Origin of the sequence: Lapillicoccus sp. (genome assembly GCF_039935575.1) — a bacterium.
Classification (GTDB): domain Bacteria; phylum Actinomycetota; class Actinomycetes; order Actinomycetales; family Dermatophilaceae; genus Lapillicoccus.
In genome coordinates this window covers 1-57671 of the sequence record NZ_JBDTKA010000021.1, presented here as the reverse complement: position 1 = coordinate 57671, position 57671 = coordinate 1, and the positions used below count along the sequence as shown (strand labels likewise).

Sequence of the window (57671 nt, the reverse complement as noted above, 5' to 3'; positions counted from 1 at the left end):
ACCTGCTCCTGCTCGGCATCCCGTCGCGCGGGGTCCCGCTCGCCAGGCGACTCGCGGCCGTCATGGCCGAGGTCGAGGGGGTGCACGTTCCCGTCGGCACCCTCGACGTGACGATGCACCGCGACGACCTGCGGCACCAGCCGGTACGCACCCTGGCCAGGACCGACATCCCCGGCGGCGGGATCGACGAGACCGTGGTGGTCCTCGTCGACGACGTGCTCTACCACGGGCGCACCATCAGAGCTGCGCTCGAGGCGCTGGCCGAGCTCGGACGGCCACGTGCCGTGAGGCTGGCGGTCCTGGTCGACCGCGGCCACCGTGAGCTGCCCATCCGGGCCGACTACGTGGGCAAGAACCTGCCGACCGCCTCGACCGAGCGGGTCCAGGTACGCCTGACCGAGGTCGACGGCGGCGACGACAGCGTCGCCATCAGCGGCGGCGAGCGGTGAACCGGCACCTGCTCTCGTCGGCGGACCTCAGCCGCGAGGACGTCGAGGCGATCCTCACGACAGCGGAGTCCATGCACGACGTGCAGCACCGCGAGATCAAGAAGATCCCCACCCTGCGGGGCCGCACGATCATCAACCTGTTCTTCGAGGACTCGACGCGCACGCGCAGCTCGTTCGAGATCGCCGGCAAGTGGATGTCGGCCGACACGATCAACATCACGGGCAAAGGCTCTTCGACGAGCAAGGGCGAGTCACTTCGCGACACCGTGCGGACCATCGACGCCATGGGCGTCGACGCGTTGGTCATCCGGCACAGTGCGTCCGGGGCCTGCCACCAGGTTGCCGGTTGGGTGGACGCGAGCGTCATCAACGCCGGGGACGGCACCCACGAGCACCCCACGCAGGCGCTGCTGGACGCATACACGCTCCGACACCGGATCGGAGACCTCGATGGAAAGCACGTGGTGATCGTGGGCGACCTGACCCACTCCCGCGTGTTCCGCTCCGACGTCATCACCCTCGGCCGGCTCGGCGCGCACGTCACCGTGGTCGCGCCTCCCACCCTGATGCCCAGCGGCATCGCGGACTGGGCCAAGACGGACGGGTATGCCACGAGCTGGGACCTCGACGACGTGCTCGAGGGTCGAGGGGCATACGGGCCGGTCGACGCGGTGATGATGCTGCGGGTGCAACGGGAGCGGATGAGCGGGGGCTTCTTCCCGACGCCGCGCGAGTACACCGTCACCTATGGCCTCACGCGCGAGCGGATGCAGCGCCTCGCCGGGAGCAACCCGGACGTCGCGATCCTGCACCCAGGCCCGATCAACCGGGGCCTCGAGATCGCCGCCGACGTCGCCGACTCGGTGCAGTCGGTCGTGCTCGACCAGGTCTCCGCTGGGGTCGCCGTGCGGATGGCAGTCCTTTACCACCTGCTGTCCGGAGAGGCCGTCGCATGAGTCGCACCCTGATCCGTGGCGCGCGGCTGCTGGGCGGCCCCGCCGCCGACCTGCTCATCGACGCTGGCCGGATCGTCGAGGTCGGCTCGGTGCGCAACGCCCCCGACATCGGCGTCGTCGACGCCGACGGTCTCGTCGCCCTCCCCGGTCTGGTGGACCTGCACGTCCACCTGCGCGAGCCCGGCCGCGAGGACGCCGAAACCATTGCCACCGGCGCAGAGTCGGCCGCAGCCGGGGGTTTCACCGCGGTGCTGGCGATGGCCAACACCGAACCCCCCACAGACACCGCCGAGGCGGCCGAGCGCGTCTTCGACCTGGGTCGAGCCACGTATCTGGTCGACGTCCAGCCGGTAGGAGCCGTGACCAAGGCACTGGCCGGCCAGGAGCTCGCCGAGCTCGCCCTGATGGCGCGCTCCCGGGCCCGCGTCCGCGTCTTCTCCGACGACGGGCACTGCGTCACCGACGCCCGGCTCATGCGCCGAGCCCTGGAGTACGTCAAGCCGTTCGGTGGCGTCATCACGCAGCACGCCCAGGACCCGCGCCTCGCCGGCAGCGACGCCTGCTGCCACGAGAGTGAGCTGTCCGGTCGGCTGGGCCTGCCCGGGTGGCCGGGGATCGCCGAGGAGTCGATCGTCGCGCGCGACGTCATGCTGGCCCGCCACACCGGGAGCCGCGTCCACATTGCGCACGTCTCGACGGCCGGTTCGGTCGAGGTGATCAGGTGGGCCAAGGCGCAGGGGATCGACGTGACTGCCGAGGTGACCCCCCACCACCTCGCCCTCACCCACGACCTGGTGTCTGGCTACGATCCTGTCTTCAAGGTCAACCCCCCTTTGCGACCCGAGGAGGACGTTCGCGAACTGCGGAAGGCGTTGGCGGACGGGACGATAGACGCGGTCGCCACCGACCACGCACCCCATGCCCGACACGACAAGGAACACGCGTTCGTCGACGCAGCCTTTGGGATGCTGGGGCTCGAGACGGCGCTCTCCGTCGTCAGCGACGTGATGGTCAGCTCCTCGGATGGGCCGTTGCTCGACTGGGCCGGAGTCGCCCGGGTGATGTCCATCAACCCTGCCCGGATCGCCAGGCTCGACGACCACGGACAGCCGCTCGTCGCCGGTTCACCCGCCAACATCACGTTGGTCGACCCCGACGCTCGAGTGACCGTCGACCGTGAGGTGTCGCACTCCCTCTCGCGCAACAACCCCTGGCACGGGCGCACGCTCACCGGCGCGGTCGTCGCCACTCACCTCCGAGGCGCCTGCAGCGCGCGCAACGGACGTGCCCTGATCTCCGAGTTCGGAGGAGCCCGCCGATGACCCATACCACCACGCTGGACACCCTCTTGGACCGGGAGCTGAACGACCCCGTCCCGGCCGTGCTCGTCCTCGAGGACGGACGGACCTTCCGTGGCGAGGCCTACGGCGCGCTCGGCGAGACCGTCGGAGAGGCGGTGTTCTCGACCGGCATGACGGGCTACCAGGAGACGCTCACCGACCCGAGCTACCACCGTCAGGTGGTCGTCATGACGGCTCCGCACGTCGGCAACACCGGTATCAACGAAGAGGACCCGGAGTCGACGCGGATCTGGGTGGCCGGTTTCGTCGTCCGCGACCCGGCCCTGCGCCCGTCGAGCTGGCGTTCCACGAAACCCCTCGAGGACGAGCTGCGTGACCAAGGGGTCGTCGGTATCAGCGGGATCGACACCCGCGCGCTGACCCGGCACCTGCGCGAGCGAGGCGCGATGCGGGTCGGCATCTTCGGTGGTGTGGAGTATGCGGATGCGTCGCCGGCCGTCCTCGCGGACCGGGTCCGTCAGACGCCGGAGATGGCGGGCTCGGCGCTGGCCGCGGAGGTGAGCACTTTCAAGCCGTACGTCGTCGACGCGCTGGGGGAAAAGCGGTTCACTGTCGCGGCCGTCGACCTCGGGATCAAGGCGATGACGCCGCAGCTGCTGGCGCGACACGGCATCGAGGTGCACGTGCTGCCGCAGTCGACGACGTTCGCCGACATCGAGGCGATCGCGCCCGACGGCGTCTTCTTCTCCAACGGCCCAGGCGACCCGGCGACCGCCGACGCCGAGGTCGCGTTGCTGCGCGAGGTGCTCGACGCGCGGATCCCCTTCTTCGGGATCTGTTTCGGCAACCAGCTGCTGGGCCGCGCGCTCGGGTTCGGGACCTACAAGCTCAGATACGGCCACCGGGGGATCAACCAGCCGGTGATGGACCGGCGTACCGGCAAGGTCGAGGTGACCGCACACAACCACGGCTTCGCCGTGGACGCCCCCGTGGACCGGGACAGCGACACCCCCTACGGCCGCGTGCGAGTGTCGCACGTATGCCTGAACGACGAGGTCGTGGAGGGCCTGGAATGCCTTGACCGGCCGGCCTACTCGGTTCAGTACCATCCAGAGGCCGCCGCCGGTCCACACGACGCGGCCTACCTGTTCGACCGGTTCGTGGATCTCATCCGGGCCGCCCAGGACCGGCCGGACGGGGGCGACCGCTGATGCCGAAGCGCGACGACATCAGCAGCGTGCTCGTGATCGGGTCCGGCCCGATCGTCATCGGGCAGGCGTGCGAGTTCGACTACTCCGGGACCCAGGCCTGCCGCGTGCTGCGCGAGGAGGGGATCCGCGTCATCCTCGTCAACAGCAACCCGGCGACGATCATGACGGACCCCGAGTTCGCCGACGCAACCTATGTCGAGCCGATCACCCCGGAGGTGGTCGAGGCGATCATCGCCAAGGAACGACCCGATGCGGTGCTCGCAACCCTCGGCGGCCAGACCGCCCTGAACACGGCTATCGCGTTGCACGACAACGGGGTACTTGAGAAGTACGACTGCCCGTTGATCGGCGCGAACGTCGAGGCGATCCAGCTCGGCGAGGACCGGCAGGCGTTCAAAGGGGTGGTCGAGCGGTGCGGCGCGGAGAGCGCGCGGTCCGTCATCGCCCACACCATAGACGAGTGCGTCGCGGCGGCCCAGAAGCTGGGTTACCCGATGGTGGTGCGTCCCTCGTTCACGATGGGTGGGCTCGGGTCCGGGTTCGTCCACGACGAGGTCGAGCTGCGCCGGACGGCCGGCCAGGGGCTGCAGGCCAGCCCCACAACCGAGGTGCTGCTCGAGGAGTCGATCCTCGGGTGGAAGGAGTACGAGCTCGAGGTGATGCGCGACAACGCCGACAACGTCGTGGTCGTCTGCTCGATCGAGAACCTCGACCCGATGGGCGTGCACACCGGTGACTCGATCACCGTCGCCCCGGCCCTCACCCTGACCGACCGGGAGTACCAGCGGTTGCGCGACATCGGGATCGCCGTGATCCGCGAGGTCGGGGTGGACACCGGCGGCTGCAACATCCAGTTCGCGGTCAACCCCGTGGACGGGCGCATCATCGTCATCGAGATGAACCCCCGCGTCTCCCGCTCGAGTGCGTTGGCGTCCAAGGCGACCGGGTTCCCGATCGCCAAGATCGCGGCAAAGATGGCGATCGGCTACACCCTCGACGAAGTCCCGAACGACATCACCCGCGTGACCCCGGCGTCCTTCGAGCCCAGCCTCGATTACGTCGTCGTCAAGGTGCCGCGGTTCGCGTTCGAGAAGTTCCCTGCTGCCGACCCCACGCTGACGACGACGATGAAGTCGGTCGGTGAGGCCATGTCGATCGGACGCAACTTCACCGAGGCGCTGCAGAAGGCGCTGCGTTCGATGGAGCGTTCCGAGTCGAGCTTCCACTGGGACGGGCCCAACCCGGACGACCCGGACCGGGTCGCCGAGCTGCTTGCCACGGCCGCGATCCCCACGGACGGCCGCATCGTCACGGTCCAACAGGCCCTGCGTGCCGGGGCGTCGGTCGAGCGGGTTCACGAGGCGACCGGGATCGACCCGTGGTTCCTCGACCAGATCGCGCTCGTCAACGCGGTGGCCGACCGGGTTGCGGCTGCCGAGCAGCTGACACCCCGGCTGCTCCGCCTGGCCAAGCGGCACGGCTTCTCGGACCGCCAGATCGCCTCGCTGGCCGGTATGCCGGAGGCAGTCGTCCGCGGTGTGCGACACGCGCTCGGGGTGCGGCCGGTCTACAAGACGGTCGACACCTGTGCCGCAGAGTTCGCCGCCACCACGCCCTACCACTACTCGACCTACGACGAGGAGAACGAGGTGGCGCCGCGAGAAAGGCCGGCCGTCATCATCCTCGGCTCCGGGCCGAACCGGATCGGCCAGGGCGTGGAGTTCGACTACTCCTGCGTCCATGCGTCGTTTGCGTTGCGGGACAAGGGTTTCGACACCGTCATGATCAACTGCAACCCTGAGACGGTGTCCACCGACTACGACACCTCGAGCCGACTCTATTTCGAGCCGCTCACCCTCGAGGACGTTCTCGAGGTGGTTCATGTCGAGCGGCAGGCGGGTCCGATCGCCGGTGTCATCGTCCAGCTCGGCGGCCAGACACCGCTCGGTCTCGCGCAAGCCCTCAAGGACGAGGGCGTACCGATCGTCGGGACCAGCCCGGAGGCGATCAACCTCGCGGAGGACCGCGGCGCGTTCGGCCGGGTTCTCGCCGACGCGAACCTGCCCGCCCCACGGCACGGCACGGCATACAGTGCCGAGGACGCGGTCAAGGTGGCGCACGAGATCGGCTACCCGGTGCTCGTCCGGCCGTCCTACGTCCTCGGCGGTCGCGGCATGGAGATCGTCTACGACGACGAGACCCTCTCGACCTATGTCACCCGCGCGACCATCGCGTCACCGGACCACCCGGTTCTCGTCGACCGGTTCCTCGACGACGCCATCGAGATCGACGTGGATGCGCTCTACGACGGCGAGGAGATGTACCTCGGCGGCATCATGGAGCACATCGAGGAGGCCGGCATCCACTCCGGCGACAGCTCCTGCACCCTGCCGCCGGTGACGCTGGGCATCGGTGAGCTGCAACGGGTCAGGGAGTCCACCCTCAAGCTCGCACAGGGGATCGGGGTGCGCGGCCTGATGAACGTCCAGTTCGCGCTGGCCCAGGACGTCCTCTACGTGCTCGAGGCGAACCCTCGAGCTTCCCGCACAGTGCCGTTCGTCGCCAAGGCGACCGGCGTCCAGATCTCCAAGGCGGCGGCGCGGGTCATGCTCGGCGCCACCATCAAGGAGCTGCGCGAGGAGGGCCTCCTACCGCCGACCGGAGACGGGGGAGACCTGCCGGCGCACGCTCCGATGTCGGTGAAGGAGGCGATCCTGCCGTTCAAGCGGTTCCGCACGACCGAGGGCAAGATCGTCGACTCGCTGCTCGGACCGGAGATGCGCTCGACCGGCGAGGTGATGGGGATCGACCGCGACTTCGGCTCGGCCTTCGCCAAGAGCCAGATGAGCTCGGGGGGCCTGCCCGACTCCGGCGCGGTGTTCGTCTCTGTCGCCAACCGCGACAAGCGCGCCATGATCTTCCCCGTCAAGCGACTGGCGGATCTCGGCTTCACGATCCTGGCGACCAGCGGTACCGCTGATGTACTGCGGCGCAACGGGATCGAGGCAACCGTCGTCCGCAAGATCCACGAGCGACCAGGTGCGACGCCCGGAACCGAGCCGACCATCGTCGACCTGATCAACGACGGAGCCGTCGGGATGGTGGTCAACACACCGACAGGGCAGTCCGCGCGCGCCGACGGCTACGAAATCCGGGCCGCCACGATCGGCGCCGACAAGCCGATCATCACGACCGTGCAGGAGCTCGCGGCAGCAGTCCAGGGGATCGAGGCGCAGCGCACGGGAGAGCTGCGGGTGAAGTCCCTGCAGGACCACGCGCGCGACCTCGACCTGTTCGGACGGGGAACGGCGGCACGATGAGCAGCACCCCTTCCGTGGCCGAACCCGTCGGTCCCCCCGATGGGGCGCCCGCACCCGCAGCCCCCTCAGGGGTCGTCCAGGTCACCGCTGAGCTGATCGCGAACCGGCGGGTGGGCGCATACCAGCACCTGACGTTCGTGGCCCCGGGTCTCGCCGAGCTGGCGCGCCCCGGTCAGTTCGTCGCACTCGCCGTCGGCGGCGCCACGTCCGCCAACCTGCTGCGACGCTGCTTCTCGATCCACAAGGTGAGCCCGTCCGGGACCTACGGGGGGACCGTCGACGTCGTGGTGGCCGCCAACGGCCCGGGGACGACCTGGATCACCGAGCTGGCCCCGCACGCCGAGGTGGACATCGTCGGACCCTTGGGCCGGGCGTTTCCCCAGCCCACCGCGCCGGTGGCGTGCGTTCTCGTCGGCGGCGGATACGGCAGCGCGCCGCTGTTCTGGCTGGCCGAGCAGCTGACCGCCCGCGGGTGTCACGTCGAGATGATCCTGGGCGCTGCGAGCGAGGACCGGCTGTTCGGGGTCGTCGAGGCGCGCCGCGCCGCCAACGGGCTGACAGTCACGACCGACGACGGTTCCGCCGGGATCAAGGGCTGGGTCAGCGACGTGCTCGCGGACGTCATCCGGATGACGGGCGCGGCGGTCGTCTACGGCTGCGGCCCGATGGGGATGCTGCGGTCGATCACCGAGGTGGCCAGCCGCGAAGGCGCCGTCGCCCAGGTGGCAGTCGAGGAGTCCATGGCGTGTGGCATCGGCGTGTGCATGACCTGCGTCATGCCGGTGGTCGGCGCGGACGGACGGACCCGGATGGCCCGGTCCTGCGTCGAAGGACCGGTCTTCCGGGGTGACCGGGTGCGCTGGGACGCGTTCGACGACGGCTACTGCCGGGTGCCCGCCGACACCGTGGGGGCGCCGCCCGGGAGCGGTCGCTGATGGCCGAGATGAGCATCACGCTGGGCGACGCCCGGTTGCCGAACCCGATCATGACCGCATCGGGGTGCGCCGCGAACGGCAAGGAGCTGCACCGGTTCTTCGACGTCTCGCTGCTCGGGGCGTTCGTGACGAAGTCCGTCATGGCGGACGCGCGCTCGGGGCGCGGGACTCCGCGGATGGCCGAGACACCGTCGGGGATGCTCAACTCGATCGGGTTGCAGGGCCCCGGGATCCAGGCGTTCGTTGAGCACGACCTCGCGTGGTTGAAGTCCGTCGGCGCTCGGGCGCTGGTCTCTATCGCCGGTGGCTCCAGCACCGAGTTCGCCGATGTCGCAGCCCGGCTGAGGGCCAGCCCGGCGTTCGATGCCGTCGTCGGTGTCGAGGTCAACATCTCCTGTCCGAACGTCGCGAACCGCGGCCTCGTGTTCGCCATCGACCCGCTCGCGTCGGCCAAGGTCGTCGCGCTGGTTCGAGAGCAGCTGCCACGCGACATGCCGGTGTTCGCCAAGCTCAGCCCCGACGTCACCGACATCGTGACCATCGCGTCGGCGTGTGTGAAAGCCGGCGCGTCCGGACTGACGATGATCAACACCTTGCTGGGCATGGTCATCGACACCGAGCGGATGCGCCCGCAGCTGGGCGGGTTGACCGGCGGCCTGTCCGGTCCCGGCATCCGGCCAGTGGTGGTGCGCGCGATCTGGCAGGTCCGCGCGGCAATGGCGGAGGGCCGCTTCGCCACCGTCCCGATCATCGGCGTCGGCGGGGTGCGCACCGGCCGTGACGCGTTGGAGCTCGTCGCCGCCGGGGCCAGCGCCGTTCAGGTCGGCACCGCGGTCTTCAACGACCCCACCGCCCCGGTTCGAGTCCTGCGTGAGCTCGAGCAGCTGCTGGACGACAAGGGGTATGCCGCGTTCACCGAGGCCGTCGGCGCGGCCCACCACCATTAGGAGTCCGGTTTGATGCAGGAGACGACAACGCCGTTCGGGTCACGGTTGCAGCTGGCGATGGAGGCGTACGGGCCGTTGTGTGCCGGGCTCGACCCGCACCGCGAGCTGGTGCAGGGGTGGGGTCTCGACTACTCCCTCGCCGGGCTGGAACGGTTCGCGATGACCTGCGTCGAGGCGTACGCGGGTCAAGTCGCGATCGTGAAACCGCAGTCGGCCTTCTTCGAGGTCTTCGGCTCGGGCGGCGTCCGGGTCCTCGAGCGGGTGCTGGCCGACCTGCGTGCTGCCGGCACCCTCACGCTCCTCGACGTCAAGCGGGGGGACATCGGATCCACGATGCAGGCGTACGCCGACGCATACCTCGGCAAGGACAGCGACCTGCGCGCCGACGCGGTGACGGTCAGCCCGTTCCTCGGGTACGAGTCGCTGCGGCCGGCGCTCGACCTCGCCGGGCAGACGGGACGCGGCGTGTTCGTGCTGGCGCTCACGTCGAACCCGGAGGGCCCGAGCGTGCAGCACGCGATGCGGGACGACCTCAGCGTGGCCGCGTCGGTGGCTGTGGGAGCGGCGTTGGACAACACCGCGGCCGTCGCCAGGGGAGAGCTCGGCAGCATCGGCCTGGTCATCGGTGCGACGGTCGGGACCGCGGTCAAGGACCTGGGAATCGACCTCGTCGCGGCTGGAACCCCGGTGCTGGCACCGGGCTTCGGAGCTCAGGGCGGCACGGTGGACGCGCTTCGGCAGACGTTCGGCGCTGCCGTGGCCCAGGTGCTCGCGAGCTCGAGCCGCGAGGTGCTGACCGCGGGCCCGGACGTCGCGTCGTTGCGCGCCGCGGCGACCGACGCGGCATACCGGCTCCGCGACCTGCTGGCTGTCTGAGGCCCCTCGCACGGCGCTCGACTCCCACCGAACTCGCACCTTCGTCGGTTTCGAGACACCCGGAACGGACAGAACCCATGAGCTCGCGAGTCCGGTGCGTGACATCGCCAGTCTGGACGATCGCAGCCCCGTCGTTGCGGCGACTCGGGCGGCATGGGTAGGTTCGCTGGGAACCGGTTCGCCCCGGCCGCCGCCACCCATCCAGCCCGAAACCGATGTTGCCCTCGCTAGGAGACCACGTGGCCCTTCCCCCGTTGACCCCGGAGCAACGAGCCGCGGCACTGGAGAAGGCCGCCGTGGCCCGACGCGAGCGGGCGGCGGCCAAGAACCGGCTCAAGTACTCCCAGGGCTCGTTGTCGGAGGTCATCACCGAGGGCAAGGCGAACGACGTCATCGGCAAGATGAAGGTCTCGGCGCTACTCGAGTCGCTGCCGGGGGTGGGCCGGGTGCGCGCCCGACAGATCATGGACGAGATCGGCATCTCCGAGTCGCGGCGGGTCCGTGGGCTCGGTGCGAACCAGGCGGCCGCCCTGATCGCCCGCTACGACCGCGCGTGACGATCTGTGACATCGCCTGATCCGCGCCTGATCCGCGCATGATCCGCGCATGATCCCAGCGTGACAGCCCTGCCTCAACGACTCACCGTGCTGGCGGGCCCGACCGCCGTCGGCAAGGGGACCATCTCTGCCTACGTGCGCACGCACTTCCCGCAGGTCTGGCTTTCGGTTTCGGTGACCACGCGGCCGCCTCGGGCGGGGGAGGTCGAGGGGGTGCACTACCACTTCGTCGACGATGCCGAGTTCGACCGGCTGGTCGCCGCAGGCGACCTGCTCGAGTATGCCGTCGTGCACGGCCGGGCGAAGTACGGGACACCACGCGGACCGGTCGAGCGTGCGATGAGGGAGGGACGTCTCGCACTCCTCGAGATCGACATCCAGGGAGCGCGACAGGTGCGGCAGCGCGACCCGGACGCGTTGCTGGTCTTCCTCACGCCACCGTCTTGGGACGAGCTCGTCCGTCGACTGGTCGGGCGCGGGACCGAGCGGGAGGAGGAACGCCAGGTCCGGCTTGCTACGGCGCGGGCCGAGCTGGCCGCGGTGAGCGAGTTCGACGTGACCATCGTCAACGACGATGTTCGCCGGGCCAGCGAAGAACTCGTATCATTGATGCGAACGCGTCGGCGAGACACCTGACGCTGTCCGCTGTTCGGCGTGCCCAGTCGCTCACCAAGTCCCTCAGGAGCTGACCGAGTCGTGCCGGGCCGTAGTCGAGCGGGCAACCGCACCAGCGAAGAAAGCAGGACGCCCATGTCCGGAACCGTGGCCAACCCCATCGGCATCACCAACCCCCCGATCGACGACCTCCTCAAGGTCGCCGACAGCAAGTACGCCCTGGTGATCTACTCGGCCAAGCGCGCCCGCCAGATCAACGCCTACTACAGCCAGTTGCAGGAGGGCCTGCTCGACTACGTCGGCCCGCTCGTCGAGACCGAGATCAGCGAGAAGCCCCTGTCCATCGCGCTGCGCGAGATCAACCAGGGGCTGGTCACGTCCGAGGCCACGACCGAGGACTGAGCCAGTCCTGTGACGACGCGTGGACCGAGTGTCGTCCTCGGTGTGGGTGGCGGCATCGCGGCATACAAGGTCGCGTCGCTGTTGCGTCTGCTGACCGAAAGCGGGCACGACGTCACCGTGGTGCCCACCGAGTCGGCGCTGCGCTTCGTCGGTGCTCCGACCTGGGAAGCCCTCTCCGGCAAACCGGTGCGCGCCGATGTCTGGTCGCAGGTGCCGGAGGTACCGCACGTGCGGCTCGGCAAGTCCGCTGACCTCGTAGTTGTGGCCCCCGCGACCGCCGACCTGATGGCTCGGGCGGCGGCGGGGATGGCCGACGACCTGCTGACGGCGACGCTGTTGACGGCGCGCTGTCCTGTCGTCATGGCTCCCGCCATGCACACCGAGATGTGGGAGCACCCGGCCACCCAGGCCAACGTCGCCACGCTCACCGCGCGCGGCGTCCACGTGGTGCCACCCGCATCGGGACGGCTCACCGGCTCCGACTCCGGTGCCGGTCGACTCCAGGAGCCCGAGGACCTCTACGCGGTCTGTCTCCGGCTGCTCGCTGGCTCCCCCCCGGCCGGCGAAGACCAGCCCGCTGCGTCCGACATTCTGGTCGCCCGGGCCACCGAAACGTCGGACGCAAGCGAAGGTGAGCGGGGGTCGCTCGGCGGGCGTCGGGTGGTCGTGACGGCCGGCGGCACACGAGAGCCGCTCGACCCAGTGCGCTACCTCGGCAACCGGTCGTCTGGCAAGCAGGGCTACGCCCTGGCGCAGGTCGCCGCTGCCCGAGGCGCGCAGGTGACGCTGGTCAGCGCCAACGCCGCCCTGGCCGCGCCGGAGGGCGTGGAGGTGGTCCCGGTCGGCACCGCGCTGGAGCTGCAGGACGCGGTCGTCCAGGCGGCGAAGGACGCCGACGTCGTGATCATGGCCGCGGCGGTCGCCGACTTCCGGCCGCGCGACGTCGCGACCACCAAGATCAAGAAGACGCACGCCGACACGCCCGGGCAGCGGGACGAGTCTGCGCCGACGATCGACCTGGTCCGCAACCCCGACATCCTGGCCGGGCTCGTCAAGGTTCGCGGTGAGGCCACCTCGCCGGTGCTCGTCGGGTTCGCGGCCGAGACGGGTGACCAGAGCGGGTCAGTGATCTTCCACGCCATGGACAAGCTGGTCCGCAAGGGCTGTGACCTGCTCGTCGTCAACGAGGTCGGCGACGGCTTGGCTTTCGGTACCGACGGCAACACCGTGCATCTGCTCTTCCGCGACGGGCTGCCAGGTGCCGGGTACGCGCCCCAGATCGGTCCCGCGCCCAAGGACCAGATCGCCGCCGCGGTGTGGGACGGCATCCAGACCATCCTCTGAGACTCGCTAGACTCCCCGGCGGCCAACCTGCTCCCGATCGCCCACCTCCAGGAGACCCCTTGTCCGCACGTCTGTTCACGTCCGAGTCCGTCACCGAGGGGCACCCGGACAAGATCTGCGACCAGGTCAGCGACGCCATCCTCGACGCGATGCTGCAGCAGGACCCCGGTGCACGCGTGGCCGTCGAGACGATGGTCACGACCGGCCTGGTCCACGTCGCTGGTGAGGTGACGACCGAGGCATACGTGGAGATCCCCAAGATCGTGCGCGAGACGGTGCTCGGCATCGGGTATGACTCGTCCACCAAGGGCTTCGACGGCGCGTCCTGCGGGGTCGAGGTCTCCATCGGCCAGCAGTCGCCGGACATCGCCCAGGGTGTCGATACGGCGTTCGAGAACCGCACGGGTGGGGTCGACCCGCTGGACAAGCAGGGCGCCGGCGACCAGGGTCTGATGTTCGGGTATGCCTGTGAGGACACGGCCGAGCTGATGCCGCTGCCGATCTACCTGGCGCACCGGCTCGCGGAGCGGTTGACGGCCGTGCGCAAGAGCGGCGACCTGGCCTACCTGCGCCCGGACGGCAAGACCCAGGTGACGATCGCCTACGACGGTGACAAGGCGGTGAAGCTCGACACCGTGGTGCTCTCGACCCAGCACGCGGCGGACGTCTCGCTCGAGGGGCTGCTGCAGCCCGACATCCGCGAGCAGGTCATCGTGCCGGTCTTGGCGGAGCTCGCCGAGACCGGGACCGAGCTCGACACCTCGGACTACCGCACCTTGATCAACCCGACGGGCCGGTTCGAGATCGGCGGTCCGATGGGCGACGCCGGGTTGACCGGCCGCAAGATCATCGTCGACACCTACGGCGGAATGGCCCGGCACGGTGGCGGTGCGTTCTCGGGCAAGGACCCGAGCAAGGTGGACCGCTCCGCGGCCTACGCGATGCGCTGGGTCGCCAAAAACGTCGTCGCCGCCGGTCTGGCCACACGCTGCGAGATCCAGGTGGCGTACGCCATCGGCGCTGCCAAGCCGGTCGGTCTCTACGTCGAGACGTTCGGCACCGAGAGCGCCCCGGTCGACCGGATCCAGGCCGCCATCGGCTCGGTGTTCGACCTGCGTCCCGGCGCGATCGTCGACCAGCTGGACCTGCTGCGCCCGATCTACAAGCCGACGGCCGCCTACGGGCACTTCGGTCGCACCTCTGCCCCCGGCGTGACCAACGCCTTCACGTGGGAGCAGACCACCAAGGTCGAAGCCCTGCAGGCGGCCGTCCGCGGCTGAGCCGGCATCGGTGTGGTGGGACGCGCCCGGATCTCCGGGCGCTACCCGCCACACCCGAGATCAAGGGCAGCGCCCGTCAGCACAGGTCGGCAGGGCGTCGGACCTCTCTGTTAGACCTGGCCCGTGACCGAGCGGCCCGAACCGGCGACCAGCGCGGTGCCCGCGCTGCCGGTGGCGGCCGTCGTCGTGGACACGGGGCTCGCGCACCTCGACCGGGTGTTCGAGTACGCCGTCCCGCCAGAGCTCGACGACGGCGCCCAGGCAGGGGTACGCGTCCGGGTCCGGTTCGCGGGGCGGGACCTCGACGGGTTTGTCGTGGAGCGCCGGGCCGGGCCGGAACATCCCGGTCGGCTCCAGCCGCTGCGCCGGGTCGTCAGTTCGGAACCGGTCCTCACCCCCGAGGTGCTCGCACTCTCCCGGGCGGTCGCCGACCATGGCGCCGGTGTCCTCGGCGACGTCCTGCGCCTCGCGGTTCCCAAGCGTCACGCTGCCGCCGAACGCGCGCTCGACAAGGCAGGCCCACCTCCGGGCCTATCTACGCGCACCGAACCGCTTGCGACGCCAGAGCCTGGTCCGTGGACGGCATACCCGGCAGGTGAGGCGTTGCTGCGCCGGATCGGCGAGGGTGGGTCCCCGACGGCCGCCTGGCTCGCGCTGCCCGGGCGGCCCCCCGCTGGCGACTGGCCGCGGGCGCTGGCCGTCGCGGCGGCTACGGCTGTCGCAGCCGGGCGTGGTGCGGTCGTCGTGGTCCCGGACTATCGTGACGTCAGCAGGGTCGATGCCGAGCTGGTCGAGCTGTTAGGTGCCGGGCGCCATGTGCGGCTGACTGCCGACCAGGGGCCGCAGGCGAGATACACCGCCTGGCTGAAGGTGCTGCGCGGACACGTCCGGTGTGTGGTCGGCACCCGCGCCGCCGCCTTCGCGCCCGTTCACGACCTGGGTCTGGTCGCGTGGTGGGATGACGGCGACGACCTGCTCGACGAACCGCGGGCGCCCTACCCACGGGTGGGCGACGTCCTGGCCATCCGGGCGGCCCGGTCGGGTGCCGCGTGCCTCACGGGCGGGTTCGCGCGCAGCGTCGCGGTGCAGCGGGCGATCGAGGCGGGCGAGCTCGTCCCGGTCCAGGCGAGCGCGTCTCAGGTCCGCCGCGCCGCGCCGCGCGTCGTCGTGGCCGGGGACGACGCCCAGGTCGAGCGTGGGGGAGCGGCCGCCATGGCCCGTCTGCCCCCTGTCGCCTGGCAGACCGCAAAGGCCGCCCTCGAGCGCGGACCGGTCCTCGTACAGGTGCCGCGCCGGGGCTACCTGCCGTCACTGGCCTGCCAGAGCTGCCGTGAGCCCGCGCGCTGCCCCCGATGCCACGGGCCGATGAGCCTGGGGACGGGGACGGCCGAGCCCGCCTGCCGCTGGTGCGGGGCGACCTACGGGACCGGCGGGTTCGTCTGCCCGGAGTGCGAGGGACGCACCCTGCGCTCGGGTGTCGTGGGGTCGCGGCGGACGGCCGAGGAGCTGGGCCGGGCGTTCCCCGGCGTCCCGGTGCGCACCTCGGGCTCGGGGGAGGTGCTGGCCAGTGTGGGGGCCGAGCCGGCCCTCGTCATCGCCACCCCCGGAGCCGAACCCGTCGCCGAGGGTGGCTACCCGGCGGTGCTGCTGCTCGACGCGTGGGCGCTGCTCGACCGCGCTTCCCTGGACGCGTCGGTCGAGGCAGTGCGGCGCTGGCTGGGCGCGGCCGCGCTCGCACGCGCCGGAGAGGACGGTGGCACGGTCGTCCTCGCGGGCGCCCCGGTGCACCCCACGCTGCCCGCCGTCGAGGCACTCGTGCGGTGGGACCCCGCCTGGCTGGCCGGTCGCGAGCTCGCCGAGCGCACCGATCTGGCGCTGCCGCCGGCCGTGACGATGGCCCAGGTCGTCGGCCCGCGCTCCGCCGTGACCGAGGCCGTCGGCCGGGTCGACCTCGGCCCGGCAATCCAGCGTCTCGGGCCGCTCCCCTGGCGGCGGCCGCATGCCGAGGCGCATACCGGTCGCGTCGGCGCCGGCGCGACGCCCGACGTCCAGGTGCTGTTCAAGGTGCCCCGGGAGCAGCGCGCAGCCCTGGCCGCAGCCCTGGCGGCGATGCGGGCCGAACGCAGCGCACGCAAGGAGCCGGAGTCCGTCATGGTGCGCATGGATCTCGCCGACGGCTCGGGCTGACGCTCCGGCGGTTGCTCACGTCGGAACGGGATGCTTCGAGCCGGCTACGCCGTCGCCGACTCCCTGCTCGACCGGCTTGACCGAGCTAGGGCGAACCGGCGCCTTCCCCCTTGAGCTTGCGCCACCCTCCGGCCCGGTTGTTCGCAACGATCAGGGCGAACATCGCCGACAGCGCCGGCGCGTTGACCTCCTCGCCCTCGCGGAAACCCACGGTGCGGGCGGTCTGGTTGTCGTGGCCCGCCGTGATGATGCCCTCGGGGTCCGGGACGATCGCGCCGTCGTAGAGGAACACGTTCACATGGTCCCGTGCCGCGAGGAACGCGCAGATGTTGCCCTGCAGGACGAAGTAGGGCTGCACGCTTCGCTTGATCGTCTCCTCGACCTCGGGGTCGACCGCGTGGACGAGGTCGCGCACCTCCTGCAGCACGTCCCGCTGCCACTGCGGCAACGGCTCGAGGTAGGCGTCGACCCGCGGATCCTTCTCGTATGCCGGGGTGCTCACGGGGTGCTCACGGCATCTCGGGTCGGTAGCGCAGCAGCACGACGCCGGACCGGAACGACCGGCATTCCGTCAGCCGCAGACGCGGGACGTTGTCGGCATCGCCGAACAGCCGCTGACCACGGCCGAGGACGATGGGATAGGTGAACAGCCGGTACTCGTCCACCAGGCCCGCTGCGATGAGCGCGGGCACCAGGGTCAGGCTCCCCGTCGTGACGATGTCGCCGCCGTCGCCCTGCTTTAGGGACCGCACGTCGTCGAGCCCGCGCAGCACGGTCGTCGGCTCCCAGCCCGGGTCCTCGAGCGTCGAGGAGACGACGTACTTGTGCACCCGGTTGAGGTAGTCGGTGTTGCCCGTCTCGTCGTCGGTCTGTGCCGGCCAGAACTCGCGCATCGCCTCGAACGTCGCTCTCCCGGTGAGGAACGCGTCGGCGCCGCGCCGGTGTTCGTCAATCGCCTCGACGAGGTCTGCCGTGTCCTCGGTGGCGTCCATCGGCCCGAACCAGTCACCGGCCGCGTCGATGACACCGTCGAGGGTGATGTTCTCCGTCACGACGAGGTCTTTCATGCAGCCACCGTAGGACATCCCCCGTGGCCCGCGAGCTCGACATCACCCGGGCCAACGCCTCCTACCACCTGCGTCTCCTGCTCGACGCCGGTATGGCGAAGTCGTCGATGCTGCGCGACCTCGGCGAAGGCTGGACCGAGTTCGTCTCGCGGACCTGGCTCTGGGTCGTTGTCGTGGTCTTTGGTCTGCTGAACGCCGTCTGGTCGGGCGTCATCGGGGTACTCGGGCCGCTCATCGCCACCCGGGTCGCCGTGATGGCATACCGCTCTTCATGCTCGAGGTTGCCCCGCCACGCTGGGTATGCCGTGCTCGCGCTCGCGACGCTGGCCTCCCGGTCCGTCCGCAACCTGGAGCGGCCCACAGTGCACGAACCCGAAGACGAGCGTGCCTAGACTTGGCTGCCCGCCTGTGCCCCCTGCGCCACCACGAGAGAGCTCCTGAACCCTGTGTCGATCAAGGACATCCGCCTGTTCGGTGACCCGATTCTGCGTACCGCGGCTGCCCCCGTCGTCGACTTCGACCGCGAGCTGCGCCAGCTGGTCGCGGACCTGACCGACACGATGGTTGACGCACCTGGGGCCGGTCTGGCCGCACCCCAGATCGGCGTCGGGCTGCGCGTCTTCACCTGGCATGTCGACGGCGTCCTCGGACATCTCGTCAACCCTCGGCTCACGCTGTCGACCGACTGCCAGGACGGGCCGGAAGGCTGTCTGTCCTTTCCCGGGCTGACCTATGACACGCCGCGCGCGCTCAGCGTCGTCGCTGCCGGGTTCGACATGTTCGGAGAGCCGGTCACCATCGAGGGCTTCGACCTGCTGGCCCGCGCCATCCAGCACGAGACCGACCACCTCGACGGGATCCTGTTCGTCGACCGGATGGACCCCGCCCAGCGCAAGCTGGCCATGAAGGCGGTCCGCGAGGCCGAGTGGGCTGGCGGCAGCGTCCCGACCGTGCGGCTGAGCCCGCACTCGACCTTCGGCCGGGGGATGTAGTGCGGCTGGTCTTCGCCGGCACGCCGTCGGCGGCATTGCCTAGTCTGGAGGCTCTCGTCTCGTCCTCCCACGAGGTCGTCGGCGTCGTCACCCGCCCGGATGCGCTTGCGGGACGGGGACGTTCGCTCGTCCCCTCGCCGGTGCGCGTGCGCGCCGCGCAGCTCGGTATGCCGGTGCTGACCCCGCGCAGCCCTCGCGACCCCGAGTTCCAGGACCAGCTGCGCGCGCTCGCTCCGGACGTGTGCCCAGTCGTGGCCTACGGAGCCCTGATCCCGCGATCCGCCCTCGACATCCCCGTGCACGGCTGGGTCAACCTGCACTTCTCCTTGCTGCCCGCCTGGCGCGGTGCTGCCCCGGTGCAGCACGCGGTGATGGCCGGGGACGACGTCACCGGTGCCTCGACGTTCGTCATCGAGGAGGGCCTCGACACGGGGCCGGTTCTCGGGACGATGACCGAGACCATCCGGCCCGCAGACACGAGTGGCGACTTGCTGGAGCGTCTGGCCGTCGCCGGCGCCGGCCTGCTCGTCGCCACGATGGACGGACTCGCCTCGGGCGACCTGGTCGCCAAAACCCAACCGCTGGAGGGGATCTCGCTTGCACCCAAGATCTCGGTCGAGGACGCGCGCATCCTCTGGAACCGCCCCGCGCACGTGGTCGACCGGCAGGTGCGGGGTTGCACACCCAACCCCGGTGCGTGGACCACCTTCCGGGGAGAGCGGGTCAAGGTCCTCCCCGTGGCACCCGCGCCGGTCCCGGGCCTGCTCGACCTGCCCCCCGGCACGCTGAGCGTCTCGAAGAACGCCGTCGACGTCGCGACAGCCGGTGGCGTCGTCCGGCTCGGCACCGTCCACGCGCACGGCAAGAAGGCCATGCCTGCCGCCGACTGGGCCCGCGGTAGCCGGGTCGAGCCAGGGGAGCGGTTCGCCGATGCCTGACCGCCGCAAGCCGGGTGACCGGTCCCGCCAGCGCCCCGCTGAACGGGCCCGTCGCACCGATGCACCGAGACTCGCGGCGTACACCGTCATGCGTGCGGTCTCCGACGGCGCCTACGCTAATCTCGAGCTACCAAAGGTATTGCGCGACAAAGGGATCGACGGGCGTGACGCGGCCTTCGCCACCGAGCTGGTCTACGGCGCGACTCGGATGCGCGGACTCTACGACCGGGTGATCGCCGTCGCTGCGCGTCGCGACGTCGACTCGATCGATGCCAACGTCCTCGACACGCTGCGCCTCGGCACCCATCAGCTGCTCGCTATGCGGGTCCCCACCCACGCCGCGGTCGACGAGACGGTGGCGCTGGCCCGGCAGGTCAACGGCATCGGGGCATCCGGTTTCGTCAACGCGGTGATGCGTCGGGTCAGCGAACGCGGCCGCGACGCCTGGCTGGACGAGGTCGCTCCGCCAGGCGGCGACACGGTGGCCACGCTGGCGGTCCGGACCTCGCACCCCGAGTGGGTCGTGCGCGCATTGCGTGCGGCGCTGATCGGCCACGGGACCGCATCGGCCGAGACCGTCGAGGACGAGCTGACCGGGCTGCTGGAAGCGGACAACACCCCCGCGCTGGTGACCCTGGTGGCCCGTCCCGGGCTGGCCTCGGTGGACGAGCTGCTCGGGGACGGAGTGGTCCCGGCCCGCTATGCGCGGACCGGCGCCATCCTCGACCAGGGCGACCCCGGGGCGTTCCGCGCCGTCCGCGAGGGTCGGGCGGCGGTGCAGGACGAGGGTTCTCAGCTCGTGGCCCTGGCGCTGGCCGCCGCACCGGCGCAGTCCGTTCCCGGCCGACTGGAGCGGTGGCTAGACCTTTGTGCCGGGCCGGGGGGCAAGGCGGGCCTGTTGGCGGCGTTGGCGATCCAACAGGACGCCGATCTGGTCGCCAACGAGGTGAGCCACCACCGTGCGAACCTCGTGCGCTCGACACTCTCCGCTGCCGTGAGAGCCGGCCGTCCCGGACAGGTGGTGGTCCGGGAGGGCGACGGACGTGTCATCGGCGCGGACGAGCCCGAGGCATACGACCGTGTGCTCGTCGACGCTCCCTGCACCGGCCTGGGCGCTCTGCGTCGGCGTCCGGAGGCCCGCTGGAGACGACAGCCGTCAGACGTCCCGGCGCTCGCGGGTCTGCAGCGCGACCTGTTGGCGAGCGCGATCGGCGCGACTCGCGGCGGCGGCGTGGTGGTCTACGCGACCTGCAGCCCGCACCTGAACGAGACCCGGTTCGTCGTCACCGACGTGGTCAAGCGCCGCTCCGACGTCGAGCTGCTCGATGCCCGCGAGCTGTTCGTCGACCCCTCTGGCACGCCGATCGACGGCATCGGCGACGGGCCGTTCGTCCAGCTGTGGCCGCACCGGCACGACACCGATGGCATGTTCGTCGCCCTGCTTCGCAAGTCCGGCTGAATAGGCTGACCAGATGCAGATCTCGCCGAGCATCCTGTCCGCGGACTTTGCGAACCTCGAGGCCGACCTCCTCGCGATCCGTAGCGCCGACTGGGCGCACGTCGATGTGATGGACAACCATTTCGTGCCCAACCTCACCCTGGGCCTGCCTGTGGTCGAGGCGCTGGTCAAGGTGAGCCCGGTCCCGGTCGACTGCCACCTGATGATCGACGACCCCGACCGTTGGGCACCGGGTTATGCCGAGGCCGGGGCGCAGTTGGTGACGTTCCATGTAGAGGCGGCGGCCGACCCCCGCGGGTTGGCGCGGACGCTGCGTGCGGCGGGGGCGCGGGCCGGCCTCGCGGTCAAGCCGGGGACTCCGTGGGCGCCCTACGAGGACCTGCTTCCCGACCTCGACATGGTGCTGGTGATGACGGTCGAGCCGGGCTTCGGTGGGCAGTCGTTCATGGCCGACCAGCTGCCGAAGGTACGCGCGGTGAGGGAGTCGGTCCGCCGGTTCGGCGGAGAGGTGTGGGTGCAGGTGGACGGTGGAGTGAGCGCCCAGACCATCGAGCAGTGCGCCGAGGCGGGGGCGGACGTGTTCGTCGCCGGGTCGGCGGTCTACGGCGCCGACGACGTCGGTGAGGCCATCGCCGAGCTGCGCGCGCTGGTCAAAGATCCGGGCGGTCACACCCACTCCTGACCTGCCCCTCGCGTGGGCCGGGTCACGTACCCCGACGCGCGCCTGCGTGTCATACTTTCGCTGACGTGCTCCGGGGTCGGTGCAACTCCGAACCGGCGGTGACAGTCCGCGACCCGACCGCATCCAGCGGCCGGTTGATCTGGTGGAACTCCAGGACCGACGGTGAAAGTCCGGATGGTAGGCAGCACGTTGAAGGACCGACAGGTCGGCCAGGAGGCCCGCCTGTCCGCCCTTTCGGCGTCCGCGTCGGCGAGTTCAGGTATGTGTGCGGCTCCCCAGCAGGGGCGCGACGCATACGCGCTGGCCGTCGCCACGGACCCCCGTCACTCCCGGAGCTCGCCGCCCCAGTACCCGCAAACCCCTGGCTGAGCACGAGGGACGACGAAGGAGCACCACCCATGGACCTGTTGCGTTGGTTGTACGAGGCCAGCATCCCCGTCGGGGGCTACGAGCTGCACTGGCTCGAGCTCATCGGCGTCCTGTTCGGCCTGGGCTCCGCCATCGGCGGGCTGGTCCGTCGTAACTGGGCGTGGCCGGTCGGCATCGTCGGCAACGTCCTGTTGTTCTTCGTCTACATCACGGTGACGTTCGACCAGGCGGACCAGCGGGCGCCGCTGTTCGGGCAGTCCGGCCGGCAGATCTTCTTCATCATCACCAGCATCTACGGCTGGTACCGCTGGCGTCAGGTGCAGCAGCTCGGCGGCCGGGACTCGTCCGCGCCCGCGATCGTCCCGCGCTGGGCGACCAACCGCGAGCGGCTGAGCGTCGCTGTCGTCTGGCTGGTCGGCCTCGTCATCGTGCAGCAGGTGTTCGCGACCATCGGCGCCGGCTTCGAGGCACCGCGCTGGTATTACTGGTGCGACGCGTGGATCTTCATCGGCTCGATGCTGGCCACCTATGCGATGGCGCGCGGGTGGAACGAGTTCTGGCTGCTGTGGATTGCCGTCGACGTCGTCGGCGTCCCACTGCTGGTCCACTCCGGCTACATCCCGACTGCGGTCCTCTACGGCGTCTACTCAGTGTTCGTGATCTACGGCTTCCTGGTCTGGATCCGCGCGAGCCGCACCGAGACGCCCACGCCCGAACCGGAGGCCGTGCACGCCACCACCTGAGCAGAGTAGGCCAGCCCCTAGGCTGGATGGTCGTGAAGACGTTCGAGCAGCTGTACGCCGAGCTGGGCGAGAAGGCGGCGACCCGACCCGAGGGTTCGGGGACGGTCGCCGCCCTCGACGCCGGCGTGCACGCGATCGGCAAGAAGATCGTCGAGGAGGCGGCCGAGGTGTGGATGGCCGCCGAGTACGAGGACGACGAGCGCACTGCGCAGGAGATCAGCCAGCTGCTCTACCACCTGCAGGTCCTGATGCACGCCAAGGGTCTCACGCTCACCGACGTCTACACCCACCTGTAGGAAGCCAGCCGATGCTTCGAGTTGCCGTTCCCAACAAGGGTTCCCTGTCCGAGTCCGCGGTCGACATGCTCCGTGAGGCGGGATATGCGACCCGTCGCGACACCAAGGAGCTCGTCGTCCCGGATCCCGACAACGACGTCGAGTTCTTCTACCTGCGCCCTCGGGACATCGCGATCTACGTCGGCTCCGGCACCGTCGACGCAGGCGTCACCGGTCGCGACCTGCTGCTCGACAGCACGAGCAGCGCCACCGAGGTAATGCCGCTGGGGTTCGGTCGGTCGACGTTCCGGTATGCCGGTCGCCCCGGTGAGGTGTCGAAGGTCGCTGACGTCGAGGGGCGCCGGGTGGCGACCAGCTACCCCGGCCTGGTGGAGAAGGACCTGGCCGAGCACGGTGTGCGCGCCTCGGTCGTGCGGCTGGACGGCGCCGTCGAGACGGCGATCACGCTCGGCGTCGCCGACGTCATCGCCGACGTCGTCGAGACCGGCGCGACGTTGCGCAGCCAGGGCCTCGCGGTTTTCGGGGAGCCGATCCTGCGCAGCGAGGCCGTCCTGGTGCGACGCGACGCGCAGGAGAACGACGCGGCGTTCGAGGTCCTGCGCCGCCGCCTGCTGGGTGTGGTCACGGCCCGGACCTACGTGATGATGGACTACGACGTGCCCGCGGAGCTCGTCGAGCGGGCCTGCGCCATCACCCCGGGCCTCGAGTCTCCGACGGTCTCGCACCTGCAGGACCCTTCGTGGTGCGCGGTGCGCTCGATGGTTCCCCGGCCGACGACCAACCGGGTGATGGACGAGCTCTATGACCTCGGTGCCCGCGCCATCCTCGTCACCGACATCGCGGCTTGTCGACTCTGACGATGTCGACCACCGAGCAGCTGCGACCGTTCCAGAGCCGACGCGGCCGCGCTGTCGCCACCGTGATGGGCGTGCTCTCGCTCGTGGTCTTCTGCGGGCTGGCGGTGCTGTTGCCGTACGACGCCGGGTTGATGACGTTCCAGGGCGGCGACCGGGTTCTGGTCGCCGGGATCGGGGCGCTGCTGGCCGGGGTGTGCTGGCGTTATGCGACCATCCGCGCGGTTCCCGGTCCGCAGGGGCTGCTCGTGCGCAACCTGGTCAGCAGTCGGCGCATCCCCTGGACCGAGGTGGTCACCGTGGAGTTCGGAGACGGGGCTCCTTGGGTGACGCTCGAGCTGGACGACACCGACACGGTCGCCGTCATGGCGATCCAGCGGGCCGACGGACCGTCGTCGATGACGGAGGCCACCCGGTTGGCTGGGCTGGTGCGCGATCTCGGAGCGCTCCCGGGGCACCCCTGACCGGACTCACATCTTCCATCACCGGACTCACGATCTGCCCGGTTTCCGCGGCCGCGCGACCCGGAAAACCCGCGAAGACGTGAGTTCGGTCGGGAGGGTGGGTGTTCGGTGGAGGGTGGGAGCTCGGAGGAGCCGGGTCAGGGGTCGGTCGCTGCGAAGGCTCACAGCGTCTCGATGGTCGTGACCACCGTCGTGACCGACGGCGTCCTGGGCGTCGACGAGAACCCGAACCGGCACGGCGGGTCGACGGGAGCCAACCGGCCGAGGTCAACGCCGTCCAAGGCCCCGGCAGCGCCGAGAACGTGGTGCATGTCGGTCGCGCCGTACCACTCGCGGCGGCCCTCTCTGGCCGTGCCCCGAGTCCGGACACCGTCGACGAGCAGGCCGGCCAGCGGGTCGACGAGGGTCGCCCAGGTGGTGCTCGTGGCCAACGGGCGAGGCACCGTATGCAGCAGCCAGCCGAGCGGGGTCCGCGTGCCGACGTCGATGGCAAGCGACAACGACGGGCTCGTCACGGACCAGCCGGTGTCGGACTCGACGAGCGTGACCGGCTCGATCCGCACCTCGTCGAAGACGTAGGTCGACTCGATGACGCCGCGGACGGCGTCGTCAGGGGCGAGCAGCACGCGATGTCCATCGGGCCGCTCGAGCATGACGTCAGCGAAACGACCCAGCGGCGTCGACGCCCAGCTGCCCACCACGAGCCGGGTCCCGGAGGTGGTGCCCACGCCGGCGATCCGGCCCGCATAGCGCTGCCGCCTCGCTGCACCTCCGGCGGGCGTCATGGGCGAGCCTGCGGCAGGCCGGCCCGCTTCATGGCGCGCTGCATGACGTCGGCCATCGCGGCGTACCCGACGTCGTTGGGGTGGAACGTGTCCGCCGCGAGCATGCCTCGCCACGACCGCGGCCCTTCGGCGCGCATGTCGGCGACGACGACCTGACCGGCCCGGCCTCTGGCGGCAACGAGATCGCTCACCCGGTTCGCCTCCCGGGTCGGGTTGGGCAGGTTCGAGACGACGGCGTGCCGTGGGAGCCGGTCGAGCAGCGCCTCGAACCGGTCGCCCAGCCCACGGCTCCACCGCGGCGAGACGATGTCGTTCGAGCCGGCGATGCAGGTCACAAGGGCTGGCGCGCCCTCTGCCTCGGTGAGCGCGTCGAGCGCCCGGATCTGGTGCTCGAGCACCTCCGCGACGCGCGCGCCGCTGACCGACAGGTTGACGACGCGGTGCTCCCACCCGTCAGCGCGGAGGCGGTCGCTCAGCTGCCCGACCCAGCCCCGATCGTAGTCCGAGGCGCCGATGCCCTGGGTCATCGAGTCGCCGAGGGCCACCCAGAGCGGACCCGAGCGCTGCAGGGCCGCGACGTTGGCCTGGGCCCAGCGTTCGGCATAAGGCTGCGTCTGCTCCTGGACGCGGCGCACTCCCGGCAGCACCGTGCCGAGCAGCTGGATGACCCGGCCCGGCGGTCGTGGGCTGAGGTTGGAGTAGTCGAAGTCGTGGATCACCGCTCAGGCCACCGTGCGCATTGCGGGCCGGAGCGCCGCGACGACGACGAGCTGGGGCACCATCAGAAGGGCGAGGACCAGCCACACGCCATGGAACCCGCCGGTCCGGTCGAGGATGACACCCATGACGACCGGCCCGAACGAGGCGATGCCGTATCCCACGAGGAACCCCATCGCGCTCAACCCACCGCTTGCCTGAGGGGTCGAGGCGAACCGGACCAGCAGCACCAGCGCCACGGCGAACGCCCCACCCTGCCCCAGCCCGACGAGGACGGCCCACAGCCATGGCGCGCTGGCGGGCGCAAGGAGCAGCCCGAGCAGCCCCGACGTGGCCAGACCGGTGACCGGCACGAGCAGGAACCGCAGGTCGCTCACCCGGTCGCTGACCACCGGCATGACCAGCCCGGCGACGATCTGGACGGCACTGAACAGCGACAGGAGATAGCCGGCGTGCTCGCGGTCCCAGCCCAGGCGCACGAACGACGGTGCCAGCCAGGCGAGCGTCGAGTAGAACGCCCATGACTGGGTGACGAGGTACGCCGCGATCAGCCAGGCCGTCGGGTGTCGCCACGGCAGCCGGGTATGCGCGGACCCGGACGTCACGTCGTCGCGGTGCCGAAGGACCGCACGCGTCAACGGTGTCCACGCGACGAGGCCGACCAGCCCGACGACCGCCCAGCTGGCCAGCGAGCGCTCCCAGGACCCGAGAACGCCAGCCAGCGGTGCCGACAGGGCCGCCGAGGCGGTCGCGCCGAGCATCATCGCCAGCATGTAGACGCCGGTCGCGAGCCCGACCCGTTCCGCTGGGAACAGGGTCTTGACCAGTCGCGGCAGCAGCGTCCCCGCCACCGCGATCCCCACCCCCGCGACCAGCGTCGCGGCATACAGGACGACGACGTTCGCACCCCGCCACCGCAAAGCCGAGCCGAACGTCATCATGATGACCGCAGCGAAAACCGTTGGGACAGAACCCCATCGACTGCTCGCCCAATGGGCGACAGGGGCGAAGAGGCCCATGCACAGCACGGGGAGCGTGGTGAGGACGCCGACGCCCGCGGAAGACAGGTGCAGGTCGTTCGTGATCAACCCGACCAGCGGCGGGACCCCGGCCAGCGCGAGACGGAGGTTCGCCGCCACGGCCACCAGGCCGACCGCCAGAACCCAGGTGGGCGGCAGCCATGAGGGGGCTCGACCTGCAGGTGCCGGGACGGCATTCGCTGACGGTCGGGGAACGGCGCTGGTCATGGTTCGGCCAGTCTCACACGCACGGCTCCGCACGACTCACCGGTGCGGCGGTCAAGTTGCGGACAACGGGACGCTCGTGTCGATGACGACGTCGGCGCGGTCCCGGGTCCGGTCCGCGGCAAACAACGCCACCTCCTGGCGCGCCCACCGTTCCCAGTTAGGCCGGTATGCCTCGCCGTCGCGGGCGATCCCGCGCTCGAACCGGACGTCGCGCGGCGCCTCCACCCAGACCCGCACCGAGGCATAGGTGCCCGCCGTTCCAACGCTGGACCCCACCCCCTCCAGAACCAGCAGCGACACCATCGGCACCTCCGCGGTGCCGCCCCAGCGGTCGCGCATCCAGTCCCACCGCCGGTATGCCGCGCGCTCCCCCCGCGCGAGCGGCTCGAGGACCTGGCTGGTCACGAGCGGCACAGCGTCGGCGAGGCCGTCCCAGCCGGGATAGATCGCGTCCAGGTGAACCACAGGGACATGGAGGGCGGCCGCGAGCCGCCGGGAGAGTGTCGTCTTGCCGGCTGCGCTGGGACCGTCCACCGCGACCACCGTCACGGCGCCGCAACGAGGTTCGGCGGAAGCGGCGAGCCGCAGGACCTCCGCGAGCCCGGTATCGGCGTCGACGGCGTCCATCTGCGGAGGGTAACGCCGCGTCTGCCGACGGCTCAGCAGGCGGCTCGGTAGCGTGACGCCCATGAGCGTCGCGACCCGGGTCATCGCCTGCCTCGACGTCGACGCCGGCCGGGTGGTCAAGGGCGTCAACTTCGAGAACCTGCGCGACGCAGGAGACCCGGTCGAGCTGGCAAAGGTCTACGACGCGCAGGGAGTCGACGAGCTGACCTTCCTCGACGTGACCGCCAGCAGCGGAGACCGGCAGACCACCTATGAGATCGTCACCCGCACCGCGGAGCAGGTGTTCATCCCGCTCACGGTCGGTGGTGGGGTGCGCTCCGTTGCTGACGTCGACCGGTTGCTTCGGGCGGGCGCCGACAAGGTCGGCGTCAACACTGCGGCGATCGCGCGTCCGGAGCTGATCTCCGAGATCTCCGACCGGTTCGGGGGACAGGTGTTAGTGCTGTCCGCCGACGTGCGTCGACGTGTGGGTGACGACGGACGGCGGACCGACGACTTCGTCATGACGACCCACGGCGGGCGTACTCCCGTCGACCTCGACGCCGTCGAGTGGTGCGCGCGCGCCGCAGCGCTCGGGGCGGGGGAGATCCTGCTCAACTCGATGGACGCCGACGGCACCAAGGAGGGCTTCGACCTCGAGCTTATCGAACGCGTCCGGGACGCCGTGCACGTTCCGATCATTGCGAGCGGGGGGGCCGGCCGCGCCGAGGACTTCGTCGACGCCGTGCGTGCGGGAGCGGACGCAGTCCTGGCGGCGAGTGTCTTCCACTTCGGCGAGCTCACGGTGGCACAGGTGAAGCACGCGATGCGCGCGGTCGGCATCACGGTCCGTTAGGCGAAGAGGCGCACCGGTCTACCGGCCTGCTGGGTCAGCCCATACCGAGGTGGGCGGCCTCGAGCTCGGCCACCGCGTCACCAGGCCCGTCGAGCTCCACCTCGGCTACCCGGCCCCGCCCCGAGGCGAAGAGCATGAGCTCACCAGGTGTGCCGCGAAGGATGACCGTCCCCGACTCGCCGGGCTTGCTCACGGCCGCCCGGCCGTGTCCCTCGGCGACGAGCACAACCCCGCTGGGGACCTTGCGGAACATCAGCTTGCCGCCCCGCTTGAGGCTGTCCCAGAGGGACCGCTCCAGGCCGACGTCGAGCGCCCGCCGCTCGAAACCCGGTGCGCCGCGCAGCAGGTCCTCGTGGTGGATGAAGAACTCCATGCCGTTCACGGCCTCATCTACGCGTCCGACCCGGGTCGGTGACCACTTCGGCGGGCCGGTGCGGACTCGGTCCACCAAGGTGGGCCAGTCCCCGCTGGCGAGCGCATGCATAGCCGCGTCGAGCCGTCCTTTGAGCGGCGGGACGAACATCCCGAGCGCGAGGTCGGGTCGCGAGTCCCGGATCGCGAGGTGCGCCGCGAGGTCGCGGGCCAGCCAGGGGTCGTCGATAGTCGGGGCGTCGGGGCCGAGGCGCACGAACGAGTCGCAGATCGCGTGGCGTTCCTGCTGCGCGTAGGAGGTCATAGCCTCATCGTGTCAAACCCCGTCGCAGCGAGCCTGCCGAGGCCCACACCCTCACGCCATGTCCCACGGCACGATCACCCTCGTCGGACCCGATATCGCCCGTCAGGCGGAGTTCCTGGCGATGGCCGACGAGTTCGGCGAGGACGTCCCCGAGGGCCTGGTCCCGAGCACGTCCCGCTGGGTTGTGCAGGACGGTCGGCTGGTCGGGTTCGTCGCACTGCGGCACGAGCTGAACGCGTTCCTGTTCGAGGAGGGCGGCTACATCGGGTATGCCGTCCGGCCCACCGCACGGGGCCGCGGGATTGCCACTGCCGCAGCGGCATTGGCTCTGCTGGAGGCGCGCCACCTCGCCATCGAGCGGGTCTTGCTGACCTGTGACGACGCGAACGTGGCTTCCGCAACGGTCATCGAACGCAACGGCGGCGTCCTGGAGGACGTCCGTGGCGGTAAGCGGCGCTACTGGGTGGAGCCCGCCGGGCAGGGCCCGAGGTCCACGCGCCGCGCGCTGCCGGCCCCGGGCATACACCAGCAGGTCTGTCTGTTGGTCGTGAGAGGCTGACCGGTCGTCAGCGTCGACGCCCGCACCACTCGACTCACCACCACCTCCAGGGGGAACCACCGTTGTCGACGCTCGTCCCGGTCCCGACCAACGCCACCCTTCGACGGGGTTTTCGGGTCATCGGACGCGGGATGCGGGAGCAGAAGGCGTGGGTGGGGATCTCGATCCTCGGTAGCACCGTCTACGGGATCATGACGGGCGGCACCGCGTGGGTTATCGGGCGTGTCACGCAGGACACGGTCGCTCCCGCGATTGCCGCGCACCAGGTCAGCGCCTCGCAGCTGACCGGCGCCGGGCTTCTGCTCGCGGCCGTGGTCCTGGTCAACGTCGCCGGGATCGTGGTCCGGCGGATGGCCGCCGGCGTCGCCGTCTACAACCTCGGCGCGACCTACCGGCGACGGGTGACCCGCCAGTACCTCCGCCTGCCGCTCAGCTGGCACCACCGTCACCCGTCGGGGCAGCTGCTGTCCAACGCGAACTCCGACGTCGAGTCGATGTGGAACGTCTTCCAGCCGCTGCCTATGGCGATCGGCGTCATCGTCATGCTCGTCTTCGGGGCGGTCCAGATGTTCATCGTCGACCCGTTCTTGGCGGCGATCGGGATGACGGTCTTCCCGGGTCTCTTCCTGGTCAACCTGGCCTTCCAACGCGTCATGTCCCCGAAGGTGACCCGCGTCCAGCAGCTGCGGGCCGAGGTCTCCGAGGTCGCCCACGAGAGCTTCGAGGCGGCGCTGGTCGTCAAGAGCCTGGGCCGCGAGGACCAGGAGGCCGCCCGGTTCACTGCCGTCACGCACCAGCTGCGCGACTCCAACATCGCCGTGGGCCGCACCAGGGGAGTCTTCGACCCGGCCATCGAGGCGATCCCGACGCTCGGCACGCTCGCCGTCCTCGCGGTCGGGGTCTGGCGCGTCTCGACCGGCCACCTCACGGCTGCCGAGGTCGTCCAGATCGCCTACCTGTTCTCCATCCTCGCCTTCCCGGTGCGCGCGCTCGGCTGGGTGCTGGCCGAGATGCCACGTTCGGTCGTCGGCTGGGACCGGGTGCAGGCCGTGCTGGGGGCGACCGGCTCGATGGAGCACGGCTCCGACTCACTACCCGACCGGGGCGCGAGCCGGCTGCAGGTCGAGAACATCTCGTACGCCTACGAGGTCGACCTCGAGGGTGGCGAGACCGCCCGCAACCCAGCGCTCACCGGCGTCACGCTCGACCTCCCGGCGCGCGGCACGACGGCGCTCGTCGGCCCGACGGGTTCAGGCAAGTCGACGCTGACCAACCTCGTAGTACGCCTCGTCGATCCCGACTCGGGGGCAGTGCTCGTGGATGGGATCGACCTGCGGACGGTGCGCAAGGGCGGCATCTCCGACACCACCGCGCTGGTCGCGCAGCAGACCTTCATGTTCGACGACACGGTGCGTGGCAATGTCACGCTCGGTGTCGACCGCACCGACGACGAGGTGTGGGACGCGTTGCGGGTGGCCCAAGGTCACGGGTTCGTGGCGCACCTCCCCGCCGGGATCGACACGCGGGTGGGAGAGCGAGGCGCCAGCCTGTCCGGAGGCCAGCGCCAGCGGGTCGCCCTGGCGCGAGCGGTCATCCGCCGGCCCCAGCTGCTGGTCCTCGACGACGCGACATCCGCTGTCGACCCTGCTGTCGAGCAGGCCATCCTCGCCGGGCTGCGCGAGGCGAGCTCGGGCACCACCGTCCTCGTCGTCGCCTACCGGATGGCGACCATCACGCTCGCCGACGACGTCGTCTACCTGGAAGAGGGTCGCGTCGTCGACCACGGCACCCATGAACAGCTGCTCGACCGTTGTTCTGGTTACCAGCGACTCGTGACGGCGTACGCCCGCGAGGCCGCCGAGCGGGCCGCCGTCGCCGCCGACGAAGAGGCGATGGCCGAGAGCGTCGGGGCAGAGCGATGAGTATGCGTTCGGCCCCGATCACCGACCACTCCGGCATCGAGTCCGGTCAGGAGCTGAGCACCTGGGCAACCCTCAAGCGCGGCGTCGAGCTGTCGCCGGAGCTGCGTAGGGGTATCGGTGTGACGGTCGTGCTCGCGGTCCTGTCGACGTTGGGCAAGGTGATGATCCCGTTCGTCGTCCAGCGCACCACGGACGAAGGGATCATGGGTTCGAGCGGGCCGGACTCCGGCATCGTGCTGCGCTACGTCATGCTCGCCCTGGTGGGCGTGGCTGTCACCGCAGTCAGCTCCTACCTCGTCAACGTCCGGTTGTTCACCGCGTCCGAGAACGGCCTGTCGACCCTGCGGATCAAGGCGTTCCGCCACATCCACGACCTGTCGATGCTGACCCAGAACACCGAACGCCGCGGCTCGCTCGTCTCCCGCGTCACCTCGGACGTCGACACGATCTCGATGTTCGTCCAGTTCGGCGGCCTGATGCTCATGGTCAACCTCGCCCAGCTGCTGCTGGCGACCGTGCTGATGGTGGTCTACAGCCCACCGCTCGCCGCGGTCGTGTGGATCTGCTTCCTCCCGCTCTTCTTCATAATCCGACGCTTCCAGGGGATCGTCGGTCGTGCCTACACCGCCGTACGCCAACGGGTCGGGGACATGCTCAGCGCGATCTCCGAGGCGGTCGTCGGTGCGGCGACGATCCGCGCATACGGCGTCGAGGAGCGCACTGCCGCCCGCATCGACGACGCCGTCGACCAGCACCGCCGCGCCGCCATCGGAGCCCAGGTCCGTTCCGTGCTCGCCTTCACCAGCGGCCAGCTCGTCTCCGGGCTCACGACGGCCATCGTCATCGTCGTGGGCACCCTGCTCGCCGTGGACGGCCGGCTCACGCTGGGCGAGCTGCTCGCCTTCTTGTTCCTCGTCAACCTGTTCACCACGCCCGTCCAGCAGGCCACCGAGATCCTCAACGAGATGCAGAACGCGGTCGCCGGATGGCGGCGCGTGATCGGGATCATCGACACACACGCTGACGTCGCCGACCCGGCCGCGTCCGGCGTCGACCTGCCCCGGGGACCGATCACGGTCGGGTTCGACGCAGTGAGCTTCTCCTATCCCGGCGGGGACCAGGTGCTCCACGACATCAACCTGCGGATCGCACCGCGCTCGCGGGTCGCCATCGTGGGCGAGACCGGTTCGGGCAAGTCCACGCTCGCGAAGCTGCTGACCCGGCTGATGGACCCGTCCGACGGGGCGGTCACCATCGACGGCGTCGACCTGCGGACCGTCCGGTTCGGGTCGCTACGCAACCGCGTCGTCCTCGTGCCCCAGGAGGGGTTCCTGTTCGACGCGTCGCTGCTGGACAACATCCGGTTCGGCGCTCCCGGGGCGAGCGAGGACGACGTGCTCCTCACCATGACCGAGCTCGGGCTCGACTCCTGGCTGGGGACGCTGCCCCAGGGACTGGCCACCGACGTCGGTCAACGCGGTGAGTCGCTGTCGGCGGGAGAGCGGCAGCTGGTCGCGTTGGCTCGTGCCTACCTCGCCGACCCCGACCTGCTCGTCCTCGACGAAGCCACCTCTGCGGTCGACCCGAGCACGGAGGTCCGGATCCAGCGGGCCCTCGAGGGCCTCACCCGGGGCCGTACCTCGATCGCGATCGCGCACCGGCTCTCCACCGCGCAGGCTGCCGACGAGGTGATCGTCGTCGACGACGGCCGGATCGTCGAACGCGGCCCGCACACCGAGCTCGTCGGGGCGGGCGGGGTCTACTCCCACCTGCACGAGTCGTGGGTGGCCCAGCAGCGCGCCTGAGGCTTCTCGGCTCGAGGGTCCGGCGCAAGCCGTGCTGCCTCGGACCAGCCGGTATGCCGCGACGCGGACTGGCCGAACGGCTGACAACAAGGTTCGGCAGAATGTCAGCGTGCCCGACACGACCGACACCATCACCCTCGACCCCCGGGTCGCCGACCTGCTGACCCGAGACGCCGCGGGACTCGTGGCCGCGGTCGTCCAGCAGCAGGACACCGGCGAGGTGCTGATGGTCGGCTGGATGAACGATGACGCCCTGGCCCGCACGCTGACCACGGGCCGGGTGACGTTCTGGTCACGCAGCCGGCAGGAGCTCTGGCGCAAGGGGGACACGTCCGGGCACGTCCAGTGGGTGCGGTCGGTGTCCCTGGACTGCGACGGTGACGCGCTGCTCGTGCAGGTCGACCAGGTGGGTGCGGCCTGTCACACCGGCGACCGCACCTGCTTCGAGGCGCGTCCGCTCGCCGCGGTTCGCGGCGGTCCGGAGCCGGACCGTGCCTGATGTCGAGGCCGACCTCGGCTGGGGTGGGACCTGGCCCAGCCTGAACTTGTTCTCTGAGCTGGCCCGCACGCGCCGCGTCATCCCGGTCGTCAGACGGCTGCTCGCCGACGGTGAGACGCCACTCGGGCTCTACCGCAAGCTGGCCCGCGGCGAACCGGGGACATTCCTCCTGGAGTCGGCCGAGCACGGCGGCGTCTGGTCGCGGTACTCGATTGTCGGTGCCCGCAGCCACGCCACGTTGACCGAGAAGGACGGAGAGGCGTACTGGATCGGGGAACCTCCGGTCGGCGTCCCCACGAACGGCGACCCTACGGCCGCCCTGCGCGACACCCTCGCAACCCTGGCCACCGCACGCATCGCGGGGCTTCCACCGCTCACCGGTGGCATGGTCGGGTGCATCACCTACGACGCCGTACGCCGGTGGGAGCGGGTCCCCGACGACGGCCGCGACGACTTGGACCTGCCTGAGATCGGCATGCTCTTCGCCACGGACCTAGCGGTCCTCGACCACTCCGACGGCTCGGTGCTGTTGGTGGCCAACGTCGTCAACTTCGACGACACGGACGAGCGCGTCGAGTGGGCCTGGGCCGACGGGGTGGATCGCCTCGACCGGATGACCGAGCAGCTTGCCGAACCGGCCGACAGCACCGTCTCGGTCATCGAGCCGACTCAGCAGCCGCTCACCAGCTCACACACCCAGACCGAGTTCCACGACATGGTCGAACGCAGCAAGGAGGCGATCCGGGCGGGGGAGGCCTTCCAGATCGTTGTCTCGCAACGCTTCTCGATGCCGTGCCCCGCCGAGTCGCTCGACGTCTACCGGGCGCTCCGGGCGTCGAACCCCAGCCCATATATGTACTTTGTCCGCCTCCCGCACCCCGACGGGTCCGCCTACGACATTGTCGGATCCAGTCCGGAGGCACTCGTCAAGGTCACCGGCCGCCGCGTGATCACGCATCCGATCGCCGGGTCGCGACCGCGGGGGAAGACGCCCGAGGACGACGTGTGGCTGGCGGACGAGCTGGCCGCTGACGAGAAGGAACAGGCCGAGCACCTCATGCTCGTCGACCTGTCGCGCAACGACCTGCAGAGGGTCTGCGGCGCGGGCACTGTGGACACCGTGGAGTTCATGACGGTCCGGCGGTACAGCCACATCATGCATCTCGAGTCGACGGTGGTGGGCGAGCTCGAACCCGGGCGGACGGCATACGACGCCCTGGTCGCGACGTTCCCCGCGGGCACCCTCAGCGGGGCGCCGAAACCTCGCGCCATGGCCTTGATCGACCAGTTCGAGCAGCTGCGGCGTGGGGTCTACGGCGGGATAGTCGGCTACCTCGACTTCGCCGGCGACCTCGACACGGCGATCGCGATCCGCACCGCGGTCGTGAAGGACGGCGTCGCGCACATCCAGGCGGGCGCCGGCATCGTCGCCGACTCGGTGCCGCAGCTGGAGTACGAGGAGACGCAGCACAAGGCTGCGGCGGTCGTCCGCGCGGTCCGGGCGGCCAGCGGGATGCGTACGCCCGTCACCCGGGTGCACCGGTGAGGTCGCTGATGACCAAGCGGTCGGTGTCGCTGCTCGTCGCGCTGCCCGCACTGGTGCTGCTCCTCGGCACCAGCCGGACCTGGCTGACCGGTCGCAGCACGGAGCCGCTGCTCGGCGGTGGCAACGTGTCCGCGACAGGTTCGCAGCTCGCTCCGGGCGTCCTCGCTCTTGGTCTGGTATGCCTGGCAGCGCTGGTCGCGATGCTCACCGGCGGCCCGCGGATCCGTCGGACGGCGTCGGTTCTGGCCCTGCTGGCCGCGGGTGGGGCCGTCGCCCTGACCATCGGCACGGTCACCGACCAAGCGGGATCACTCGGCCGGGTCGCCGCGTCCGGGCTCGGTCGCACGGGGCAGGTTGCCACCACGGCGACGGCGACGGGCTGGCTGTGGGTCACCGTCGTCGCCGCTTTCGCTCTGGTGCTCACCGCCGTGCTCGGGGCCGTCGCTGTGGGCAGGTGGGCGGGGCTCTCGGCACGTTTCGAGAGCCCGGCAACCGCGGGCGCCGGAGAGTCTGCTCAGGCAGGTGGAGGGTCAGATGCCGCGGCGGCGGATGCGACGGCAGCCGGACGGGGCACCCGGCGCAGCGCCTGGGACGAGGTTAGCGAGGGTCGGGACCCGACGTTGACCCCAGCCGGAGACGACCACCTCGGTCCTGATCCCGGTGCCGACCTCGACGGGGACTCCCGGGCGACCCACACGATGCAGGACCCGACCTGACGAGACCGACCTGACATGATGAGCGCAGTCACGAGCGTCGCAACCGAGGAGCACTGCATGACCGAGTCCGCTGGGGTCGACCACGAGATGCACGAGGACCACGGCCACAGCACCGCCGCGTGGACCGCCGTCGCTTTCATCATGGCCGGCTCCCTCGTGATGTCCATCGCCGTGGTCTTCCCATCGGTGCTGGGTTTTGTCATCGGGGCGGTCGTGGTCGTCATCGGGATCATCCTGGGCAAGGTGCTGTCGATGGCGGGCTACGGTTCCACGGCAGGCACCCGCGAGGCGTCCCACCGCACGGGCACCGCGTCAGCGGACCTGCCGGGTCGCAACCAGCACGACTCCGGCACCTCGTAGCCTTCAGAGGCTCTTCGGGCGCTCGACCGCCCTTCGACGCCCGTTCGACTCCCGTTCGATGGCCACGGCGATTCCACGGTAGAACCCACCGCGCCAACGTCAAAGGGCTCAAACCTGCCATTGGCAGCCCTTCGACGACTATGTTTCACGGTGTCGCGCACCGTGTGGCGCCGACAGGCATTCAACAGCAGGCAGTAACACGCAGTAACACGCAGGAGCACCGTCGGGGCGCAGGGCTCGGACGGTGGTGTCGTCACAGAGAGGGCGCCCACCCATGACCTTTGGCACCGAACCCCCGCCGTCCTCGGGCGACGACCAGCACGACCCCGACCAGGACAGCCCTGAGACGCGGCCGATCAGCGCTCACGAGCCGGGGCCGACACCGGGTTACGGCGCGCCACCACCCCCGCCCCCCCCGCCTCCACCGGCCGGGTCCATGCCGCAACCGACGCCACCGTCGACGCCACCGTCGACCCCTCCGTCGACCCCACCTCCGGCGTCACCACCGTCGGGCTACGGCCCCTCGTCCCCGGGAAGCTACTCGGCAGCGCCGACCGGGCCGTTTGCGTCCTCGCCCGGCGGGCCTTCCACGCCTCCGCCCACCGGCCAGTCCTTCGGGTCCTCGCTGACCCCACCGACCGCGGACCAGGCCAAAGGCTTCTTGGCGAAGCTTTTCGACCTCTCGTTCAGCTCGTTCGTGACGCCCTCGGTCGTCAAGGTCCTGTACGTCGTCTCGATCGTCCTCGTCGTGATCGGCTGGCTGGGGTACTCCATCGCGGCATTCCGGCTGAACGCCTTCGTCGGACTGCTCGTCCTGGTCATCGTCGGCCCACTTTTTGCGCTGTTCTGGCTGATCCTGCTCCGGGTGACCCTCGAGCTCTACATCGCCGTCATCCGCATCGCGGAGGACGTCCGCACCCTGACCCGGAAGTGACCGGCTGACCGCAGCCGACCCACCCGTCCACCAGAGAAAGGCTCAACCATGTCCTACGGCACCCCGCCGCCGCCTCCGTCCGAGGACGACCGGTCGGACCCGACCTCGGAGCCGCAGACGCCCAGCGACGCTCCGTCGCCGCCGTCCTACGGCCAGGCACCGCCGCCTCCTCCGCCGTCCGACTACGGCCAGGCGGCGCCCCCGCCGCCTCCACCACCGGCCGACTACGGTCAGTCACCGCCTCCGCCGTCCGGTTACGGCCAGGCCCCGCCGCCGGCATACAACGACCCGAACCAGCCCTATGGCGGGGCGGCACCGGCGTACACCGGGCCTTACGAGCAGGCACCGGCCAGCTCGGTCGGCACCTTGGCCCAGTGGCCGCAGCGCGCCCTGGGATGGCTCATCGACTTCGTGGTCCTCTACATCCCGGGTTATATCCTGTATTTCATCGGACTCCCCAAGGCGGACCCCGTCACCGGGCTGCCAGGCAGTTTCGGGGTGGCGTACTACCTCGGCGCCCTCTACATCCTCGCCGTGGCGATCTACAACCGTTGGTACAGGGGCGGCACAACCGGCCAGACGATCGGTCGCGGAGTCGCCGGAGTCAAGGTGGTCCGTGAGTCCGACGGGCAGGTCCTCGGCATGGGGATGGCGTTCGTGCGAGACCTCGCGCACATCGTCGACAGCATCATCTGCTATGTCGGGTGGCTCTTCCCCCTCTGGGACAGCAAGCGCCAGACGATCGCCGACAAGATCATGAGCACGGTATCGGTCACCGTCCCGAAGGGCTGACGGCACAGCTGCGGCCCCAGGACCATGACCGACCTCGCAGCGCCCGGAACCGCGACCAGCTCGCGGGTCCGGGCGCTGCGTGCGCCGGCCGCCGGACTCATCACAGTCGGACTCGCGGCGGGCTGGCTGCATCGCACCGACGGATCTGCCGTGCTGCCTGGGAACCTCCTGTCCTGCCCATTGCACGCCACCACCGGCCTCTGGTGCCCGTTCTGCGGTGGGCTGCGATGCGTGGGGGCACTGACCCGAGGTGACCTGTCCGCGGCCCTGTCCTTCAACGTCGTCGTCGTCGCCCTGCTACCGGTGTTGGCGGTCTGGTGGTGCCTGGCCACCCGAGCCGCGTGGGAGGGTCGTCATGACGGCGCCGCACGGGTCACGAACCGGTTCTGGCTAGGTCTGGGCCTGGTCCTGGCCGTGTTCACCGTGTGGCGCAACCTGCCGCAGCTGGCCGGCGGAGCGTGGCTGGCACCGTAGCCCCGGGCACGTAGCCTTGGCGCGTGTCCCGCAACGCGTCCTCCGCCGTCGAGGTCCCCAGTGTCCTGGCCGACATCGTGGCCGGTGTCCGCGCAGACCTCGACGATCGCCGACGCCGCACGACGCTGGCCGACCTCGAGCGCCGCCTCGACACCGTCCCGCTGGCCCTCGACGCCGAGTCGTCGCTGCGCTCGGCCGCCGGCATCGCGGTCATCGCCGAGGTCAAGCGAGCCAGCCCGAGCAGGGGCGGCCTCGCCGCCATCGCGGATCCAGCGGCCCTGGCGGTCTCGTACGTGGCTGGTGGGGCCAGTGCGGTCAGCGTGCTCACCGAGCAGCGCCGGTTCGGCGGCAGCCTGCATGACCTCGACGCCGTCCGGGCGGCGATACGGGTTCCGTTGCTGCGCAAGGACTTCATCGTCGACACCTACCAGGTCATCGAGGCCCGGGCCCACGGCGCCGACCTCATCCTGCTCATCGTCGCGGCTCTCGCCCAGCCCGACTTCGTTGCCCTCAAGGAGCAGGCCGAGGAGCTCGGGATGACCGCCCTCGTCGAGGTGCACGACGAGGAGGAGACGCGGCGCGCGCTCGACGGCGGTGCCCGTGTCCTCGGCGTCAACGCCCGCAACCTGCGCACCCTGGACGTCGACCGCTCGACCTTCGCCCGACTACGACCCCTCGTCCCCGACTCAGTCGTCACCGTCGCCGAGTCCGGTGTCCGCTCCGTGGAAGACGTGCGCGAGTACGCCGCAGCCGGGGCCAGAGCGGTCCTGGTCGGTGAGGCGCTCGTCATCGGAGGCGACCCGGCCGGCGCGGTCGCCGCATACGCGGACGTGCCGTTCGTCGGGGAGCCGGCCGCCCGTCAGGAGGCACGCGCGTGACGACACCGGGCCGGTTCGGCGCGTTCGGCGGGCGGTTCGTCCCCGAGGCGCTCATCCCGGCGCTCGAGCAGCTCGACGAGGTGCGCCTCAAGGCGATGGTCGACCCCGAGTTCGTCGGCGAGCTCGAGCGTCTGCACCGCACCTACACGGGCCGGCCGAGCATCATCACCGAAGTGCCCCGCTTCGCCGAGCACGCCGGGGGGGCTCGGGTCATCCTCAAGCGCGAGGACCTCAACCACACCGGGTCCCACAAGATCAACACCGTGCTCGGCCAGGCTCTGCTGACCAAACGGATGGGCAAGACCCGGGTCATCGCCGAGACGGGAGCGGGTCAGCATGGCGTCGCGACCGCGACCGCGGCGGCCCTGCTCGGGCTTGACTGCGTCGTCTACATGGGCAAGGTCGACACCGAACGCCAGGCCCTCAACGTCGCGCGGATGCGTCTGCTCGGTGCCGAGGTCGTCGCCGTCACGAACGGTAGCCAGACCCTCAAGGACGCAGTCAACGAGGCCCTGCGTGACTGGGTGGCCAACGTGGACGACACCCACTACGTGCTCGGCACGGTCACCGGTCCGCACCCGTTTCCCGAGATGGTCCGCGACTTCCACCGCGTCATCGGTGTCGAGGCGCGAGCCCAGGTCCTCGACCTGGTCGGACGCCTGCCCGACGTGGTCCTCGCCTGCGTCGGCGGCGGGTCCAACGCGATGGGCATCTTCCACCGGTTCCTCGACGACTCCTCCGTTCGCCTGGTCGGTCTGGAGGCTGGCGGGCACGGGATCGCCTCGGGCAGGCACGCCTCGCGGTTTGCCTCGGGGGTCCCGGGTGTGCTGCACGGTGCCTACACCTACGTCATGCAGGACGACGACGGTCAGACGATCGAGTCGCACTCGGTCTCCGCCGGGCTGGACTACCCGAGCGTCGGCCCGGAGCACTCCTACCTGCTCGACAGCGGCCGCGCCGAGTACCGCTCGATCACGGACGACCAGGCGATGGAGGCCTTCCGGCTGCTCTGCCGCACCGAGGGGATCATCCCGGCCATCGAGTCCGCCCACGCGCTGGCCGGTGCCATGCAGGTCGGGCGCGAGCTCGGTCGTGACGCCGTCCTGCTCGTCAACCTCTCGGGCCGCGGCGACAAGGACGTACACACCGCCGCCGCGTGGTTCGGCCTCCTTCCCCGTGAGCGGGAGGTGCCCCCCGATGACGAGGGTGAGGCGCCGGTCAGGGAGACCGCGCCGAGCGAGGCGGCCAAGGGCGTGGGGACGCAGGTATGAGCGGGGTCTCCGAGGTCCTCGAGCGGTGCCGCGCCGAGGGGCGGGCGGCGCTCATCGGCTACCTGCCGGTCGGCTATCCCGACGTGCCTGTCTCGATCGCGGCGATGACAGCGATGGTCAAGGCCGGCGTCGACATCGTCGAGGTCGGCGTCCCCTACAGCGACCCCGTCATCGACGGTCCGGTCAACCAGCGCGCGGCCGAGGCAGCACTCGCAGGTGGCGCGCGTGTCGACGATGTCTTCACAGCGACGAAGGCGGTGCACGACGCCGGCGCGCCTGCGCTGGTGATGACCTACTGGAACCCCGTCCTGCGCCGTGGGGTCGACCGGTTCGCCGGCGAGCTCGCGGCCGCGTCGGGTGAAGGCCTGATCACGCCCGACCTGATCCCGGACGAGGCGGGGGAGTGGGTTCGGGCGTCGGACGCATACGGGCTCGACCGCGTCTTCCTCGTCGCGCCCAGCTCGACCCCCGAGCGCCTGGTCGCCGCCACCAGCGCCTGTCGAGGCTTCGTCTACGCAGCCTCCACCATGGGCGTCACGGGCACGCGGGACTCGGTCGGAACGGCCGCCGAGTCCCTGGTCGCCCGCACCCGCGAGGTCACCGACCTGCCGGTATGCGTCGGGCTCGGTGTGTCCAACGGCGTGCAGGCCGCCGACGTCGGCCGGTTCGCCGACGGCGTGATCGTCGGGTCCGCGCTGGTCCGTGCGCTCGGCCAGTCCGGCGCACCAGACGACCCGCCCGACGCCGGGATCGACCGGTTGCGCGTCCTCGTCGCAGATCTCGCCGCCGGCGTACGCAGCTCTCGGGTGCACGCGTGAGCACCGGCATCCTCGCTGGCTCGCTGCCGGCCGTCATCCCCAGCCCGACGACCGGTGTCTGGAACATCGGGCCGATCCCCATCCGGGCCTACGCGATGTGCATCCTCGCCGGGATCGTTGTGGCGATGTGGCTCACCCAGAAGCGCATCGAGAAGCGCGGGGGCAAGCCCGGCGTGGTCCTGGACGTCTCCGCATGGGCGGTGCCGTTCGGGATCGTCGGTGGGCGGATCTACCACCTGATCACCTCGCCGCAGGCGTACTTCGGGGAGGGCGGCCACCCGCTCAACGCCTTCAAGATCTGGGAGGGCGGCCTCGGCATCTGGGGGGCGATCGCCTTGGGCGCCCTCGGCGCCTACATCGGCTGCCGCCGTCAGGGCATCCGCTTCACCGACTTCGTCGACTCGGCTGCCCCAGGCGTCCTCATCGCGCAGGCCATGGGCCGGTTCGGCAACTACTTCAACAACGAGATCTACGGCGGTCCGACCGACCTGCCCTGGGGCTTGAAGGTCTACGAGTGGGACCAGCAGGCCGGTCACGCGCTGCTCGACGCGCAGGGCAACCCGATCGTCAAGGGGATCTTCCAGCCGACCTTCCTCTACGAGGCGATCTTCTGCGTCCTGCTGGCCTTCGTGCTGATCTGGGCCGACCGCCGCGCCGACTTCCGGCCGGGGCAGGTGTTCGCGCTCTACGTTGCGGGCTATCCGCTCGGCCGTGTGGTCATCGAGTTCATGAGGACCGACGACGCCAACCACATCTTCGGACTGCGGGTCAACGTCTGGGTTTCGCTGCTGGTGTTCCTGCTCGGGGTTGCCTTATTCGTCTGGTTCGGGCGTCGACCGGCGCCGTCTGAGCCCGCTGGGGACCCCCCGAACGAGGCGGCGGTGCCCGATCAGCCCGCAGAGTCTCAGCATTCGGAATGAATCGTACCGAAATGTAGGACGCTCGACGCCACCGCTATTCTGCTAGTTGCACTGGCCGATGCCGCCCAGCTCAGTCTGTTCAGTCCAGTCTGTTCAGTCAGCCCCTCGGCGCCCGCCGACCGGACTTAAGGACGGTGAGATGTCGATGCCCCCCCACACGACCACCGGTCGTCACACCAGTCCAGCCGCTCGCGGCGCCGCTCCCTATTCGGCGCAGCCGGCCGATGTCGGGCTCTACCGCGCCGAGAACGAGCACGACGCGTGCGGCGTGGCGATGGTCGTCACCATGCGCGGTCACGCGGGCCACGACATCGTCGTGCATGCCCTCACCGCCCTGCGCAACCTCGACCACCGCGGCGCCACCGGAGCCGACCCGCTGGTCGGTGACGGCGCCGGCATCCTCACCCAGGTGCCGGACGCGTTCCTGCGCGAGGTCGCCGGTTTCCCGCTGCCGGGCCCGGGCGCCTACGCCGTCGGCATGGCCTTCCTCCCACAGGACGAGGGTGAGCGCACCGACACGATCGAGGCCGTCGAGCGGATCGCGGTCGAGGAGGGTCTGAAGGTCCTCGGCTGGCGCGACGTCCCGATCACCGACGACATGATCGGCGAGGTGGCCCGCGACTGCATGCCGCACTTCGCCCAGCTGTTCGTCTCGTCGGCGGTCGGCCGCCAGACCGCGCTCGGCCTGGACCGGTATGCCTTCTGCCTGCGCAAGCGGGCGGAGCTCGAGACCGATGCCTACTTCGCTTCCTTGTCGTCGCGCACCCTGGTCTACAAGGGGATGCTGACCACGGCCCAGCTGGAGCCGTTCTTCCCGGACCTGTCGCACCGGCTGTTCGAGAGCGAGCTGGCGCTGGTCCACTCGCGGTTCTCGACCAACACCTTCCCCTCCTGGCCGCGCTCGCACCCCTACCGGTTTATCGCCCACAACGGCGAGATCAACACCGTCAAGGGCAACCGCAACTGGATGAGCGCCCGCGAGAGTCAGCTCACCTCGGACATCATCCCCGGCGACATCGAGCGGCTGTTCCCGATCTGCTCGCCGGACGCCTCCGACTCGGAGAGCTTCGACGAGGTCCTCGAGCTGCTGCACCTCGGCGGGCGTTCGCTGCCACACGCCGTGTTGATGATGATCCCGGAGGCGTGGGAGAACCACGCCGAGATGGACCCGGCCCGACGTGCGTTCTACGAGTTCCACTCCACGTTCATGGAGCCCTGGGACGGTCCGGCGTGCGTGGCGTTCACCGATGGCACCCTGATCGGTGCCGTCCTGGATCGCAACGGGCTGCGCCCCGGCCGGTATGCCGTCACCGACGACGGGCTCGTCGTGCTCGCCTCCGAGTCGGGAGTCCTCGACCTCGACCCGTCCACGGTCGTCAAGCGCGGTCGCCTGCAGCCGGGACGGATGTTCCTCGTCGACACCGAGCACGGCCGGATCATCGGCGACGAGGAGATCAAGTCCTCCCTGGCCTCGCAGCACCCCTACGACGAGTGGCTGCACGCCGGGCTGATCAACCTCACGGACCTGCCCGAGCGCGAGCATGTCATGCACACCCCGTCGTCGGTCGCGCGACGGCAGCAGACCTTCGGCTACACGCAGGAGGAGCTGCGCATCCTGCTGACCCCGATGGCCTCGACCGGCGGTGAGGCGCTCGGGTCGATGGGCACCGACAGCCCGATCGCGGTCCTGTCGAGCCGTCCCCGGCTGCTGTTCGACTACTTCACCCAGCTGTTTGCCCAGGTCACCAACCCCCCGCTCGACGCGATCCGCGAAGAGCTGGTCACCTCATTGGGCATGACGATCGGCCCCGAAGGCAACGCCCTGTCCGTGTCGCCGGCGCACGCTCGCCAGCTCGTGCTGCCGTTCCCGGTCATCGACAACGACCAGCTCGCCAAGATCGTCCACATCAACGCTGACGGGGACCTGCCCGGCTACGCGACCCATGTCGTGCGGGGGCTCTACGACGTGGGCGGTGGCGCCGACGCCATGCACGCCCGCCTCGAGGAGATCTTCGTCGAGGTCTCCGAGGCGATCCGCCGCGGGGCCCGGTTCGTCGTGCTCTCCGACCGTGACTCGGGTCGCGACCTCGCGCCGATCCCCTCACTGCTGCTCACGTCGTCGGTGCACCACCACCTCATCCGCGAGAAGACGCGTACGCGGGTGGGTCTGCTCGTGGAGGCCGGGGACGTTCGCGAGGTGCACCACGTCGCCCTGCTCGTGGGTTTCGGCGCGGCCGCGGTCAACCCCTATCTCGCCATGGAGTCCGTCGAGGACCTGATCCGGTCCGGCACCATCACGGCGGTCGACGCCGAGAAGGCCGTCGCCAACCTGATCAAGGCGCTCGGCAAAGGTGTCCTGAAAGTGATGTCCAAGATGGGCATCTCGACTGTCGCGTCCTACCACGGTGCCCAGGTCTTCGAGGCGATCGGCCTCTCGCAGACCCTGGTCGAGCGCTACTTCACCGGCACCGTGACCCAGCTCGGCGGCGTCGACCTCGACGTCATCGCCGAGGAGGTCGCCGCGCGGCACGCGGTCGCCTACCCGCCAGAGGGTGTGCACCCGGCGCATCGCACGTTGTGGGTCGGGGGCGAGTACCAGTGGCGTCGCGAGGGCGAACCGCACCTGTTCGACCCCGACACCGTCTTCCGGCTGCAGCACTCCACCCGGCAGCGACGTTACGACGTGTTCAAGCAGTACACCGCCCGAGTCGACGAGCAGTCCGAGCGGCTGATGACGCTGCGGGGGCTCTTCGAGTTCGCGCCCGGAGACGAGACCGGGCGTCAGCCCGTGCCGATCGAGGAGGTCGAACCCGTCTCCGCGATCGTGCGGAGGTTCAGCACCGGTGCGATGAGCTACGGCTCGATCAGCAAGGAAGCCCACGAGAACCTCGCCATCGCCATGAACCGGCTCGGTGGCAAGTCCAACACCGGCGAGGGCGGCGAGGACGAGGACCACCTGCTGGACCCGACGCGCCGGTCCGCCGTCAAGCAGGTCGCGTCCGGACGGTTCGGCGTGACCAGCCTCTATCTCACGCAGGCCGACGACATCCAGATCAAGATGGCTCAGGGTGCCAAGCCCGGTGAGGGCGGCCAGCTCCCGGGCCCGAAGGTCTACCCGTGGGTCGCCAAGACCCGACACTCGACGCCGGGTGTGGGGCTGATCTCGCCACCGCCGCACCACGACATCTACTCGATCGAAGACCTGGCGCAGCTGATCCATGACCTCAAGAACGCCAACCCCCGAGCCCGGGTGCACGTCAAGCTGGTGTCGGAGATCTGCGTCGGCACCGTCGCGGCGGGTGTCTCCAAGGCGCATGCCGATGTCGTCCTGATCTCCGGACACGACGGGGGCACCGGGGCCTCGCCGCTGACCTCGCTGAAACATGCCGGTGCGCCCTGGGAGCTCGGCCTGGCCGAGACCCAGCAGACGCTTCGCATCAACGGCCTCCGCGACCGGATCGTGGTCCAGACCGACGGACAGCTCAAAACCGGGCGCGACGTGGTGATCGCCGCGCTGCTCGGCGCCGAGGAGTTCGGTTTCGCTACCGCTCCGTTGGTCGTCTCCGGGTGCATCATGATGCGCGTCTGCCACCTCGACACGTGCCCGGTCGGTGTCGCCACCCAGAACCCCGAGCTGCGCGCGCGGTTCTCGGGCAAGCCCGAGTTCGTCGAGACGTTCTTTGAGTACATCGCCGAGGAAGTCCGAGAACACCTGGCAGCGTTGGGTTTCCGGTCCATCGCCGAGGCGATCGGACACGTCGACGCGCTGCACACCGACCGAGCCGTCGAGCACTGGAAGGCCGCCGGTCTCGACCTCAGCCCCCTCCTGACCATGGTCGAGGACCCCACCGGGGGTTCGGCATACCAGACCGTCGGGCAGGACCACGGACTCGAGAAGGCGCTCGACCACCAGCTCATCGCCCTCGCGCAGCCCGCGCTGCGCGACGGGGAGCAGGTCCGCGCCCGGGTCGCCATTCGCAACGTCAACCGCACGGTCGGCACGATGCTCGGCCACGAGGTGACCAAGCTGCACCCCCACGGTCTGCCGGATGGCACGATCGAGCTCACTCTCACCGGGTCGAGCGGACAGTCGTTCGGCGCGTTCGTGCCGGCCGGGATCACGCTTGTCCTGCGAGGCGACGCCAACGACTACGTTGGCAAGGGCCTGTCGGGTGGCCGGCTCGTCGTGCGTCCGGACGCGCAGTCGCCGTTGACGGCCGAGGCCAACGTCATCGCCGGCAACGTCGTCGCCTACGGCGCGACCACCGGCGAGATCTACCTCCGCGGACAAGCGGGGGAGCGGTTCTGCGTCCGCAACTCCGGTGCCACCGCCGTCGTCGAGGGGGTCGGCGACCACGGCTGCGAGTACATGACCGGTGGGACGGTCGCGGTCCTCGGACCGACCGGCCGTAACTTTGCCGCCGGGATGTCCGGCGGGTTGGCCTACGTCCTCGACCTGCGTCCCGAGGCGGTCAACGGCGAGCTCGTCGACCTGCTGCCGTTGCGGGCAAGCGACGAGGTGGCGCTCAGGGGCCTGCTCGAGGCGCATCGTGACTGGACCCAGTCGCCGGTGGCCGAGCGGCTCCTCGAGACGTGGGACTCGTCGCGTGGGCGGTTTACCCTCGTTCTCCCGCGGGCCTACCAGCGCGTCCTGGACGTCCGGGAGGCGGCGGAAGAAGAGGGCCTCGACCCCGATGGCACCGAGGTCTGGGAACGGATCATGGAGGCGTCCCGTGGCTGACCCGCAGGGTTTCCTCAAGGTCCGCGAGCGGGAGCTCCCCACCCGACGCCCGGTGCCGGTACGCATACAGGACTGGCGAGAGGTCTACCAGCAGCAGGAGCTAGCCCAGCTGCAGCGGCAGGCCGGCCGATGCATGGACTGCGGGATCCCGTTCTGTCACAACGGCTGTCCCCTTGGCAACCTCATTCCCGAGTGGAACGACCTGGCCTGGCGCGGTGACTGGAGCGAGGCGATCGAGCGCCTGCACGCAACCAACAACTTCCCGGAGTTCACTGGTCGGCTCTGCCCGGCGCCCTGCGAGACCGCGTGCGTGCTGGGGATCAACCAGCCCGCCGTGACGATCAAGCAGGTCGAGCTGACGACCATCGAGCAGGCCTTCGAGGCCGGACACGTGGTCCCGCAACCGCCCGAGCGGCTGTCCGGGCGCACGGTCGCGGTCGTCGGCTCGGGCCCTGCAGGCCTCGCTGCTGCACAGCAGCTGACGAGGGCCGGGCACACCGTCGCGGTCTACGAGCGCGCCGACCAACCCGGTGGGCTGCTGCGCTACGGCATCCCCGAGTTCAAGATGGAGAAGTCGGTCGTCGACCGGCGCATCGCACAGATGGAGGCCGAGGGCACCCGCTTCCGCAGCGGCGTCGACGTCGGCGACGAGATCACCGGCAAGCAGCTCGTCGACCGCTACGACGCCGTGGTGCTCGCCATCGGCTCGACCGTCGCGCGTGACCTCCCTTCGCCCGGCCGCGAGCTGCGCGGTATCCACCAGGCCATGGATTTCCTGCCCCAAGGAAACCGCGCGGCGCTCGGCCAGGAGGTGCCAGACCAGATCCTCGCCACCGACCTCGACGTCGTCATCATCGGGGGTGGTGACACGGGAGCCGACTGCCTCGGCACCTCGCACCGCCAAAGTGCCCGCTCGGTCACCCAGCTCGAGATCCTTCCCCGCCCCACTGAGGAACGCGCGTCGGGCCAGCCTTGGCCGACCTACCCGATGACCTATCGCGTGTCCAGCGCCCACGAAGAGGGTGGTGACCGCGTCTTCGCCGTCAACACCGAGGAGTTCCTCGGCGACGAGAACGGTCGGGTGCGCGCCCTTCGTCTGGTCGAAGTGCAGATGCGCGAGGGACGCTTCCAGCCCGTCGAGGGCAGCGAACGTGAGATCCCGGCGCAGCTCGTGCTCCTCGCGATGGGCTTTCTCGGTCCCGAGAAGCCTGGTGTGGTCGAACAGCTGGGCGTCGAGCTCGACGAGCGCTCGAACGTCAAGCGGGACAAGCACTTCATGTCGTCGGTGCCTGGCGTCTTCGTGGCCGGCGACGCCGGTCGCGGACAGTCGCTGATCGTCTGGGCCATCGCCGAGGGTCGCGCCGCGGCGCAGGGAGTCGACGCCTGGCTCACCGGCTCGAGCCAGCTGCCGCGACCGATCAACCCGACGGACCGGCCGCTGGTCGTCTGAGCCGCGGTACGGCACGAACCGCCGTACCGCCCAGGTGCTGAGACACCGTCGTGAGCCGCAGGTGCTGCGCATGTGCCATCCAGCACAACGGAATAGGGTCGAACCATGCGCCGCGCCAAGATCGTCTGCACGCTCGGGCCAGCCACTTCGTCGCCGGAGCAGATCGACGCTCTCGTCGAAGCCGGCATGGACATCGCCCGTCTCAATCTCTCGCACGGCGAGTACTCCGTGCACGAGGGCATCTACCAGTCGGTGCGCGCCGCCAGCGACCACCACGGACGGGCCGTAGGCGTGCTCGTGGACCTGCAAGGACCCAAGATCCGGACCGGTCGTTTTGCCGACGGTCCCATCTCCCTGGCCGTTGGCGACCGGTTCACCATCACCGTCGACGACATCCTCGGCGACAAGGAACGGGTCAGCACGACCTACAAGGGCATGCCCGGCGACGTGAAGGTCGGCGACATGCTCCTCGTCGACGACGGCAAGGTGTCCCTGCGCGCGGTCGAGGTGACCGATACCGACATCGTCACCGAGACGGTCGAGGGCGGGACCATCTCGAACAACAAGGGGATCAACCTGCCCGGCGTCGCCGTGAGTGTCCCCGCAATGTCAGAGAAGGACATTGCCGACCTGCGCTGGGGCCTGACTCTCGGTGCCGACATGATCGCGCTGTCCTTCGTGCGGTCGGCCGAGGACATCAAGGACGTGCACGCCATCATGGACGAGGTCGGCATCACGCTGCCGGTCATCGCCAAGATCGAGAAGCCCCAGGCCGTGGACAACCTCGAGGAGATCATCGAGACGTTCGACGGGGTGATGGTCGCCCGCGGCGACCTCGGGGTCGAGCTGCCCCTCGAGGACGTGCCCCTCGTGCAGAAGCGTGCCGTCGAGATCGCCCGGCAGAACGCGAAACCCGTCATCGTCGCGACCCAGGTCCTCGAGTCCATGATCGAGAACTCCCGGCCCACCCGGGCCGAGGCGAGCGACTGCGCCAACGCGGTCCTCGACGGCGCCGACGCGATCATGCTGTCGGGCGAGACGAGCGTGGGTGCCTGGCCGATCCAGGCCGTGCGCACCATGGCGCGGATCATCGAGACCACAGAGGACCACGGTCTGGAGCGGATCCACGCCCTCGGCACGCGTCCGCACACGACCGGAGGCGCGGTCACCTGGGCCGCGGTCGAGATCGGCCAGCTGCTGGGCGTCAAGTACCTCGTGACGTTCACCCAGTCAGGCGACTCCGCCAAACGCCTGTCGCGGCTGCGCACCAGCATCCCGATGCTCGCGTTCACCCCGGTCGCCGCGACGCGGTCCCAGCTCGCCCTCGTGTGGGGCATCGAGACCCTCATCGTGCCGATGGCGAGGCATACCGACCAGATGGCTCTGGAGGTCGACAAGGAGCTACTCCAGTCCGGCCGCTGCGTCGAGGGAGACCGCGTGATCATCGTGGCAGGTTCGCCCCCCGGCATCCCGGGCTCCACGAACGCCTTGCGGGTGCACCGGATCGGCGACGCCCAGAACAAGGTCGCCCCGGCCTACGAGGACTTCGCGATCTACTGACCGGTGTCGGTATGCTGGCCGCCGCCCTGCGCTTTGCGCAGGAGAGCACCTGGCCGGGGTGGTGGAATGGCAGACACGGGGCACTCAAAATGCTCTGGCCGCAAGGCCGTGCGGGTTCAAGTCCCGCCCTCGGCACGTAACAACGACGCGCACCCTGAGTGCGCCCGCCAGTGTGGCTAACTGGACCGTTTCCGGCTGACTCTGCGCAACATCCTTGCCCGGGCTCACCTCATGAGGATGTTCCGCGCGGTAGAGCATGGCCCGGCTGAGCGCATAGAGGAGCAGGGCGATGAACACCCCGGTGAACCCGAGGAACGCGTCGTCGAGCAGGTGAAAGAACTGGACCACCAGCAGGTCGATCGCGAGCGCCAGGCTGAACAGCCGCAACGATAGCACCCGCCGCCGAGCGATCCACAGGAGCAGGGCCCCGATGCCAGCCGCACGGCCAGGTAGACCACGACCATCACCAGGTAGATGACCGCGGCGACCGGTTGGTAGAAGTAGTCGTTGTTGCCGGTGATGAACTTGCCGACCTCGTCGATGAACAGCCGAACCCGACGCCTCCGACGACCGATCCGACGACACGTGGCCGGCGACCGAGGAACAACATGAAGACGAGCATCGCAACCAGCATGAGGATCCCGCCGAAGAGCACATGGGCGACGTGCAGCCCGCCCGGTGTCCCGATTTGCGGGAAACCCGTCGCCTGGAGGTAGATTCGGGTGACCGCGATCGTCACGACCGCACAGACGAGGAACTGCTCGAAGTGGGACGCCCCCTCCGCGTCTCGGATCGGCCCCACCTGACGGGGGTTCGATCTCAGACTCGCGCCGAGCACCTCACCACCATGCGAGACGCTGCCTCCGGCCGAGTCCCTCGCCATCGGCAGATCGTCCCACACCGATACGCTGAGGCCATGAGCGAGAAGACCACCGCGGACACCGACGTCCCGGCCAAACCGCAGGCCCGCAAGGCTCCTGCCCAGCCGTCGGCTCCCGTGGCCCCTGCCACGGAGGCCCCTTCTGCCGGCAACGGCGCGGCCCTGCGCGTCGTCGTCGCCGAGGACGAGGCCATCATCCGGCTCGACCTCGCGGAGATGCTCGCGGAGGTCGGATACGAGGTCGTCGGTCAGGCCAGTGACGGCGAGCAGGCCGTGGCGCTCGTGCGCGAACACCGACCCGACGTCGTCATCATGGACATCAAGATGCCCGTCCTCGACGGGATCAGCGCCGCAGAGCAGATCGGCAAGGAGCGCATCGCTCCCGTCATCATGCTCACCGCCTTCAGCCAGAAGGAGCTCGTCGAGCGAGCCCGCGACGCCGGTGTGATGGCCTACATCGTCAAGCCGTTCACCCAGGCCGACCTCACTCCCGCCGTCGACATCGCCACCTCCCGCTGGAGCGAGCTCAAGGCCCTCGAGTTGGAGGTTGCCGACCTCGGCGAGCGGCTGGAGACCCGCAAGGCCGTCGACCGGGCCAAGGGCATCCTCATGCAGCGGCTGAAGCTCTCCGAGGCCGACGCCTTCCGCTGGATCCAGAAGACCGCCATGGACCGCAGGCTCGGCATGCGCGAGGTCGCCGAGGCGGTCATCTCCCAGATGCCGGCAAAGTAGCCGGTCAGCAGGTCAGCAGGTCAGCAGGTCAGCAGGTCAGTCAGCCAGTCAGCCAGCCAGTCAGTCATTGACGCAGGACGACCACCAGCTGGGTCAGCAGCGGAGCGACCAGCACCGCCGGGAGCATGTTGCCGACCGGCACATCCCTGATCCGCAGCAGCCGGAGGCCGATCCCGGCGAGCATCAGTCCTCCGGTCGCGGTGAGCGCCGCGATGTGGGCGTCGGGCAGCACCGATCCGAGAAGCACGCCGACGAGCGTGAGCAGACCCTGGACCACGGCTACCGAGACGGCCGACATCAGCACTCCTACGCCGAAGCTCGAGGCGAACGCCAGCGCAGCGAACCCGTCCAGCACGGCCTTGAGGGTCAGCTGGTCTATCCCGTGACCGAGCCCGTCCGACAGGCTTCCGAGGATCGTCAGCGGCCCCACGCAGAACAGCAGGGACGCGGTCAGCCAGCCCTCGATGAACCGCTCGCGCGCAGCTGTCCCCGTGCGTGTGGAGACGCGTGACTGGATCGCGCCGGCAAGGCCGGCGAGCCGGTCCTCCACGCGCAGGAGCGAGCCGGCGATGCTCCCGATCAGCAACGACCCCAGGACGACGAGGACGGGTACGCCGGTGCCCACGGCGGCGACCAGCGACCGGTCCGTGACGCTCGCGCAGGACAGGCCCGCCACGAGCAACGTCACCAGCCCGAGGCAGTCGGTCACCACGGACCTGGTGCGCTCGGGCAGGCGGTGTCCGACCCACATCCCGAGCAGCGCCCCGACGACCACCGTCGCGACGTTGATGACCGTCCCCAGACCCGGGAAACCCCCCTGCACCGCGCCACCCTACGACCCACTGGCGCCCACAGTGTCTCCACAGTTTTTCTACGGCAATTCCACAGGGGCCGCACCGACGACCGGCGGCAGCGACCGCACCGAGCGTGGCGGGCAGCCCCCGACCAGCCACATGAACCAGCCATGCCGACCAGCCCTTCGACGAGCACGGACGGATTTCTTCCCTCCCCTTCCACCCGAACCCGGGGGGCCCTAGAGTCGCTTGCGTCGTCGCTTCGTCCTCGTGTCGTTCTTGCGTCGTGGCGGCAGGGTCGCAGCCGGGGGGCGGCGGCGGATCGTCCCGTTCACGCTCACCCAGGAGGATCGTGTGTCACGTCCCCACGTCTTGGTTCGACCACTCGAGGAAGCCCATCACCGCGACTTGGTCGACATGTGGGTCGACTCCCGGGTCGAGGTCGGAGCCAGCTCAGAAGGCGCCCTGCGGGCCACGTCCGGCACGGCGTTGTCGTCAGTGCTTCGCCGCCCTGATGTGACGTCGTTCCTCGCGCTGGTCGACGACGCCCCGGTCGGTTATCTGGTGTTGTCGGACACGGTCGCCGGGATGCTGACGGGGTCGCCCTGCACGGCGATCGACCAGCTCTACGTCAAGGAGGCGTGGCGTCGACACGGGGTTGCCCGGCAGCTCCTCGCTGCGGCCGCCGCGCACGCCGACCGGGTCGGCGCGGACGCCATCATCAGCAACGTCCCCTCGCAGGTGCGCGACGCCAACCGGTTCTTCGCGCGCCTGGGATTCACCCCGACCGTGGTCCGCCGGGTCACGACACCGGCCGCCTTGCACCGCAGGCTGGCCGCTGCTGGCGAGGCTCGTACCGGTCTCGAACAGGTGCTGCAGCGGCGGCGCTCGGCCCGGTTCCGGGCCGTCCGCCAGCGCGCAGCCGCCGCGCCCGCCGACGCCTGACCGGCTGGCGCCGCCGCCCCCGGGCGGCCAGGCTGGGGTGTCGGTGCCGGGGCCTAGGGTGGCAGCCGTGGCACCTGCGAACCGGCTCCTGCTCCTCGACGGACACTCGCTGGCATACCGGGCGTTCTACGCCCTGCCGGCCGAGAACTTCTCGACCAAGACCGGGCAGAACACCAACGCGGTCTACGGCTTCACCTCGATGCTCATCAACATGCTCCGCGACGAGGAGCCGACCCACATCGCTGTGGCTTTCGACCTCTCCCGGCAGACGTTCCGCCTCGAGGAGTACGCCGAGTACAAAGCGGGGCGAGCAGCCACCCCGTCGGAGTTCTCCGGACAGATCCCGCTCCTCCACGAGGTGCTCGACGCCCTGAAGATCCGTTACGTCGAGACGCCCGGCTACGAGGCGGACGACATCATCGCCACCCTGACGACCCAGGCGGCCGCCCAGGACATGGAGGTGGTCATCGTCTCGGGTGACCGCGACGTGTTCCAGCTCGTGACCGACCAGGTGACGATGGTCTATCCCGTGCGCGGCGTCTCGGATGTGTGGCGGATGACGCCCGCGGCCGTGACCGAGCGTTACCTCGTCCCACCCGAGCGATACAGCGACCTGGCCGCCCTCGTCGGCGAGTCGTCCGACAACCTGCCGGGCGTGCCCGGGGTGGGCCCCAAGACCGCCGCGAAGTGGATCACCACCTACGGCGACCTCGCGGGCATCGTCGCCAACGTCGACCGGATCGGCGGCAAGGTCGGTGACGCCCTGCGTGAGCACCTCGACGGGGTGCTGCGCAACCGCCGGCTCAACCAGCTGGTCCGCGACGTCGAGCTCGGCGTCACCGTCGACGAGCTCGAACGCCAGACGTGGGACCGCGAGCAGGTGCACCAGGTCTTCGACGGCCTGGAGTTCCGCGTGCTCCGCGAGCGGCTGTTCGCGACGATCGAGGCGGTCACGCCCGAGGCGGACTCCGGGTTCGACGTCGACGGCGACGTGATCTCCTCGGAGGAGGTGCCTGCCTGGTTTGCCGAGCATGTGCGAGCGGGTGAGCGCACCGGCGTCAACGTGGTCGGCCAATGGGCGCGAGGCACCGGCGACGTGCGCGGGCTCGCCGTGGCGACGGCTGCCGGCCGGGCTGTCTACCTTGACGTGACGACTCTCGACGAGCTCGCCGACGCGACCGTCGGGGAGTGGCTAGCCGACCCCGGCAAGCCCAAGGCGATCCATGACGCCAAGGGTCCCTCGCACGCGCTCGCAGCGCGCGGCTGGGACCTCGTCGGGCTGACGAGCGACACGGCCCTCGCCGCATACCTGGTCAAGCCCGACCAGCGCGTGTTCGACCTCGCGGACCTGGCCTTGCGGATCCTGCACCGGGAGCTGAAGAACGACACGGACGACCACGGGCAGGGGATGCTCGACTTCTCGAGCGGTGACGAGGGTGGCGCCGGGGAGGCCATGGTCGTCGCGAGCGCCGTGCTCCAGCTCGCCGACGCGCTCGATGCCGAGCTGGCGCGCACCGGCGGCACCGAGCTGCTGCATGACGTCGAGCTCCCCCTGGTGGGAGTGCTGGCGCGGATGGAGCGGTCGGGCATCGCCATGGACGTCTCCGCCCTGGAGGCGCTGGAGAGCGACTTCGACGATCAGGTCCGCTCGGCGCAGCAGCACGCCTGGGACGCGATCGGCGATGACACCGTCAACCTGGGTTCGCCGAAACAGCTGCAGGAGGTGCTGTTCGGTCGGCTCAACCTGCCCAAGACCAAGCGCACCAAGACCGGTTACACCACCGACGCGGACGCGCTCAACGACCTGGGTCGCAAGGTGGAGCACCCGTTCCTGCAGTCGGTGCTGACCTTCCGGGACGCCGCCCGGCTCCGGGTGACCGTCGAGGGCTTGCTCAAGTCCGTCGCCGAGGACGCCCGGATCCATACGACCTACATCCAGACGATCGCCGCGACCGGCCGACTCAGCTCGACCGACCCCAACCTGCAGAACGTCCCGATCCGCACCGAGGAGGGTCGTCGGATCCGCGAGATGTTCATCGTGGGCGAGGGTTACGAGTCGTTGATGTCGGTGGACTACAGCCAGATCGAGATGCGCGTCATGGCGCACCTGTCCGGTGACGAGGGGCTGATCGAGGCCTTCCGCAGCGGCGAGGACCTGCACAGCTACGTCGGGTCACGCGTCTTCTCCGTCGGGGTCGACGACGTGACGGCGGCTCAGCGGTCCAAGATCAAGGCGATGTCCTACGGCCTGGCCTACGGACTGTCGGCGTTCGGTCTGTCCAAGCAGCTGACGATCAGTACGAGCGAGGCGGCCGGTCTGATGGAGGAGTACTTCACCCGGTTCGGCGGCGTCCGTGACTACCTGCGCGAGCTTGTTGCCGAGGCCCGCGGAAACGGTTACACCGCAACGATGCTCGGGCGCCGACGCTACCTGCCCGATCTGCTGAGCGACAACCGGCAGCGCCGCGAGATGGCCGAGCGGATGGCGTTGAACGCGCCCATCCAGGGCTCGGCGGCCGACATCATGAAGGTCGCCATGCTCGGGGTCGACCGTGGTCTCGTCGTCGCCGGTGCGACCTCGCGCATGCTCTTGCAGGTCCACGACGAGCTCGTGCTCGAGATCGCCCCCGGTGAGCGCGAGGACGTCGAGAAGCTGGTCCGTCACGAGATGGGGCACGCGGTCGAGATGGACGTGCCGCTCGACGTCAGCGTAGGGGTCGGCCACTCCTGGCACGACGCCGCACACTGAGTGGCTCCTCTATGCCGCGACCGAGCGGTTGCTCCTGCGCCAATGGCGGGACGCCGACCGCAGACCGTTCGGGGCGCTGAACGCCGACCCGGAGGTGATGCGCTACTTCCCGTCGACGGTCGAGGCCGCCGTCTCGGACGCGATGCTGGACCGCTGCCGCGACGCGATCGAGCGCCAGGGGTGGGGGCTGTGGGCGGTCGAGGTACAGGCGACCGCGCAGCTCATCGGGTTCGTCGGGCTGAACCGCCCCGTGTGGGAGGCGCCTTTCACACCGTGCACCGAGATCGGGTGGCGGCTCGCCCGGTCTGCGTGGGGTCAGGGGTATGCCACCGAGGCGGCTCGTGAGGCGGTGCGGGTGGCGTTCGACGAGGTGGGCATCGACGAGGTGGTGTCCTTCACGACCGTCGACAACCGGCGCAGCCGAGCCGTGATGGAGCGCCTGGCGATGAGCCGCGACCCGGGGGAGGACTTCGACCATCCTCGGATCGCAGAGGGGAGCCCGCACCGGCGGCACGTCCTGTATCGCTTGCCTCGGAATGCGTGGCTGCCGCTCTCTTTCCGGTGAGGGGTCATGATCGGCTGTTCCGAGCCATTCACAAGTACTGAAGCTGACCTCTCGGCGACACTGTCCGGCGCGGTTAGGCCTTGCGGGTCACGAAGATCGCCGTCCCGGGCACGAGCTCGCCCCGCAGCGGCGACCAGCCACCCCAGGTCTGGTCGTTCTCCTCCGGCCATTCCGGCTCGACGAGGTCGATGAGCTGCAGTCCGGCCGCGACGAGCTCGCGGACCCGGTCGCCGAGGGTGCGGTGGTGCTCGACATAGGTGGCGGCCCCGTCGGGGTCCTGCTCGACGTAGGGCGTGCGGTCGAAGTAGGACTGGGTGACCCGCAGGCCGTCCGGCCCGGGATCGTCGGCGAGCGCCCACCGCATCGGGTGGGTCGTCGAGAAGACGAACCGGCCACCCGGCCGCAAGACACGTGCCGCCTCGCGCATCAGACGGGCTGAGCTGGCGACAAAAGGCACCGCTCCGTAGGACGTGAAGACGATGTCGAACGTCTCGTCGGCAAAGGGAAGGGCCGCCGCGTCGCACTGCAGCAGCGGCAGCCACACCTCGGGGTCGGACCGCCCGTCGCCTCGGTCGATCTGACGACCTCGTCGCAGCATCCCGGCCGACAGGTCGGACGCGACGACGGCCG

The 57671-nt window shown here is 70.0% G+C and carries 56 protein-coding genes, 1 tRNA gene and 1 riboswitch (1 of these 58 running past the window's edge); of the genes, 47 read left to right on the top strand and 10 right to left on the bottom strand.

Features of this window, described 5'->3' with window-relative positions:
- From pyrR to ABI385_RS02920, 14 genes are all read left to right on the top strand, one after another.
- A protein-coding gene (gene pyrR / locus ABI385_RS02985) for a bifunctional pyr operon transcriptional regulator/uracil phosphoribosyltransferase PyrR (protein ID WP_348102247.1) crosses the window boundary here: on the top strand, positions 1-449 show its 3' portion. It extends 196 nt beyond the left edge of the window; 449 of the gene's 645 nt are visible here — the last part of the coding sequence; the start codon falls outside the window, past its left edge; it ends in the stop codon at positions 447-449.
- A complete protein-coding gene (locus ABI385_RS02980) occupies positions 446-1405 on the top strand; it encodes an aspartate carbamoyltransferase catalytic subunit (RefSeq protein WP_348102246.1) in 960 nt (319 codons plus the stop codon). The genes pyrR and ABI385_RS02980 overlap by 4 nt, the downstream gene beginning before the upstream one ends.
- Entirely contained in the window at positions 1402-2727 is a 1326-nt protein-coding gene (locus ABI385_RS02975) for a dihydroorotase (protein ID WP_348102245.1), read from the top strand. The genes ABI385_RS02980 and ABI385_RS02975 overlap by 4 nt, the downstream gene beginning before the upstream one ends.
- Positions 2724-3917: a glutamine-hydrolyzing carbamoyl-phosphate synthase small subunit gene (gene carA, locus ABI385_RS02970; protein ID WP_348102244.1), complete on the top strand. Its 1194-nt coding sequence runs from the start codon at positions 2724-2726 to the stop codon at positions 3915-3917. The genes ABI385_RS02975 and carA overlap by 4 nt, the downstream gene beginning before the upstream one ends.
- Positions 3917-7237 (top strand): carbamoyl-phosphate synthase large subunit, encoded by a 3321-nt coding sequence (gene carB, locus ABI385_RS02965; RefSeq protein ID WP_348102243.1) that lies wholly within the window; start codon positions 3917-3919, stop codon positions 7235-7237. Before carA ends, carB begins: the two co-directional genes overlap by 1 nt.
- Complete coding sequence (locus ABI385_RS02960) at positions 7234-8172, top strand: dihydroorotate dehydrogenase electron transfer subunit (RefSeq protein WP_348102242.1); 939 nt, start codon at positions 7234-7236, stop codon at positions 8170-8172. Before carB ends, ABI385_RS02960 begins: the two co-directional genes overlap by 4 nt.
- On the top strand, positions 8172-9119 hold the full coding sequence (locus ABI385_RS02955; RefSeq protein WP_407068216.1) for a dihydroorotate dehydrogenase: 948 nt from the start codon (positions 8172-8174) through the stop codon (positions 9117-9119). The genes ABI385_RS02960 and ABI385_RS02955 overlap by 1 nt, the downstream gene beginning before the upstream one ends.
- Positions 9120-9131: 12 nt before the next feature.
- Positions 9132-9995, top strand: coding sequence for an orotidine-5'-phosphate decarboxylase (pyrF, locus tag ABI385_RS02950; RefSeq protein ID WP_348102240.1), 864 nt, complete (start codon positions 9132-9134; stop codon positions 9993-9995).
- Positions 9996-10234: 239 nt separating this feature from the next.
- Complete coding sequence (mihF, locus tag ABI385_RS02945; protein ID WP_348102239.1) at positions 10235-10552, top strand: integration host factor, actinobacterial type; 318 nt, start codon at positions 10235-10237, stop codon at positions 10550-10552.
- Between the two features lie 60 nt (positions 10553-10612).
- The gene (gene gmk, locus ABI385_RS02940) at positions 10613-11188 is read left to right on the top strand and encodes a guanylate kinase (protein WP_348102238.1); all 576 of its coding nucleotides are present in this window, start codon (positions 10613-10615) and stop codon (positions 11186-11188) included.
- A 114-nt stretch (positions 11189-11302) separates the two neighbouring features.
- The gene (gene rpoZ, locus ABI385_RS02935; RefSeq protein WP_348102237.1) at positions 11303-11569 is read left to right on the top strand and encodes a DNA-directed RNA polymerase subunit omega; all 267 of its coding nucleotides are present in this window, start codon (positions 11303-11305) and stop codon (positions 11567-11569) included.
- A gap of 9 nt (positions 11570-11578) precedes the next feature.
- Positions 11579-12913, top strand: coding sequence for a bifunctional phosphopantothenoylcysteine decarboxylase/phosphopantothenate synthase (locus ABI385_RS02930; RefSeq protein ID WP_348102236.1), 1335 nt, complete (start codon positions 11579-11581; stop codon positions 12911-12913).
- Positions 12914-12972: 59 nt separating this feature from the next.
- On the top strand, positions 12973-14193 hold the full coding sequence (gene metK / locus ABI385_RS02925; RefSeq protein WP_348102235.1) for a methionine adenosyltransferase: 1221 nt from the start codon (positions 12973-12975) through the stop codon (positions 14191-14193).
- Between the two features lie 123 nt (positions 14194-14316).
- Positions 14317-16380 carry a primosome assembly protein PriA gene (locus tag ABI385_RS02920; RefSeq protein WP_348102234.1) on the top strand — a complete coding sequence of 688 codons (2064 nt, stop codon included), beginning with the start codon at positions 14317-14319 and terminating at the stop codon, positions 16378-16380.
- Positions 16381-16465: 85 nt separating this feature from the next.
- On the opposite strand, the gene ABI385_RS02915 is transcribed toward ABI385_RS02920, so the two are convergent.
- Entirely contained in the window at positions 16466-16882 is a 417-nt protein-coding gene (locus ABI385_RS02915; protein WP_348102233.1) for a DUF1801 domain-containing protein, read from the bottom strand.
- A 7-nt stretch (positions 16883-16889) separates the two neighbouring features.
- Positions 16890-17447, bottom strand: coding sequence for a dihydrofolate reductase family protein (locus ABI385_RS02910; protein WP_348102232.1), 558 nt, complete (start codon positions 17445-17447; stop codon positions 16890-16892).
- A gap of 23 nt (positions 17448-17470) precedes the next feature.
- On the opposite strand from ABI385_RS02910, the gene ABI385_RS02905 reads away from it, so the two are divergent.
- The 9 genes from ABI385_RS02905 to ABI385_RS02865 all read left to right on the top strand — a co-directional run bounded on the left by ABI385_RS02905 (position 17471) and on the right by ABI385_RS02865 (position 24244).
- A complete protein-coding gene (locus tag ABI385_RS02905; RefSeq protein WP_348102231.1) occupies positions 17471-17839 on the top strand; it encodes a helix-turn-helix domain-containing protein in 369 nt (122 codons plus the stop codon).
- A 54-nt stretch (positions 17840-17893) separates the two neighbouring features.
- On the top strand, positions 17894-18439 hold the full coding sequence (gene def, locus ABI385_RS02900) for a peptide deformylase (RefSeq protein WP_348102230.1): 546 nt from the start codon (positions 17894-17896) through the stop codon (positions 18437-18439).
- The gene (gene fmt / locus ABI385_RS02895) at positions 18439-19377 is read left to right on the top strand and encodes a methionyl-tRNA formyltransferase (protein ID WP_348102229.1); all 939 of its coding nucleotides are present in this window, start codon (positions 18439-18441) and stop codon (positions 19375-19377) included. Before def ends, fmt begins: the two co-directional genes overlap by 1 nt.
- Complete coding sequence (locus ABI385_RS02890) at positions 19370-20836, top strand: transcription antitermination factor NusB (protein WP_348102228.1); 1467 nt, start codon at positions 19370-19372, stop codon at positions 20834-20836. Before fmt ends, ABI385_RS02890 begins: the two co-directional genes overlap by 8 nt.
- Before the next feature lie 13 nt (positions 20837-20849).
- On the top strand, positions 20850-21518 hold the full coding sequence (rpe, locus tag ABI385_RS02885) for a ribulose-phosphate 3-epimerase (protein ID WP_348102227.1): 669 nt from the start codon (positions 20850-20852) through the stop codon (positions 21516-21518).
- Positions 21519-21579: 61 nt separating this feature from the next.
- Positions 21580-21710, top strand: a riboswitch (FMN riboswitch).
- A gap of 206 nt (positions 21711-21916) precedes the next feature.
- Positions 21917-22630, top strand: a complete 714-nt coding sequence (gene pnuC, locus ABI385_RS02880) for a nicotinamide riboside transporter PnuC (protein WP_348102226.1) — start codon at positions 21917-21919, stop codon at positions 22628-22630.
- Between the two features lie 32 nt (positions 22631-22662).
- Positions 22663-22926 (top strand): phosphoribosyl-ATP diphosphatase, encoded by a 264-nt coding sequence (locus tag ABI385_RS02875; protein ID WP_348102225.1) that lies wholly within the window; start codon positions 22663-22665, stop codon positions 22924-22926.
- An 11-nt stretch (positions 22927-22937) separates the two neighbouring features.
- Positions 22938-23783, top strand: coding sequence for an ATP phosphoribosyltransferase (gene hisG, locus ABI385_RS02870; protein WP_348102224.1), 846 nt, complete (start codon positions 22938-22940; stop codon positions 23781-23783).
- Between the two features lie 2 nt (positions 23784-23785).
- Positions 23786-24244 (top strand): PH domain-containing protein, encoded by a 459-nt coding sequence (locus ABI385_RS02865; RefSeq protein ID WP_348102223.1) that lies wholly within the window; start codon positions 23786-23788, stop codon positions 24242-24244.
- A 161-nt stretch (positions 24245-24405) separates the two neighbouring features.
- On the opposite strand, the gene ABI385_RS02860 is transcribed toward ABI385_RS02865, so the two are convergent.
- The 4 genes from ABI385_RS02860 to ABI385_RS02845 all read right to left on the bottom strand — a co-directional run bounded on the left by ABI385_RS02860 (position 24406) and on the right by ABI385_RS02845 (position 27620).
- Positions 24406-25029 carry a hypothetical protein gene (locus ABI385_RS02860; RefSeq protein ID WP_348102222.1) on the bottom strand — a complete coding sequence of 208 codons (624 nt, stop codon included), beginning with the start codon at positions 25027-25029 and terminating at the stop codon, positions 24406-24408.
- Positions 25026-25748 carry an SGNH/GDSL hydrolase family protein gene (locus tag ABI385_RS02855; RefSeq protein WP_348102221.1) on the bottom strand — a complete coding sequence of 241 codons (723 nt, stop codon included), beginning with the start codon at positions 25746-25748 and terminating at the stop codon, positions 25026-25028. Before ABI385_RS02855 ends, ABI385_RS02860 begins: the two co-directional genes overlap by 4 nt.
- Before the next feature lie 3 nt (positions 25749-25751).
- On the bottom strand, positions 25752-26885 hold the full coding sequence (locus ABI385_RS02850; RefSeq protein WP_348102220.1) for an MFS transporter: 1134 nt from the start codon (positions 26883-26885) through the stop codon (positions 25752-25754).
- A 159-nt stretch (positions 26886-27044) separates the two neighbouring features.
- The gene (locus ABI385_RS02845; protein WP_348102219.1) at positions 27045-27620 is read right to left on the bottom strand and encodes a hypothetical protein; all 576 of its coding nucleotides are present in this window, start codon (positions 27618-27620) and stop codon (positions 27045-27047) included.
- A 61-nt stretch (positions 27621-27681) separates the two neighbouring features.
- Between ABI385_RS02845 and hisF the strand changes: the two genes are divergently transcribed.
- Complete coding sequence (gene hisF, locus ABI385_RS02840; protein ID WP_348102218.1) at positions 27682-28455, top strand: imidazole glycerol phosphate synthase subunit HisF; 774 nt, start codon at positions 27682-27684, stop codon at positions 28453-28455.
- Between the two features lie 34 nt (positions 28456-28489).
- Here the strand turns inward: hisF and ABI385_RS02835 are convergent, their stop codons facing one another.
- Positions 28490-29131, bottom strand: coding sequence for a TIGR03085 family metal-binding protein (locus ABI385_RS02835; RefSeq protein ID WP_348102217.1), 642 nt, complete (start codon positions 29129-29131; stop codon positions 28490-28492).
- Between the two features lie 58 nt (positions 29132-29189).
- Between ABI385_RS02835 and ABI385_RS02830 the strand changes: the two genes are divergently transcribed.
- From ABI385_RS02830 to ABI385_RS02740, 19 genes are all read left to right on the top strand, one after another.
- Positions 29190-29690, top strand: a complete 501-nt coding sequence (locus ABI385_RS02830; protein ID WP_348102216.1) for a GNAT family N-acetyltransferase — start codon at positions 29190-29192, stop codon at positions 29688-29690.
- Positions 29691-29752: 62 nt separating this feature from the next.
- Positions 29753-31612 carry an ABC transporter ATP-binding protein gene (locus ABI385_RS02825; RefSeq protein ID WP_348102215.1) on the top strand — a complete coding sequence of 620 codons (1860 nt, stop codon included), beginning with the start codon at positions 29753-29755 and terminating at the stop codon, positions 31610-31612.
- Complete coding sequence (locus ABI385_RS02820) at positions 31609-33417, top strand: ABC transporter ATP-binding protein (protein WP_348102214.1); 1809 nt, start codon at positions 31609-31611, stop codon at positions 33415-33417. Before ABI385_RS02825 ends, ABI385_RS02820 begins: the two co-directional genes overlap by 4 nt.
- A 109-nt stretch (positions 33418-33526) precedes the next feature.
- Positions 33527-33916, top strand: a complete 390-nt coding sequence (gene hisI / locus ABI385_RS02815) for a phosphoribosyl-AMP cyclohydrolase (protein ID WP_348102213.1) — start codon at positions 33527-33529, stop codon at positions 33914-33916.
- Positions 33909-35462 carry an anthranilate synthase component I gene (locus ABI385_RS02810; protein WP_348102212.1) on the top strand — a complete coding sequence of 518 codons (1554 nt, stop codon included), beginning with the start codon at positions 33909-33911 and terminating at the stop codon, positions 35460-35462. The genes hisI and ABI385_RS02810 overlap by 8 nt, the downstream gene beginning before the upstream one ends.
- A gap of 8 nt (positions 35463-35470) precedes the next feature.
- Positions 35471-36178: a Trp biosynthesis-associated membrane protein gene (locus tag ABI385_RS02805; protein WP_348102211.1), complete on the top strand. Its 708-nt coding sequence runs from the start codon at positions 35471-35473 to the stop codon at positions 36176-36178.
- Positions 36179-36235: 57 nt separating this feature from the next.
- Positions 36236-36538 (top strand): HGxxPAAW family protein, encoded by a 303-nt coding sequence (locus ABI385_RS02800; protein WP_348102210.1) that lies wholly within the window; start codon positions 36236-36238, stop codon positions 36536-36538.
- Positions 36539-37199: 661 nt separating this feature from the next.
- On the top strand, positions 37200-37472 hold the full coding sequence (locus ABI385_RS02795; protein WP_348102209.1) for a DUF4282 domain-containing protein: 273 nt from the start codon (positions 37200-37202) through the stop codon (positions 37470-37472).
- Between the two features lie 48 nt (positions 37473-37520).
- Entirely contained in the window at positions 37521-38264 is a 744-nt protein-coding gene (locus tag ABI385_RS02790) for an RDD family protein (RefSeq protein ID WP_348102208.1), read from the top strand.
- 24 nt (positions 38265-38288) lie between these two features.
- Positions 38289-38738, top strand: coding sequence for a DUF2752 domain-containing protein (locus ABI385_RS02785; protein WP_348102207.1), 450 nt, complete (start codon positions 38289-38291; stop codon positions 38736-38738).
- Between the two features lie 23 nt (positions 38739-38761).
- Positions 38762-39616 carry an indole-3-glycerol phosphate synthase TrpC gene (gene trpC, locus ABI385_RS02780; protein WP_348102206.1) on the top strand — a complete coding sequence of 285 codons (855 nt, stop codon included), beginning with the start codon at positions 38762-38764 and terminating at the stop codon, positions 39614-39616.
- Entirely contained in the window at positions 39613-40887 is a 1275-nt protein-coding gene (gene trpB / locus ABI385_RS02775) for a tryptophan synthase subunit beta (protein WP_348102205.1), read from the top strand. The genes trpC and trpB overlap by 4 nt, the downstream gene beginning before the upstream one ends.
- Complete coding sequence (gene trpA, locus ABI385_RS02770) at positions 40884-41705, top strand: tryptophan synthase subunit alpha (protein ID WP_348102204.1); 822 nt, start codon at positions 40884-40886, stop codon at positions 41703-41705. The genes trpB and trpA overlap by 4 nt, the downstream gene beginning before the upstream one ends.
- The gene (gene lgt / locus ABI385_RS02765; RefSeq protein ID WP_348102203.1) at positions 41702-42625 is read left to right on the top strand and encodes a prolipoprotein diacylglyceryl transferase; all 924 of its coding nucleotides are present in this window, start codon (positions 41702-41704) and stop codon (positions 42623-42625) included. The genes trpA and lgt overlap by 4 nt, the downstream gene beginning before the upstream one ends.
- A gap of 145 nt (positions 42626-42770) precedes the next feature.
- Positions 42771-47366 carry a glutamate synthase large subunit gene (gene gltB, locus ABI385_RS02760; protein WP_348102248.1) on the top strand — a complete coding sequence of 1532 codons (4596 nt, stop codon included), beginning with the start codon at positions 42771-42773 and terminating at the stop codon, positions 47364-47366.
- Complete coding sequence (locus ABI385_RS02755; RefSeq protein ID WP_348102202.1) at positions 47359-48816, top strand: glutamate synthase subunit beta; 1458 nt, start codon at positions 47359-47361, stop codon at positions 48814-48816. The genes gltB and ABI385_RS02755 overlap by 8 nt, the downstream gene beginning before the upstream one ends.
- Positions 48817-48921: 105 nt before the next feature.
- Complete coding sequence (pyk, locus tag ABI385_RS02750; RefSeq protein WP_348102201.1) at positions 48922-50376, top strand: pyruvate kinase; 1455 nt, start codon at positions 48922-48924, stop codon at positions 50374-50376.
- A gap of 52 nt (positions 50377-50428) precedes the next feature.
- Positions 50429-50511: transfer RNA gene (locus ABI385_RS02745), tRNA-Leu, on the top strand.
- Positions 50512-50607: 96 nt separating this feature from the next.
- Positions 50608-50769 (top strand): hypothetical protein, encoded by a 162-nt coding sequence (locus tag ABI385_RS02740; protein ID WP_348102200.1) that lies wholly within the window; start codon positions 50608-50610, stop codon positions 50767-50769.
- A 70-nt stretch (positions 50770-50839) separates the two neighbouring features.
- Here ABI385_RS02740 and ABI385_RS02735 read toward each other — a convergent pair whose 3' ends face one another.
- Positions 50840-51259, bottom strand: coding sequence for a hypothetical protein (locus tag ABI385_RS02735; protein ID WP_348102199.1), 420 nt, complete (start codon positions 51257-51259; stop codon positions 50840-50842).
- A 33-nt stretch (positions 51260-51292) separates the two neighbouring features.
- Between ABI385_RS02735 and ABI385_RS02730 the strand changes: the two genes are divergently transcribed.
- Positions 51293-51988: a response regulator gene (locus ABI385_RS02730; RefSeq protein WP_348102198.1), complete on the top strand. Its 696-nt coding sequence runs from the start codon at positions 51293-51295 to the stop codon at positions 51986-51988.
- Positions 51989-52052: 64 nt separating this feature from the next.
- Here the strand turns inward: ABI385_RS02730 and ABI385_RS02725 are convergent, their stop codons facing one another.
- Positions 52053-52811 (bottom strand): DUF554 domain-containing protein, encoded by a 759-nt coding sequence (locus ABI385_RS02725; protein ID WP_348102197.1) that lies wholly within the window; start codon positions 52809-52811, stop codon positions 52053-52055.
- 325 nt (positions 52812-53136) lie between these two features.
- Here ABI385_RS02725 and ABI385_RS02720 point away from each other — a divergent pair, with 325 nt between their 5' ends.
- The 3 genes from ABI385_RS02720 to ABI385_RS02710 all read left to right on the top strand — a co-directional run bounded on the left by ABI385_RS02720 (position 53137) and on the right by ABI385_RS02710 (position 57041).
- The gene (locus ABI385_RS02720) at positions 53137-53727 is read left to right on the top strand and encodes a GNAT family N-acetyltransferase (RefSeq protein ID WP_348102196.1); all 591 of its coding nucleotides are present in this window, start codon (positions 53137-53139) and stop codon (positions 53725-53727) included.
- Positions 53728-53794: 67 nt separating this feature from the next.
- Positions 53795-56476 (top strand): DNA polymerase I, encoded by a 2682-nt coding sequence (gene polA / locus ABI385_RS02715; protein ID WP_348102195.1) that lies wholly within the window; start codon positions 53795-53797, stop codon positions 56474-56476.
- Between the two features lie 28 nt (positions 56477-56504).
- Positions 56505-57041, top strand: coding sequence for a GNAT family N-acetyltransferase (locus tag ABI385_RS02710; RefSeq protein ID WP_348102194.1), 537 nt, complete (start codon positions 56505-56507; stop codon positions 57039-57041).
- 73 nt (positions 57042-57114) lie between these two features.
- Here the strand turns inward: ABI385_RS02710 and ABI385_RS02705 are convergent.
- Positions 57115-57671: methyltransferase domain-containing protein (locus tag ABI385_RS02705; RefSeq protein ID WP_348102193.1), on the bottom strand; the 557-nt coding region annotated here is incomplete at its 5' end.

Coding starts and splice junctions, on each gene's coding strand:
- ABI385_RS02975 (WP_348102245.1), top strand. CDS start 1,402: ATGAGTCGCACCCTGATCCGTGGCGCGCGGCTGCTGGGCGGCCCCGCC.
- carA (WP_348102244.1), top strand. CDS start 2,724: ATGACCCATACCACCACGCTGGACACCCTCTTGGACCGGGAGCTGAAC.
- carB (WP_348102243.1), top strand. CDS start 3,917: ATGCCGAAGCGCGACGACATCAGCAGCGTGCTCGTGATCGGGTCCGGC.
- ABI385_RS02960 (WP_348102242.1), top strand. CDS start 7,234: ATGAGCAGCACCCCTTCCGTGGCCGAACCCGTCGGTCCCCCCGATGGG.
- ABI385_RS02955 (WP_407068216.1), top strand. CDS start 8,172: ATGGCCGAGATGAGCATCACGCTGGGCGACGCCCGGTTGCCGAACCCG.
- pyrF (WP_348102240.1), top strand. CDS start 9,132: ATGCAGGAGACGACAACGCCGTTCGGGTCACGGTTGCAGCTGGCGATG.
- rpoZ (WP_348102237.1), top strand. CDS start 11,303: ATGTCCGGAACCGTGGCCAACCCCATCGGCATCACCAACCCCCCGATC.
- ABI385_RS02910 (WP_348102232.1), bottom strand. CDS start 17,447: ATGAAAGACCTCGTCGTGACGGAGAACATCACCCTCGACGGTGTCATC.
- ABI385_RS02890 (WP_348102228.1), top strand. CDS start 19,370: ATGCCTGACCGCCGCAAGCCGGGTGACCGGTCCCGCCAGCGCCCCGCT.
- rpe (WP_348102227.1), top strand. CDS start 20,850: ATGCAGATCTCGCCGAGCATCCTGTCCGCGGACTTTGCGAACCTCGAG.
- pnuC (WP_348102226.1), top strand. CDS start 21,917: ATGGACCTGTTGCGTTGGTTGTACGAGGCCAGCATCCCCGTCGGGGGC.
- hisG (WP_348102224.1), top strand. CDS start 22,938: ATGCTTCGAGTTGCCGTTCCCAACAAGGGTTCCCTGTCCGAGTCCGCG.
- ABI385_RS02865 (WP_348102223.1), top strand. CDS start 23,786: ATGTCGACCACCGAGCAGCTGCGACCGTTCCAGAGCCGACGCGGCCGC.
- ABI385_RS02860 (WP_348102222.1), bottom strand. CDS start 25,029: ATGACGCCCGCCGGAGGTGCAGCGAGGCGGCAGCGCTATGCGGGCCGG.
- ABI385_RS02845 (WP_348102219.1), bottom strand. CDS start 27,620: ATGGACGCCGTCGACGCCGATACCGGGCTCGCGGAGGTCCTGCGGCTC.
- hisF (WP_348102218.1), top strand. CDS start 27,682: ATGAGCGTCGCGACCCGGGTCATCGCCTGCCTCGACGTCGACGCCGGC.
- ABI385_RS02835 (WP_348102217.1), bottom strand. CDS start 29,131: ATGACCTCCTACGCGCAGCAGGAACGCCACGCGATCTGCGACTCGTTC.
- ABI385_RS02830 (WP_348102216.1), top strand. CDS start 29,190: ATGTCCCACGGCACGATCACCCTCGTCGGACCCGATATCGCCCGTCAG.
- ABI385_RS02820 (WP_348102214.1), top strand. CDS start 31,609: ATGAGTATGCGTTCGGCCCCGATCACCGACCACTCCGGCATCGAGTCC.
- ABI385_RS02805 (WP_348102211.1), top strand. CDS start 35,471: ATGACCAAGCGGTCGGTGTCGCTGCTCGTCGCGCTGCCCGCACTGGTG.
- ABI385_RS02800 (WP_348102210.1), top strand. CDS start 36,236: ATGACCGAGTCCGCTGGGGTCGACCACGAGATGCACGAGGACCACGGC.
- ABI385_RS02790 (WP_348102208.1), top strand. CDS start 37,521: ATGTCCTACGGCACCCCGCCGCCGCCTCCGTCCGAGGACGACCGGTCG.
- ABI385_RS02785 (WP_348102207.1), top strand. CDS start 38,289: ATGACCGACCTCGCAGCGCCCGGAACCGCGACCAGCTCGCGGGTCCGG.
- trpA (WP_348102204.1), top strand. CDS start 40,884: ATGAGCGGGGTCTCCGAGGTCCTCGAGCGGTGCCGCGCCGAGGGGCGG.
- gltB (WP_348102248.1), top strand. CDS start 42,771: ATGCCCCCCCACACGACCACCGGTCGTCACACCAGTCCAGCCGCTCGC.
- pyk (WP_348102201.1), top strand. CDS start 48,922: ATGCGCCGCGCCAAGATCGTCTGCACGCTCGGGCCAGCCACTTCGTCG.
- ABI385_RS02740 (WP_348102200.1), top strand. CDS start 50,608: ATGAGGATGTTCCGCGCGGTAGAGCATGGCCCGGCTGAGCGCATAGAG.
- ABI385_RS02735 (WP_348102199.1), bottom strand. CDS start 51,259: ATGGCGAGGGACTCGGCCGGAGGCAGCGTCTCGCATGGTGGTGAGGTG.
- ABI385_RS02730 (WP_348102198.1), top strand. CDS start 51,293: ATGAGCGAGAAGACCACCGCGGACACCGACGTCCCGGCCAAACCGCAG.